Annotated in this window: 55 protein-coding genes (1 of these 55 cut by a window edge); 20 read left to right on the top strand and 35 right to left on the bottom strand. The window is 63.0% G+C overall.

Annotated features, from left to right (window positions below):
• The 4 genes from VC352_RS15465 to VC352_RS15450 form a co-directional block, all read right to left on the bottom strand.
• Positions 1 to 870 carry the 5' portion of a sigma-54 dependent transcriptional regulator gene (locus VC352_RS15465; protein ID WP_322980418.1) on the bottom strand. The gene continues 471 nt to the left of window position 1, outside the view, so the window shows 870 of its 1,341 coding nt (coding positions 1-870); it begins with the start codon at positions 868 to 870; its stop codon lies off the left edge, out of view.
• Positions 871 to 872: 2 nt separating this feature from the next.
• A complete protein-coding gene (locus VC352_RS15460; RefSeq protein WP_322980417.1) occupies positions 873 to 2,468 on the bottom strand; it encodes a sensor histidine kinase in 1,596 nt (531 codons plus the stop codon).
• Positions 2,458 to 2,700 carry a PP0621 family protein gene (locus VC352_RS15455; protein WP_322980416.1) on the bottom strand — a complete coding sequence of 81 codons (243 nt, stop codon included), beginning with the start codon at positions 2,698 to 2,700 and terminating at the stop codon, positions 2,458 to 2,460. Before VC352_RS15455 ends, VC352_RS15460 begins: the two co-directional genes overlap by 11 nt.
• Before the next feature lie 140 nt (positions 2,701 to 2,840).
• A complete protein-coding gene (locus VC352_RS15450; RefSeq protein WP_322980415.1) occupies positions 2,841 to 3,833 on the bottom strand; it encodes an outer membrane protein assembly factor BamD in 993 nt (330 codons plus the stop codon).
• Positions 3,834 to 3,972: 139 nt separating this feature from the next.
• On the opposite strand from VC352_RS15450, the gene rluD reads away from it, so the two are divergent.
• From rluD to VC352_RS15430, 4 genes are all read left to right on the top strand, one after another.
• A complete protein-coding gene (gene rluD, locus VC352_RS15445) occupies positions 3,973 to 4,947 on the top strand; it encodes a 23S rRNA pseudouridine(1911/1915/1917) synthase RluD (RefSeq protein ID WP_322980414.1) in 975 nt (324 codons plus the stop codon).
• A complete protein-coding gene (gene pgeF / locus VC352_RS15440) occupies positions 4,944 to 5,675 on the top strand; it encodes a peptidoglycan editing factor PgeF (protein WP_322980413.1) in 732 nt (243 codons plus the stop codon). The genes rluD and pgeF overlap by 4 nt, the downstream gene beginning before the upstream one ends.
• 132 nt (positions 5,676 to 5,807) lie before the next feature.
• Positions 5,808 to 6,398, top strand: coding sequence for a TetR/AcrR family transcriptional regulator (locus VC352_RS15435; protein WP_322980412.1), 591 nt, complete (start codon positions 5,808 to 5,810; stop codon positions 6,396 to 6,398).
• A 28-nt stretch (positions 6,399 to 6,426) separates the two neighbouring features.
• Positions 6,427 to 7,536, top strand: a complete 1,110-nt coding sequence (locus VC352_RS15430; protein WP_322980411.1) for an NADH:flavin oxidoreductase — start codon at positions 6,427 to 6,429, stop codon at positions 7,534 to 7,536.
• A 119-nt stretch (positions 7,537 to 7,655) separates the two neighbouring features.
• Here VC352_RS15430 and VC352_RS15425 read toward each other — a convergent pair whose 3' ends face one another.
• Both VC352_RS15425 and cysZ read right to left on the bottom strand, forming a co-directional pair.
• Positions 7,656 to 8,852, bottom strand: coding sequence for a glycosyltransferase family 1 protein (locus VC352_RS15425; protein ID WP_322980410.1), 1,197 nt, complete (start codon positions 8,850 to 8,852; stop codon positions 7,656 to 7,658).
• 68 nt (positions 8,853 to 8,920) lie between these two features.
• Entirely contained in the window at positions 8,921 to 9,652 is a 732-nt protein-coding gene (gene cysZ, locus VC352_RS15420) for a sulfate transporter CysZ (RefSeq protein ID WP_322980409.1), read from the bottom strand.
• 300 nt (positions 9,653 to 9,952) lie between these two features.
• On the opposite strand from cysZ, the gene trxB reads away from it, so the two are divergent.
• Positions 9,953 to 10,900 carry a thioredoxin-disulfide reductase gene (gene trxB / locus VC352_RS15415; protein WP_322980408.1) on the top strand — a complete coding sequence of 316 codons (948 nt, stop codon included), beginning with the start codon at positions 9,953 to 9,955 and terminating at the stop codon, positions 10,898 to 10,900.
• 44 nt (positions 10,901 to 10,944) lie between these two features.
• Here trxB and VC352_RS15410 read toward each other — a convergent pair whose 3' ends face one another.
• The 16 genes from VC352_RS15410 to yaaA form a co-directional block, all read right to left on the bottom strand.
• Complete coding sequence (locus VC352_RS15410; RefSeq protein WP_322980407.1) at positions 10,945 to 11,319, bottom strand: hypothetical protein; 375 nt, start codon at positions 11,317 to 11,319, stop codon at positions 10,945 to 10,947.
• Positions 11,316 to 12,146 carry an SDR family oxidoreductase gene (locus tag VC352_RS15405; RefSeq protein ID WP_322980406.1) on the bottom strand — a complete coding sequence of 277 codons (831 nt, stop codon included), beginning with the start codon at positions 12,144 to 12,146 and terminating at the stop codon, positions 11,316 to 11,318. Before VC352_RS15405 ends, VC352_RS15410 begins: the two co-directional genes overlap by 4 nt.
• Before the next feature lie 139 nt (positions 12,147 to 12,285).
• Positions 12,286 to 12,750 (bottom strand): multidrug transporter, encoded by a 465-nt coding sequence (locus tag VC352_RS15400; protein WP_322980405.1) that lies wholly within the window; start codon positions 12,748 to 12,750, stop codon positions 12,286 to 12,288.
• Positions 12,751 to 12,898: 148 nt separating this feature from the next.
• Positions 12,899 to 14,335, bottom strand: coding sequence for a mannose-1-phosphate guanylyltransferase/mannose-6-phosphate isomerase (locus VC352_RS15395; RefSeq protein ID WP_322980404.1), 1,437 nt, complete (start codon positions 14,333 to 14,335; stop codon positions 12,899 to 12,901).
• Positions 14,336 to 14,431: 96 nt separating this feature from the next.
• On the bottom strand, positions 14,432 to 15,079 hold the full coding sequence (locus VC352_RS15390; protein WP_322980403.1) for an alginate O-acetyltransferase AlgF: 648 nt from the start codon (positions 15,077 to 15,079) through the stop codon (positions 14,432 to 14,434).
• Positions 15,080 to 15,103: 24 nt separating this feature from the next.
• A complete protein-coding gene (locus VC352_RS15385) occupies positions 15,104 to 16,237 on the bottom strand; it encodes an alginate O-acetyltransferase (protein WP_322980402.1) in 1,134 nt (377 codons plus the stop codon).
• A 14-nt stretch (positions 16,238 to 16,251) separates the two neighbouring features.
• Entirely contained in the window at positions 16,252 to 17,715 is a 1,464-nt protein-coding gene (locus VC352_RS15380; RefSeq protein WP_322980401.1) for an MBOAT family protein, read from the bottom strand.
• Positions 17,716 to 17,848: 133 nt separating this feature from the next.
• A complete protein-coding gene (locus VC352_RS15375) occupies positions 17,849 to 18,922 on the bottom strand; it encodes a mannuronate-specific alginate lyase (protein ID WP_322980400.1) in 1,074 nt (357 codons plus the stop codon).
• An 8-nt stretch (positions 18,923 to 18,930) separates the two neighbouring features.
• Positions 18,931 to 20,361, bottom strand: coding sequence for an alginate O-acetyltransferase (locus tag VC352_RS15370; RefSeq protein WP_322980399.1), 1,431 nt, complete (start codon positions 20,359 to 20,361; stop codon positions 18,931 to 18,933).
• A 12-nt stretch (positions 20,362 to 20,373) separates the two neighbouring features.
• Complete coding sequence (gene algG / locus VC352_RS15365; protein WP_322980398.1) at positions 20,374 to 21,906, bottom strand: mannuronan 5-epimerase AlgG; 1,533 nt, start codon at positions 21,904 to 21,906, stop codon at positions 20,374 to 20,376.
• A gap of 11 nt (positions 21,907 to 21,917) precedes the next feature.
• Positions 21,918 to 23,357 carry an alginate export family protein gene (locus VC352_RS15360; protein ID WP_322980397.1) on the bottom strand — a complete coding sequence of 480 codons (1,440 nt, stop codon included), beginning with the start codon at positions 23,355 to 23,357 and terminating at the stop codon, positions 21,918 to 21,920.
• Between the two features lie 14 nt (positions 23,358 to 23,371).
• Complete coding sequence (algK, locus tag VC352_RS15355; protein WP_322980396.1) at positions 23,372 to 24,748, bottom strand: alginate biosynthesis TPR repeat lipoprotein AlgK; 1,377 nt, start codon at positions 24,746 to 24,748, stop codon at positions 23,372 to 23,374.
• Positions 24,749 to 24,760: 12 nt separating this feature from the next.
• A complete protein-coding gene (locus VC352_RS15350; protein WP_322980395.1) occupies positions 24,761 to 25,924 on the bottom strand; it encodes a PilZ domain-containing protein in 1,164 nt (387 codons plus the stop codon).
• A 26-nt stretch (positions 25,925 to 25,950) separates the two neighbouring features.
• Positions 25,951 to 27,432, bottom strand: coding sequence for a mannuronan synthase (gene alg8, locus VC352_RS15345; protein ID WP_322980394.1), 1,482 nt, complete (start codon positions 27,430 to 27,432; stop codon positions 25,951 to 25,953).
• A gap of 50 nt (positions 27,433 to 27,482) precedes the next feature.
• Complete coding sequence (gene algD, locus VC352_RS15340) at positions 27,483 to 28,793, bottom strand: GDP-mannose 6-dehydrogenase (RefSeq protein WP_322980393.1); 1,311 nt, start codon at positions 28,791 to 28,793, stop codon at positions 27,483 to 27,485.
• A gap of 674 nt (positions 28,794 to 29,467) precedes the next feature.
• Positions 29,468 to 30,247, bottom strand: a complete 780-nt coding sequence (yaaA, locus tag VC352_RS15335; RefSeq protein WP_322980392.1) for a peroxide stress protein YaaA — start codon at positions 30,245 to 30,247, stop codon at positions 29,468 to 29,470.
• A 153-nt stretch (positions 30,248 to 30,400) separates the two neighbouring features.
• Here yaaA and VC352_RS15330 point away from each other — a divergent pair, with 153 nt between their 5' ends.
• The 5 genes from VC352_RS15330 (at position 30,401) to moaE (ending at position 33,627) form a co-directional block, all read left to right on the top strand.
• Positions 30,401 to 30,751, top strand: coding sequence for a hypothetical protein (locus VC352_RS15330; protein ID WP_322980391.1), 351 nt, complete (start codon positions 30,401 to 30,403; stop codon positions 30,749 to 30,751).
• Positions 30,752 to 30,828: 77 nt separating this feature from the next.
• Positions 30,829 to 32,220, top strand: coding sequence for a PhoH family protein (locus VC352_RS15325; protein WP_322980390.1), 1,392 nt, complete (start codon positions 30,829 to 30,831; stop codon positions 32,218 to 32,220).
• A 148-nt stretch (positions 32,221 to 32,368) separates the two neighbouring features.
• The gene (moaC, locus tag VC352_RS15320) at positions 32,369 to 32,845 is read left to right on the top strand and encodes a cyclic pyranopterin monophosphate synthase MoaC (protein WP_322980389.1); all 477 of its coding nucleotides are present in this window, start codon (positions 32,369 to 32,371) and stop codon (positions 32,843 to 32,845) included.
• A complete protein-coding gene (locus VC352_RS15315; protein WP_322980388.1) occupies positions 32,842 to 33,084 on the top strand; it encodes a MoaD/ThiS family protein in 243 nt (80 codons plus the stop codon). Before moaC ends, VC352_RS15315 begins: the two co-directional genes overlap by 4 nt.
• A gap of 87 nt (positions 33,085 to 33,171) precedes the next feature.
• Positions 33,172 to 33,627 carry a molybdopterin synthase catalytic subunit MoaE gene (gene moaE / locus VC352_RS15310; RefSeq protein ID WP_322980387.1) on the top strand — a complete coding sequence of 152 codons (456 nt, stop codon included), beginning with the start codon at positions 33,172 to 33,174 and terminating at the stop codon, positions 33,625 to 33,627.
• Between the two features lie 9 nt (positions 33,628 to 33,636).
• On the opposite strand, the gene VC352_RS15305 is transcribed toward moaE, so the two are convergent.
• The 7 genes from VC352_RS15305 to VC352_RS15275 form a co-directional block, all read right to left on the bottom strand.
• The gene (locus tag VC352_RS15305; protein WP_322980386.1) at positions 33,637 to 33,801 is read right to left on the bottom strand and encodes a hypothetical protein; all 165 of its coding nucleotides are present in this window, start codon (positions 33,799 to 33,801) and stop codon (positions 33,637 to 33,639) included.
• A 70-nt stretch (positions 33,802 to 33,871) separates the two neighbouring features.
• Positions 33,872 to 34,210: a Rieske (2Fe-2S) protein gene (locus tag VC352_RS15300; protein WP_322980385.1), complete on the bottom strand. Its 339-nt coding sequence runs from the start codon at positions 34,208 to 34,210 to the stop codon at positions 33,872 to 33,874.
• A gap of 62 nt (positions 34,211 to 34,272) precedes the next feature.
• The gene (locus VC352_RS15295) at positions 34,273 to 34,671 is read right to left on the bottom strand and encodes a YbaN family protein (protein ID WP_322980384.1); all 399 of its coding nucleotides are present in this window, start codon (positions 34,669 to 34,671) and stop codon (positions 34,273 to 34,275) included.
• Positions 34,664 to 35,251, bottom strand: coding sequence for a biliverdin-producing heme oxygenase (locus VC352_RS15290; protein WP_322980383.1), 588 nt, complete (start codon positions 35,249 to 35,251; stop codon positions 34,664 to 34,666). The genes VC352_RS15295 and VC352_RS15290 overlap by 8 nt, the downstream gene beginning before the upstream one ends.
• Before the next feature lie 99 nt (positions 35,252 to 35,350).
• Positions 35,351 to 37,948 (bottom strand): TonB-dependent receptor, encoded by a 2,598-nt coding sequence (locus VC352_RS15285; protein ID WP_322980382.1) that lies wholly within the window; start codon positions 37,946 to 37,948, stop codon positions 35,351 to 35,353.
• Between the two features lie 174 nt (positions 37,949 to 38,122).
• Positions 38,123 to 39,055, bottom strand: coding sequence for a FecR family protein (locus VC352_RS15280; protein WP_416340188.1), 933 nt, complete (start codon positions 39,053 to 39,055; stop codon positions 38,123 to 38,125).
• Positions 39,056 to 39,116: 61 nt separating this feature from the next.
• Positions 39,117 to 39,638 (bottom strand): sigma-70 family RNA polymerase sigma factor, encoded by a 522-nt coding sequence (locus VC352_RS15275; RefSeq protein ID WP_322980610.1) that lies wholly within the window; start codon positions 39,636 to 39,638, stop codon positions 39,117 to 39,119.
• A 579-nt stretch (positions 39,639 to 40,217) separates the two neighbouring features.
• Here VC352_RS15275 and VC352_RS15270 point away from each other — a divergent pair.
• Positions 40,218 to 41,105, top strand: a complete 888-nt coding sequence (locus tag VC352_RS15270; protein WP_322980381.1) for a ChaN family lipoprotein — start codon at positions 40,218 to 40,220, stop codon at positions 41,103 to 41,105.
• 273 nt (positions 41,106 to 41,378) lie between these two features.
• Here VC352_RS15270 and VC352_RS15265 read toward each other — a convergent pair whose 3' ends face one another.
• The 4 genes from VC352_RS15265 to VC352_RS15250 form a co-directional block, all read right to left on the bottom strand.
• Positions 41,379 to 42,164 carry a cyclic nucleotide-binding domain-containing protein gene (locus VC352_RS15265; protein ID WP_322980380.1) on the bottom strand — a complete coding sequence of 262 codons (786 nt, stop codon included), beginning with the start codon at positions 42,162 to 42,164 and terminating at the stop codon, positions 41,379 to 41,381.
• Positions 42,165 to 42,269: 105 nt separating this feature from the next.
• Positions 42,270 to 42,542, bottom strand: a complete 273-nt coding sequence (locus VC352_RS15260) for a TfoX/Sxy family protein (RefSeq protein ID WP_322980379.1) — start codon at positions 42,540 to 42,542, stop codon at positions 42,270 to 42,272.
• A 112-nt stretch (positions 42,543 to 42,654) separates the two neighbouring features.
• Positions 42,655 to 42,999 (bottom strand): pentapeptide repeat-containing protein, encoded by a 345-nt coding sequence (locus tag VC352_RS15255; protein WP_322980378.1) that lies wholly within the window; start codon positions 42,997 to 42,999, stop codon positions 42,655 to 42,657.
• Positions 43,000 to 43,085: 86 nt separating this feature from the next.
• Positions 43,086 to 44,648, bottom strand: coding sequence for an AAA family ATPase (locus VC352_RS15250; RefSeq protein WP_322980377.1), 1,563 nt, complete (start codon positions 44,646 to 44,648; stop codon positions 43,086 to 43,088).
• A 114-nt stretch (positions 44,649 to 44,762) separates the two neighbouring features.
• Between VC352_RS15250 and mrcB the strand changes: the two genes are divergently transcribed.
• From mrcB to VC352_RS15235, 3 genes are read left to right on the top strand one after another with little or no spacing between them, the layout of a single operon-like run.
• Positions 44,763 to 47,081 carry a penicillin-binding protein 1B gene (gene mrcB / locus VC352_RS15245; protein ID WP_322980376.1) on the top strand — a complete coding sequence of 773 codons (2,319 nt, stop codon included), beginning with the start codon at positions 44,763 to 44,765 and terminating at the stop codon, positions 47,079 to 47,081.
• A gap of 40 nt (positions 47,082 to 47,121) precedes the next feature.
• Entirely contained in the window at positions 47,122 to 47,820 is a 699-nt protein-coding gene (locus VC352_RS15240; protein ID WP_322980375.1) for a tetratricopeptide repeat protein, read from the top strand.
• The gene (locus tag VC352_RS15235) at positions 47,820 to 48,146 is read left to right on the top strand and encodes a YqcC family protein (RefSeq protein ID WP_322980374.1); all 327 of its coding nucleotides are present in this window, start codon (positions 47,820 to 47,822) and stop codon (positions 48,144 to 48,146) included. Before VC352_RS15240 ends, VC352_RS15235 begins: the two co-directional genes overlap by 1 nt.
• Before the next feature lie 12 nt (positions 48,147 to 48,158).
• Here VC352_RS15235 and VC352_RS15230 read toward each other — a convergent pair whose 3' ends face one another.
• The gene (locus VC352_RS15230; RefSeq protein WP_322980373.1) at positions 48,159 to 48,593 is read right to left on the bottom strand and encodes a DUF4124 domain-containing protein; all 435 of its coding nucleotides are present in this window, start codon (positions 48,591 to 48,593) and stop codon (positions 48,159 to 48,161) included.
• A 407-nt stretch (positions 48,594 to 49,000) separates the two neighbouring features.
• Between VC352_RS15230 and VC352_RS15225 the strand changes: the two genes are divergently transcribed.
• A complete protein-coding gene (locus tag VC352_RS15225; protein WP_322980372.1) occupies positions 49,001 to 50,725 on the top strand; it encodes an acetolactate synthase 3 large subunit in 1,725 nt (574 codons plus the stop codon).
• Between the two features lie 2 nt (positions 50,726 to 50,727).
• A complete protein-coding gene (gene ilvN / locus VC352_RS15220; RefSeq protein ID WP_003243161.1) occupies positions 50,728 to 51,219 on the top strand; it encodes an acetolactate synthase small subunit in 492 nt (163 codons plus the stop codon).
• A gap of 54 nt (positions 51,220 to 51,273) precedes the next feature.
• Here the strand turns inward: ilvN and ilvY are convergent, their stop codons facing one another.
• Positions 51,274 to 52,155 carry an HTH-type transcriptional activator IlvY gene (gene ilvY / locus VC352_RS15215; RefSeq protein ID WP_322980371.1) on the bottom strand — a complete coding sequence of 294 codons (882 nt, stop codon included), beginning with the start codon at positions 52,153 to 52,155 and terminating at the stop codon, positions 51,274 to 51,276.
• 124 nt (positions 52,156 to 52,279) lie between these two features.
• On the opposite strand from ilvY, the gene ilvC reads away from it, so the two are divergent.
• From ilvC to msrQ, 4 genes are all read left to right on the top strand, one after another.
• The gene (gene ilvC, locus VC352_RS15210) at positions 52,280 to 53,296 is read left to right on the top strand and encodes a ketol-acid reductoisomerase (protein WP_125875246.1); all 1,017 of its coding nucleotides are present in this window, start codon (positions 52,280 to 52,282) and stop codon (positions 53,294 to 53,296) included.
• 138 nt (positions 53,297 to 53,434) lie between these two features.
• The gene (gene pssA, locus VC352_RS15205; RefSeq protein ID WP_322980370.1) at positions 53,435 to 54,250 is read left to right on the top strand and encodes a CDP-diacylglycerol--serine O-phosphatidyltransferase; all 816 of its coding nucleotides are present in this window, start codon (positions 53,435 to 53,437) and stop codon (positions 54,248 to 54,250) included.
• A gap of 67 nt (positions 54,251 to 54,317) precedes the next feature.
• Positions 54,318 to 55,328, top strand: coding sequence for a protein-methionine-sulfoxide reductase catalytic subunit MsrP (msrP, locus tag VC352_RS15200; RefSeq protein ID WP_322980369.1), 1,011 nt, complete (start codon positions 54,318 to 54,320; stop codon positions 55,326 to 55,328).
• Positions 55,328 to 55,954: a protein-methionine-sulfoxide reductase heme-binding subunit MsrQ gene (gene msrQ / locus VC352_RS15195; RefSeq protein ID WP_322980368.1), complete on the top strand. Its 627-nt coding sequence runs from the start codon at positions 55,328 to 55,330 to the stop codon at positions 55,952 to 55,954. Before msrP ends, msrQ begins: the two co-directional genes overlap by 1 nt.
• The last annotated feature ends 90 nt before the right edge of the window (positions 55,955 to 56,044 follow it).

Here is a 56,044-nt window from a genome sequence, read left to right as displayed (position 1 = left end):
TTGACGGAAGCGGCCGGCGGCGACTTCGGCTGCAAGGTCTTTGTGAGTCGCGCAGAGGATGCGTACATCGACCACCACTTCCTGCTGGCCGCCGACGGCGCGCACGGCCTTTTCCTGAATGGCGCGCAGCAGTTTCACCTGCATGGGGAGTGGCAGATCGGCGACCTCGTCGAGGAACAGGGTGCCGCCGTTGGCCGCCTGGAACAGCCCCTGCTTGTCTTCGATGGCGCCGGTGAAGCTGCCTTTCTTGTGGCCGAAAAATTCGCTTTCCATCAGCTCAGACGGAATCGCGCCGCAGTTGACCGGAACAAAGGGGCGTTCGGCACGCGGCCCCTGCTCGTGGATCAGGCGTGCTACCAGCTCCTTGCCGCTGCCCGATTCACCGCTGATGTAGACCGGCGCCTGGCTGCGGGCGAGTTTCTGGATTTGCTTGCGCAGCGATTTCATGGGCGGAGAGTCGCCGAGCAGGCGGCTGTCGACCGGCACGTCCTGGTCTTCCGCCGTGCGCAGGCGCATGGCGGCGGCGACCAGTTCGCGCAGGCGGCCGAGATCCACCGGCTTGGTCACGAAGTCGAATGCCCCGGCCTTGAGGGCATTGATCGCGGTATCCAGGCTGCCGTAGGCGGTGATCATCGCCACCGGTACCTGTGGGTGGCGCTGCTGGATGTGTTGCACCAGGTCGAGGCCGGTGCCGTCCGGCAGGCGCATGTCGGTCAGGCACAGATCGAAAGGTTCACGCGCCAGCCATTCGCGCGCTTCCTTGACGTTGCGCGCGCTGCGGGTATCCAGCTTCATGCGGCCGAGGGTGATCTCCAGCAGTTCGCGGATATCGGGCTCGTCGTCGACGATCAGGGCTCTCTGGCGGTTCATGCTCAACTCAGCTTGCGCGGATGGGCGAAGGTGATGCGGAAGCAACTGCCGCCTTCTTCGCGGGGTTTGTAATCGAGGCGGGCCTGGTTGCTCTCGCACAGCTCGCGAGAGATGTACAAGCCAAGGCCGGTGCCCTTGTTTTCCGTGGTGTAGAAGGGCTCGAAGATATGCTGTTCCTGCTCCGGCGGCACGCCTGGGCCGTCGTCGAGAATCTCCAGCACGGGCAGATCGCTTTCCGCATCACGGAACAGGCGCAGCCAGACCTGGCCAAACCGGTGCTTCTGGGCACTGTAGCGCAGGCCATTCTGTACCAGGTTGGTCAGCACCTGATTGAGCTGGTGCGGATCCATCCGAGTTTGCAGTCCGCCGCCGCGTGCCTCCAGATGGAGCTGGCGGTCGGCGGGGGCCGAGCTGCGAAACTCGCTGGCGAAGCGATGCAGCCAGTACTTGAGGTCGAGCAACTGCGGCTCGGCCTGGCGACGGCGGGAAAGCTGCAGGACGTTTTCGATCACCAGGTTCATGCGCTTGGAGTGATCCTGGATGATCTGCGCCAGGCGCTGATCCGGGCCTTGCAGGTCTTCGGACTCCTGCAGCAACTGGGCAGCGTGGCTGATGGCGCCCAGCGGGTTGCGAATCTCGTGGGCGATGCCGGCGGTGAGGCGGCCGAGGGAGGCAAGCTTGAGTTGCTGCGCCTGCTGGGCGATCTGCGAGATATCGTCGAGGAACACCAGCGTGTGCTGCGCCTCGCCGCGCTGCAGGGAAATGAAGCTGGGTTGCAGGATTGGGCCATCCGCCTGGGCTTGCAGATTCTCCGGGCGCAGGGTTGGGTTGTGCAGCCATTGCTGCAGGCGCTTGACCAGCTCCGGGCAGTGCGGATCGATGATCTTGCCGCTCAGCTCGCCGCGCCCGAGCAGTTGTGTCGCGCCCTGGTTGGCCAGCAGCACGCGGTGCTGGGTATCGAGCACCAGGATGCCGGTGCGCATGCGCTGGATGATCTGCGTGTTGAGTTCTTCCAGGTTGGCCACGTCGGCGGCGCGCTGCTCGGCCAGCGTCTCGCTCAGGCGCAGGCGGCGGGTGATGCCCTGAATGAACAGGGCGCCGGCGAAACACAGCGCTCCAAGCGCGCCGGCCTGCACGTATTGGCTGGAGGCAGCCGGGTAATGCAGGCTCAGGTAGAAGGTGGTGAAGATCAGGGCAATGGCGGTGATCGCCGCGATCAGCAGGCCGATACGTCCGCGCAGCAAAATATTGGCAATGGCGACGGCGACCACCAGCAGGTTGCCGATGCCGCTGGGCGTGCCGCCGGCGGCGTAGAACAGCGCCGAGAGGAAGATCACGTCGACCAGCGCCAGGCTGAATAACTGCACCAGGTGCTTGGGCCTGTGCACCAGTACGGTGATGAAGATGTTGAGGATCAGGTAGATCCAGCTGCCAGTGCGGAACAGCTCAATGTGTACGACGTCCAGAAACTGCTCGTCGAGCTTGCTGGAAATCAGCAGCACCAGCGCCAGGCCGATGCTGAGCCGGTAGAAGTTGTAAAGCCGGAGAATCCGCCGTGCAGGCGTGCTGTCGAGGGCGGTGGTCGTATCAGCGATCACCGGATTGCGTACCTTGTTCGAGGTGCGCCTGGCTGCAGAACCAGCGTTGATCCTGTTTCAGCGCCTGGGCCTGCGGAACGTGCACGCTGCAATGGTCGCAACGCACCATGGGCGCGGCGTCCTGCTGCCGGGGTGATTGCCTGGCGGCCTTCGGTGCGCTGATGTAGCGACGCCAGACCCAGACCGCAGCGCAGATGATGGCGATCCAGAACAGCAGGCGAAACAGACCCATGGTGCACTCTTCTTCGTGATTGAGGCTGGCAGTTTAGCCAAGCCCACGCCGTCGGCACAGTGGCTAAATGGCACGTACTGCGCAGTTCACAGGCACAAAAAAGGAGGCCGTGGCCTCCTTTTTTGTGCTGATGCCTTCGGTCAGTCGAACAGGCCGAAGGTCAGGTAGCTCCAGAACGAGCGCTTCTGCTCGGTCTCGCCGGTCTTGGCGTCCTGCTGCAGCTCGCGCGGGATCTGCTGCACGGCATCTTCGTACTGGCGGATCACGTCCTGGTTGGCGCGAGTCTCGCCCGGCGGCAGCGGCGCTTCGGTGTCCAGGAGGCCGAGGGTGGCCTTGGCCAGCCAGGAGCGGTTGTCGTCTTCCTCTTGCAGCGGGACGAACTGGCCGTCCTGCAGGCTGGGGTGATCCGGGTAGTTGAGTTTGAGGGTTTCCAGGCTGGTGGCCGCCAGGTCATTCAGCGCCAGGTGCTGGTAGGCCTCGGTCATGATCGCCAGGCCGTCACCGACCGACGGAGTTTCCTGGAAGTTCTCCACCACGTAGCGGCCTCGGTTGGCAGCGGCGACATAGGCCTGACGGGTCAGGTAGTAGTGGGCGACATGCACTTCGTAGGCCGCCAGCAGGTTGCGCAGGTAGATCATGCGCTGCTTGGCGTCCGGTGCGTAGCGGCTGGTCGGGTAGCGGCTGGTGAGCTGGGCGAACTCGTTGTAGGAGTCGCGCGCCGCGCCCGGGTCACGCTTGGTCATGTCCAGCGGCAGGAAGCGCGCCAGCAGGCCGCGATCCTGATCGAACGAGGCCAGGCCCTTGAGGTAGTAGGCGTAGTCGACGTTGGCATGCTGCGGGTGCAGACGGATGAAACGCTCAGCCGAGGACTTGGCAGCCTCCGGCTCGACGTTCTTGTAGTAGGCGTAGATCAGCTCCAGCTGCGCCTGCTCGGCATAACGGCCGAAGGGGTAACGCGACTCCAGCGCCTTGAGCTTGGCGACGGCCTGGGTATAGCTACGGCTGTCCAGGTCGGCCTGGGCCTGCTGGTACAGCTCCGCCTCGCTGAGGTTTTCATCGACCTCCGGCTGCTTGGAAGAGCAGGCGGCGGTAAGGGCGAGGATGGCGATCAGCAGCAGGTGTTTCACTTGCATAGCGGCTTGCGTCCCTGTGACGGCTGCAGGGCCGTCCTGTTATGATGAGCGCCCCCTGGAAACCCCTGGGGCAAAGACGCCGTATTTAACCACAAGCCCGTCGCCGAAACCAAAGGCCGGGCACCCGCCGTTGCCGAAGATGACTTCCACGATTAAACAGCCCATCCAACTCCAGGCCGAAGTGCCGTTCGAACTGGGCGGCCAGCGCCTCGATCAGGTCGCCGCACAATTGTTCGACGAGTTCTCTCGTTCGCGTCTTTCCGCCTGGATCAAGGACGGCCGCCTGACCGTCGACGGCGCCGTGGCGCGCCCGCGCGACACCGTGCACGCCGGCTCGAAGCTGGTGCTCGATGCCGAGCAGGAAGCCCAGGGCGAATGGATCGCACAGGACATCGAGCTGAACATCGTCTACGAGGACGAGCACCTGCTGGTGATCGACAAACCTGCCGGTCTGGTCGTGCACCCGGCCGCCGGGCATGCCGACGGCACCTTGCTCAATGCTCTGCTGCATCACGTGCCGGACATCATCAACGTACCGCGTGCCGGCATCGTCCATCGTCTGGACAAGGACACCACCGGCCTGATGGTGGTCGCCAAGACCCTGCAGGCGCAGACCAACCTAGTCGAGCAACTGCAGAAGCGCACCGTCAGCCGTATCTATGAATGCATCTGCATTGGCGTGATCACCGCCGGCGGCACCATCAACGCGCCTATCGGCCGCAGCTCCAGCCAGCGCCAGCGCATGGCGGTGACCGACGGCGGCAAGCCGGCGGTCAGTCATTACCGCGTGCTCGAGCGCTACCGCTCGCACACCCATGTGCGGGTCAAGCTGGAAACCGGGCGTACTCACCAGATTCGTGTGCACATGACCCATGTCGGCTACCCGCTGGTGGGCGATCCGGTCTACGCCGGGCGTTTCCGCATCCCGCCTGCCGCCAGCCAGAGCCTGGTGCAGAGTCTCAAGGAATTCCCGCGCCAGGCACTGCATGCGCGCTTTCTCGAACTCGAGCATCCGGCCACTGGGCAGCGCATGAAGTGGGAGTCGCCACTGCCGGACGACCTGGTCTGGCTGCTGACCCTGCTGCGCCAGGATCGCGAGGCATTCGTCGGGTGAGTGCCCACGACTGGTTGACGCCCGACTGGCCCGCGCCGGCCAACGTGCGCGCCTGTGTGACCACGCGTAGCGGTGGTGTCAGTGCCGCACCGTTCGACAGCTTCAATCTCGGCGACCATGTCGATGACGACCCGGTTGCGGTGACGAGCAATCGTCAGCATCTGGTCGATATGCTCGGCTGCCAACCCGCCTGGCTGCGTCAGGTGCACGGCATCGTGGTGGCCGAGGCCGATCCGGCGACCGTCATCGAAGCCGACGGCAACTGGACGGCCACGCCCGGTATCGCCTGCACGGCGATGACTGCCGACTGCCTGCCAGCACTGTTCTGCGACCGCGCCGGCACCCGCGTGGCGGCGGCGCATGCCGGTTGGCGCGGGCTGGCCGGTGGTGTGCTGGAGGCGACCGTCAAGGCCCTGGACATCGCGCCGCAAGAGCTGCTGGTCTGGCTCGGCCCGGCCATCGGCCCGACGGCGTTCGAAGTGGGTGGCGAAGTGCGCGAGGCCTTCGTGCAGCAGCATGCCGAGGCTGCCGCGGCGTTCGTGCCCAGCGTCAACGCTGGCAAGTTCATGGCCGATATCTACCAACTGGCGCGTATTCGTCTGGCCGCCATCGGCGTAACCGCCGTCAGCGGCGGTGGCCTGTGCACCTACAACGACCCGCGTTTCTATTCCTACCGTCGCAGCGCCCGCACCGGGCGTTTCGCCTCGCTGATCTGGCTGCAACCCTGAGCTTGAGTAGGGCGGGTGAAACCCGCCAGATCGGCTAGCGGCGGGTTGCACCCGCCCTACGTTTTCTAGTCCTCAATCACCAATATCAATAGTGCTGTGCCGAGCGAGACGACCGGTCATATGCTCGGCACCATGAACAGCATTCGACTCGACAAACGCGACCTGATCCTGAGCAAAGGCTCGGCGGTGATGACCCGGCGCGGTTATCACGGCACCGGCGTGCTGGAGATCGTCCAGGCGGCCGGGATTCCCAAGGGCAGCTTCTATCACTACTTCGCCAGCAAGGAAGACTTCGCCCTGCAGGCGCTGGCCTTCATCTATCGGCCGCGGCTGGCGCGTTATGCCCAGGCGCTGAATGATCCGGCGCTGAGCCCGCGTGCACGCATCCTCGCTTACTACCGCGACCTGCTGGCGCATTTCGCTCGGCAGGAGACGCCGCAGTACCACTGCTTCATCGGCAGCCTGAGTTTCGAGATGAGCGAGATGCTGCCGGCGATCGGCGCCGAAGTTGCAGCCATCCAGCAGGCCTCGGTGGACATCCTGCGTGGCTGCCTGGAGCAGGCGCAGGCCGCCGGCGAACTGCCGGCCGATGAGGATTGCGGCAATCTCGCCACCTTTATCAGCGACGCCTGGCAGGGCGTGCTCGCCCGCCTCAAGGTGGGCCGCAACCTGCAGCCGCTGCACGCTTTCGTCACCCGCCTGGAGCGTTTGCTGCAGGCCTGATTAACCGTTCAACCCCAGAGGAAAGATGATGAGCGCTCCCGTTCAAGCCCTGTTCGCCCCGTTCCGCCTCGGTAACCTGGAGCTGCCGACCCGTGTGGTCATGGCGCCGATGACCCGCTCCTTCTCGCCCGGTGGCGTGCCCAACGCCAAGGTCGTCGAGTACTACCGTCGCCGTGCAGCCGCAGGTGTAGGCCTGATCGTCACCGAGGGCACCACCGTCGGGCACAAGGCGGCCAACGGCTACCCGAACGTGCCGCGTTTCTACGGCGAGGATGCCCTGGCCGGCTGGAAGCAGGTGGTCGACGCCGTACATGCCGAGGGCGGCAAGATCGTCCCGCAGCTCTGGCATGTGGGCAACGTGCGCAAGCTGGGCACCGAGCCGGATGCCAGCGTGCCCGGCTATGGCCCGATGGAGAAGGTCAAGGACGGTCAGGTGGTGGTGCATGGCATGACCCAGGCCGATATCGATGAGGTGATCGCCGCCTTCGCCCAGGCTGCGCGCGACGCCCAGGCCATCGGCATGGACGGCGTGGAGATCCACGGCGCCCACGGCTACCTGATCGACCAGTTCTTCTGGGAGGGCAGCAACCAGCGTACCGACGGCTATGGTGGTGACCTGGCGGCGCGTTCGCGTTTCGCCATCGAGCTGATCCAGGCGGTGCGCGCGGCAGTCGGCCCGGACTTCCCGATCATCCTGCGTTACTCGCAGTGGAAGCAGCAGGATTACACCGCACGCCTGGTACAGACCCCGGAACAACTGGAGGCCTTCCTCAAACCGCTGTCCGATGCCGGCGTGGACATCTTCCACTGCTCGACCCGGCGCTTCTGGGAGCCGGAGTTCGAAGGCAGCGACCTCAACCTGGCCGGCTGGACGCGCAAGCTCACCGGCAAACCGACCATCACCGTCGGCAGCGTCGGCCTGGATGGCGAGTTCCTGCAGTTCATGGTCAAGACCGACAAGGTGGCCGAACCGGCCAGCCTGGAAAACCTGCTCGAGCGCCTGAACAAGGAAGAGTTCGACCTGGTTGCCGTAGGCCGTGCGCTGCTGGTCGACCCGGACTGGGCGCTGAAGGTGCGCGAAGGTCGCGAGCAGGACATCCTGCCGTTCAGCCGCGAAGCACTGACCACCCTGGTCTGAGCCCGCTTCTATCGGGCGCCGCGATTCGGCGCCCCATTTTTCCAGCCCCGGCACATCGGGGCTTTTTTATGCCTGCAGCTACGTGGCTCCGTAGGGCGGGTGAAACCCGCCAGATTGTCTCAGTGGCGGGTTTCACCCGCCCTACCGGCAAGCGCTGCTTCGACGCTGAACTGAGGCTGCATGGCGCTGCGCAGGTGCGTCTCGAACTGCGCGACGATGCCGTCCCAGCTCAGGTGGCTGGCGTGGCGCCGGGCGTTCAGGCGTATCCGCCGCAGCATTTCCGCGTCTGCCAGAGCCTGACAAGCCGCCTCGCAGAAGCCTGCTTCATCGCCGGGGCGAGCGACCAGGCCATTGTGGCCGTGGTGGATATGCTGAGCCGCTGCGGCCTGATCGAAGGCCACCACACCGAGGCTCGAGGCCAGGGCCTCCAGCACCACGTTGCCGAAGGTTTCCGACAGGCTTGGGAACAGGAACAGATCACCCGAGGCGTAGTGCCTGGCCAACTCTTCCCCGCGCTGCAGACCGCAAAACGCGGCGTCGGGCAATTGCGCCTGAAGGCTGGCACGCAACGGGCCGTCGCCGACCAGGATCAGGCGCATGCGCCGTTGCGGATAGCTTCCCTGTAACTGACGGAAAGCCTTGATCAGCAGCCCGAGGTTTTTCTCCGCTGCCAGGCGGCCGACATGCAGCACCGCCAGGTCATCTGCGCCGAGCCCCCAATTGGCGCGCAGCTCATCACTGCGCTTGCGGGGGTGGAACAACTGGCTGTCGACGCCTCGGGCGAGCAGGGCCAGGCGCTCGAACTCGCGACGCTCCAGGTCGACCTTTTGCCCGACGCTGGGCACCAGGGTCATCTGCGTACGGTTGTGGAACCAGCGCAGGTAGTTGGTCATCGCCCGTGTCAGCAGGCCGATACCGTAGTGCCCGGTGTACTGCTGGAAGTTGGTGTGAAAGCCGCTGACCACCGGAATCGCCAGGCGCCGTGCGGCGCGTAGCGCAGAGAAACCAAGCGGGCCTTCGGTGGCGATGTAGAGCACATCGGGGCGCTGCCTTTTCCAGCGCCGCAGCAGCTTGTGCAGCGAGGTCTGGCCCCATTGCAGGCCAGGGTAGCCGGGTAGCGGCCAGCCACGGGTGAGCAGCAATTGCGGGTCGGGTTGCGCCGCCGTGTCTGTGCTTTGCCGGGGGCGCACCAGCTGCACACGATGGCCGCGCCCACGCAGGCCATCGACCAGACGGCCGAGGGTATTGGCCACGCCGTTGACTTCCGGCGGGAAGGTTTCACTGATCAGCGCGATATGCAGAGACGATGCGTTCATGAACGCAGTCTCTGCCTGTGCGATGTAAGGTCTGTGACGCTTGTGTTGCGTCTTCGTGACGAGCGCGACTAGCCGCGCTCGCGCACCCAGAACAAGGTCGCACCGGCCACGGCGGCCGGCATCATCAGGATGTTCAGCCCCGGCACCAGCAGGGCCAGGTAGGTGATGCTGCCGAAGCTCATGCTCTGCCAGCGCTTCTCGCGCAGCCAGGCGAGCATGTCCGGCCAGCTCATCTTGTTGTTGTCCGCCGGGTAGTCAATGTATTGCACGGCCATCATCCACACGCCGAACAGCAGCCACAGCGGCGCGGCGACCAGGTTCACCACCGGGATGAAACTGAGGATCAGCAGGGCGAGGGCGCGGGGCAGGAAGTAGGCCAGCTTGCGCATCTCCCGGCTGAGGGTGCGCGGCACCATTGCGGTCAGTTCGGCGACGCTGAACGGCGGGAAGTGATCCTCGCCGCGCACGACGACTTCCACCTTCTCGGCGAGAAAACCGTTGAACGGCGCGGCGATGATGTTGGCCAGCAGGGTGAAGGTGAAGAACACCATCAGCAGCACCAGCACCACGAACAACGGCCAGAGGATGTACTGCAGAAAGCTCAGCCAGCTCGGCAGGGTCGGCATGAAGGTATCGACCCAGCCGCTGAACTCGCTGAGCGCGAAGCCGATCAGCAGGGCGAACAGGATCAGGTTGACCGCCAGCGGCAACAGCACGAACAGGCGCAGGCCGGGGCTGAGCACCAGCTTGAGGCCTTCGCGCAGGTATTGCGGGCCGGACAGAACGGGAGCGGCGGGCATGATGGCCTCCTGGATGACGATTTGGCGCGACCATACCGACTTCCCCGGCAGGGCGAAAGTTCAGCGCATGGTGTCGCGCCGATAGGGTGGCTCTATGCCGCGAATTGGCAATGCATATTTCCCAGCCCGGAACCGCCCGGATAGCCTTGCGCCCGATCTCGTTTTCACGGGGCTCTCATCCTTCCAAGCCTTCCCCTAGTGCTTCGAGAGCTCCCTTTTATTTCGTCGCCTTGCGACGTGAGGATGGCCAGCGGCCGTTCTCGTCGATGCCGGCCCAGCAGGCTGGCGAGGAGTAGTTTCATGGCCATCGCTCGCCACGCGCGCGTCATCATCCTGGGGTCCGGGCCTGCCGGTTACAGCGCTGCGGTCTATGCCGCGCGCGCCAACCTGAAACCGCTGTTGATTACCGGCATGCAGGCCGGCGGCCAACTGACCACCACCACCGAAGTGGACAACTGGCCGGGCGACCCGCATGGGCTGACCGGCCCGGCGTTGATGCAACGCATGCAGGAACACGCCGAGCGCTTCGAGACGGAGGTCGTTTTCGACCACATCACGGCTGTGGATCTGGCGGGCAAGCCCTTCACCCTGGTCGGTGACAGCGGCCGTTACAGCTGCGATGCGCTGATCATCGCCACCGGTGCCAGTGCCCGCTATCTCGGCTTGCCCAGCGAAGAGGCATTCATGGGGCGTGGCGTGTCGGCCTGCGCCACGTGCGATGGGTTCTTTTATCGCGGCCGCGAAGTGGCGGTGGTTGGCGGCGGCAATACTGCCGTCGAAGAGGCGCTGTACCTGTCCAACATCGCCAGCAAGGTCACCCTGATTCACCGGCGCAATGCCTTCCGTGCCGAGAAGATCCTGCAGAACAAGCTGCAGGCGCGGGTCGCCGAGGGCAAGATCGAGCTGCAGCTCAATGCCGAGGTCGACGAAGTGCTGGGCGATGCCAGCGGCGTCACCGGTGTACGCCTCAAGCAATACGGCGGTGCCTACCGGGAGCTGAAGGTGGAAGGCCTGTTCGTGGCCATCGGTCACACGCCCAATACCAGCCTGTTCGAGGGCCAGCTGGCGCTGAAGGACGGCTACCTGGTGGTCAACGGCGGACGCGACGGCAATGCCACGGCAACCAACATCCCCGGCGTATTCGCTGCCGGCGACGTGGCCGATTCGGTGTATCGCCAGGCCATTACCTCGGCGGGGGCCGGTTGCATGGCCGCGCTGGATGTCGAGCGTTACCTCGACGGGCATTGAGCGATGGCTAGTCGTTGCCAGGGCCTGGTTCGGCTGATGCCGCGTCAGCCGTGCCGGCCATGGCGCGGCGAAAACGCTAGCCAGGCCAGCACCGGGTAACAGAGGTAATGCAGGCTAAACAACAGAAGGCCCATGGGGCTGGGCGTGTCCTGCATGTACATCATGCCCAGCAACCCCAAGTAGAGCAGCCCGAGCACACCGCCATAGAGCAGGGTGAAACGCCAGCGCTCGGCGTTGCTCGGCGCGCGCCCGACTCGCCAGTGAAAGACCAGTGCCAGGCCGGCGGCGATGGCGGCGGCGATCAGCAGGGTGGTGAATACGCCGCCCAGGCGTACGAAGGTGCGCAGCAGCAGGTTCAGTGCTATCGCTGCAATCACTCCGGCGAGGGTGTAATAGCGCAACTGCACGGAATCGTTCACAGCGAGCGGGCCAGGCCGAAGCGCTTGCGCAGCACCCGCTCGAGCAGTGCCTTGGGCAGCAGTGCGGCGAGCAGCGGCAGGGCGCGGCTGCCATTGCCCAGGCGCAGCAAGCGTGGGCGTTTGTCGCGTTGCACGGCGGCCAATAGTTGTGCGGCGAAGTCGCAGGCCGGGGTGGGCTTGTCCTGCGAGGCGCTGGCGCGGGCGCGGATGCCTTCGCGCAGCGGCCACCAGGGCGAGTCCTGGCGGATCAGCGCCTCGGCCTGTTGGCTGGCATTGGCGCCAAAGCTGGAGGCGATGGCGCCGGGCTGTACTTCCATCACCTCGATGGCGAAGGGCGCCAGTTCCATGCGCAGGGCATCGCTCAGGGCGTGGACGGCGGCCTTGGACGCGCAGTAGGCGCCAGCGAATGGGGTGACCAGCACGCCAGAGACGCTGCCGATGTTCACCACCAGACCACGGCTGCGGCGCAGCAGCGGAAAGAAGGCGCGGGTGACTCCGACGATGGAAAACACGTTGGTTTCGAACTGCCGCTGCATGGCCTCCACGCCGCCGTCGAGCAGCGGGCCCATGGCGCCGTAACCGGCGTTGTTGATCAGTACGTCGAGGCCGCCGATTTCCTCGCTCAGGCGTGTGGCCAGTTGCTGCAGGGCATTGGCGTCGTTCACGTCGAGCTGTACGGCGTGGAAACCGGCCTGCTGCAGATTAGCCAGATCCGCCTCCTTGCGCGCCGTGGCCCAGACGGCATAACCGGCGGCCTTGAAAGCATCGGCCAGGGCGCGACCGATGCCGCTGGAGCAGCCGGTGATGAGGACGCTGGGTTGAGGCATTGGGCTGGGCTCCCTGAGGCGAATGGATGTGCAGCTTAGCACTCGCAGAGGACGCTGCCCGAGTCTGCTCATGCGAGCCGTTCGTGGTGGCGTAGCGCATTTGTAGGGGACGAATCAGCTTGGCAGGCGTCAGCGCGGGTTAACGGGCGAAGCGGCCTTGCAGGCGTTCGGCGCGAAACTCCAGGGTATTCGGACGGTAGCCGCTGCGCAGGTCGGGCAGGGGCAGGCAATCCTGCCAGCTTTCACCCGGCAGCAGGTCGCCGGGGCCGTCGTAGCGCGGTGATTCGTAGAGGCGTTGGGCCAGGTTGGTGCTGGTGCCGGGTCGGTAGGCGCTGACCTCCCAGTGCAGTTCCTGCAGGGCGGCATCGCTGCCGTTCTTCAGTTCGACAGCCAGTGGCCGGTCGCCCGGGCATTGCTGCGGTGTGTAGTGGATGCGCAGTTCCAGGTGGGCGAGATCGCGGGCGTCGCGGCTTTCCTGCCAGAGCACCCAGCAGGCGACCAGGCCGAGGCCGAGCAGGGCGGCTGCCGATACGGGCAGGGCCTTGGTCGGATAACGGATCAGCAGGATCAGCCAGGTAATGGCCAGTACGGCACCGAACAGCATGAGAGCAGCCCTTTGCGAAGTCTGCTCTCATCCTACACAAGGCCCCCGATCAGGGTAACCGCGTGTGCCGTTGCAGGCTGTGACAGGACGTAGCCCGGATGCAATCCGGGGCCGAGATCGCCCCAGCTTGCATCCGGCTACGAACACCTCAGTGAGCGGCGCCAGCAGCCAGTGCATCGCTGCGGCCGTACACGTCTTCCAGGCGCTCGATGTCATCCTCGCCCAGGTAGGTGCCGGACTGCACTTCGATGATTTCCAGCGGGATCTTGCCCGGGTTGGCCAGGCGGTGAACCGAGGTCATCGGGATGTAGCAGGACTGGTTTTCGGTGAGCAGGAACTCACGCTCGTCGCAGGTCACCTTGGCCGTGCCGGACACCACGATCCAGTGCTCGGCGCGGTGATGGTGCATCTGCAAGGAGAGCTGTGCACCCGGCTTGACGGTGATGTGCTTGACCTGGAAGCGCCCACCCATGTCCACCGAGTCGTACGAGCCCCAGGGGCGGTAGACCTCGCAGTGGTTCTGGGTCTCGCTGCGGCCTTGCGCGTCGAGCTTGCCGACCAGCTTCTTGACGTCCTGCACGCGATCCTTGTGCGCCACCATCATGGCGTCCTTGGTTTCTACGACGACTATGTCGTCCAGGCCAAGCACCGACACCAGCTTGCCGTTGCCGTGGATCAGGCAGTTGCGGCTGTCTTCGACCACCACGTCGCCCTTGGTGACGTTGCCCGCCGCGTCCTTGTCGTGCACTTCCCAGATCGACGACCAGCTACCGACATCGTTCCAACCGGCAGTCAGCGGCACCACGCAGGCGCGGTTGGTCTTTTCCATCACCGCGTAGTCGATGGAGTTGTCCGGGCAGCAGGCGAAGGTGGCCTGGTCGATGGCGATCTCGGCGTCCTTGCGCTGGCTGCGTTCCAGGGCCAGCAGGCAGGTGTCGTAGATGTCCACGTCATGATGCTTCAGTTCTTCCAGGAAGCGGCTGGCGCGGAACAGGAACATGCCGCTGTTCCAGAAGTAATCGCCGCTCTGCACGTACTCGGTGGCGCGCTGGGCGTCGGGCTTCTCGACGAAGCTGGCAACACGCGCCACGCCCTCGGGCAGAGCGCCGTCAGCCTGGCCACGAATGTAGCCGTAGCCGGTTTCCGGGCGGCTGGCCGGTACGCCGAACAGCACCATCTCGCCCTTTTCGGCCGCCACGGTGGCCAGCGCCAGGGCCTGGCGGAAGGCTTGCTGGTCATCCAGCACATGGTCGGCCGGCAGCACCAGCATCAGCTCGTCACGGCCTTCGGCCAGCAGTTGCAGCGCGGCCATGGCCACGGCCGGCGCGGTGTTGCGACCGAAGGGTTCGAGCAGCAGCAGTTGCGCCTGCTGGCCGATCTGCTCCAGTTGCTCCTGGACGATGAAGCGGTGCTCCTGATTGGCCACCAGTACCGGCGGCTGCATGCCCTCGATGGAAAGGCGCTGCAAGGTCTCTTGGAACAGGGTTTTCTCGCCGGTCAGGGCGAGGAACTGCTTGGGGTACTGCTTGCGCGAAAGAGGCCAGAGTCGGGAGCCGCTGCCACCGGAAAGAATGATGGGGGTCATGATGTGTCTCTCCTTAACCGTTGATCGAGATGGATGCCCGTGTCGTGTCGGTGCGGCGTGTGCCCGCCGTTTTCCTTGTTCTGAAAACCTGTTGCCTCAACCGTCGATGGGGCGCTTGACCCACACCGGCGAAAGCTTGCCCTGACCGCCAGTGACGAACAGGCTGACCACTTCGCCGCGTTCGAGGGTGACCGGCTTGAGGTCGGTGATCTTCTTGTCGCCGGCATACAGCGCCAGGCCGACCTTGACCGGGTTGATCTCGCGATCACCACGGCCGTTCGGTGCCACGTCGGCAACCACCGGCGTCTTGCCGTCTGCGGTCTTCACGCTGAGCTTGCTGTCGCTGAGGTTCTGTACGCGCAGCATGGCTTTCTGCTTGTTGGTGAAGGCCGGTTCTTCCACCAGGCGCGGCGCGCCGCCGGTCTGGTTGACCAGGGTGTAGTAGTGCGCGGCTTCCAGCTTCACCGGCAGGGCCGTGCTGCCGACCTGAGCCTGGTAGCTGCCAGCTGGCAGGAATTTGAAGTCGCTGGAGCCCAGCGGCGCGACCTGCTTGAGCTGCACCTCGCCGACATTGACGTCCAGCTCGGCATGGCCGGCGTTGTAGGCGCGGACGAAGGCCGAGCCCTTGGGCGCCTTCGGCCCGTACAGCGCGGCGTCACCGGCATGGGCCTGGAGCATGCCGAGGCCGAGCGCCAGGGCGCAGGCACCGAGGGTGAAGCGGCGAAGCGTGGTTTGAGTCTTCATGGATAGTCCTCCTTGGGGGATGGGTCAGCGGCTGCTCGCCGCCAGCTTCTGTTGCTCGCCGTTGCCCTTGAGCGACGCGAGCCATTGCGGGTCGAATTCGGTGAAATCGCTGTTCATCGGCAGGTAGCGCTCGGGGAATTCCCAGATCACCAGTTGCGGCGGGTCGTTCTTCAGCTCGTCGCTCTGCAGGTACTTGAGCATTGGCACCAGCGGGCCCTGGCCCTCTTCGGCGTGGTTGGCCAGATCGCGCTTGAGCGACTGGCGCAGGGCACCGGCGAAGTTCCAGTTGGGGTTGGCGCTGTAGCTGGTGCCGACCAGCGCTACCGGCAGGTCGCTGTCGCCGAACAGATCACCACCGCCGTCCTGAGCGCTGTGGGTTTCGCGCTGCTGCAGGCGATCGGCGCGTGGCAGCAGGCTTTCGAACAGCGGCGCCAGCGGCAGGAAGCTGGTCAGATCGCCTTCGTGATCGCGCGTTTCCACCGTTTCGGTGACGAACTCCTGCGGCTCGCCACGCAGCTGCACGGCACTGCGTACCACTTCGGCCAGGGCGCGTGCCGTGACTTCGGCACCTTCCGGCGTCCAGTGCGTGTCGGTACGCAGGAACATCGGCGCTTGTTGCTTGCCGGCCTGCAGCGGGCCGAGCAGATCGGGCGCGGCGATACCGGCTTCACGCACGGCACTGTGGAAGCGCGGGTAGAGGCTGTCCTGCTGGGCGCTGGGGTGATGCGCGCCGGTGTGCTCGGGGTAGAGGCGGGTCTTGGCCGGGATGATGGCCAGCAGCAGATGGACGTTGCGTTCTTCCAGCTGGCGCTGCACGCCCCGGATCAGCGCCAGGTTGTCGCGCATCTGGCGCTGACCGTTGGCCACCGGGTCGAACTCTTCGTCCGAGTACAGCCAGCCGTCCTCGCCGATCACCAGGCCGGCGCGGCCCTCGCCGAAGGCCAGGTATTCCAGGGCCGCCCACAGGTTGATGCCTGCCTGTTTCAGCGGAAACTGCTCGTCGTAGTAGTGCTCGAAGTTGCGCGTCAGCTCACCATCGAGCAGATCCGGGTGCTTGGGGGCACGATAGCCACCCAGTTTCGCCAGGGCGATCAGGCTGGTGAGCAGCATGATGGCGATGAACAGGGCGACGTGAAGGGTCTTGAAAGTACGACTCATGACAGTGCCTCCGTTCAGAACTGGAAGTAGAGGAAAGCGGAGTAGCTCTGCGCCGAGAGCTTGAGCAGCGAGGCGCAGAACAGCAGGAGCAGGGCGCCCTGCACGATCAGCGCACGGCTGTGCACGCGGCTCATCACGCCGGCACCGCTTGCCAGCAACACGGCTGAACCATTGCCGCGTTGTGCCTGACGCTGGCCGAGGAACTGGCGCGCGCCATTGACCGCGATCACCACCCAGGCCAGTGCCAGGGTGACCATCTGCAGGCTGCTGATCTGCGCCAGGGTCAGCTCGCTCAGGTGCCAGTTGTCGAAGCTGAACAGTGCCGCGTACATGCGCCCGGCAACGTGCAGGTTCTCGGCGCGGAAGATGACCCAGCCGAGCATCACCAGCAGCAGGGTGAAGGCCCACTTCAACAGGTTGAACGAGGTCGGCGCGGCCTTCACGCCCAGGGCGCGTTCGATGGCCAGCCAGGTGCCGTGCCAGGCGCCCCAGATCAGGAAGGTCCAGTTGGCACCATGCCAGAAGCCGCCCAGCAGCATGGTCAGAAACAGGTTGCGATAGGTATTGAAGGTGCCGTGGCGGTTGCCGCCCAGCGGCACGTAGAGGTAGTCGCGCAGCCAGGTCGACAGGCTGATGTGCCAGCGCCGCCAGAACTCGGTGATCGACTGGCTGATATAGGGCTGGTTGAAGTTCTCCATGAAGCGGAAGCCCATCATCAGGCCCAGGCCGATGGCCATGTCGCTGTAACCGGAGAAGTCGAAGTACAGCTGCGCGGTGTAGGCGATCATGCCCAGCCAGGCGTCGCCGGTGCTGGGGTTCTGCAGGGCGAAGCAGTGATCGACCAGCGGCGCCAGGCTGTCGGCGATGAACACCTTCTTGACGAAGCCCTGCATGAAACGCGTGGCGCCTTCGCTGAACTTGTCCACGCTGTGGGTGCGGTCGGTGAACTGGTCGGCCAGATCCTTGTAGCGCAGTACCGGCCCGGCGATCAGTTGCGGGAACAGAGCGATGAAGGCGGCGAAGTTGATCAGGTTGCGGGTTGGCTCGGTGTCCTTGCGGTACACGTCGATCAGGTAGCTGATCGACTGGAAGATGTAGAAGGAGATGCCGATGGGCAGGATCACCGAGGTCAGCACGAAGGGCTCCAGGCCCATCGACTCGAGCACCGCGTTGATGTTGGCCACACCGAAGTTGGCGTACTTGAAGTAGCCCAGCGTGGCCAGGTTGCCGATTACACCGGCCACCACCCAGCGGCGCGCCGTCTCAGTGCCGGCGTGGGCGTGGATGCGCAAGCCGAAGAGGTAGTTCCACAGCGTCACGGCGGCGAACAGCAGGAGAAAATCCACCCGCCACCAGGCGTAGAAGAGGTAGCTGCCGATCAGGATCAGCAGGTTGCGCCCGCGATTCGGGCACAGGTAGTACAGGCCGAGAAATATCGGCAGAAACAGAAACAAAAAGACATTGGATGAAAAGACCATCCTTGCTTCTCCGTGAAGACTCGGGGCAGCGCCCCCCTTTCCCCCCGCGAGCGGAGGGTTTGTTTTGTTACGTCCGTAGGAGCGGCTTCATCCGCGAAAATCGCGGCTAAAGCGGAATGCCGCCCAGCCGCTCCTACGGTTTGCCGAACACCTGGGTCACCTCACCGCCGAGGCGGAAGCTGTTGAACGGCCCCATCTCCTGGTTCAGTTCGCGGGCCTGCGGGCCGCAGTCATAGAGGCTGCAGTAGGGCGCCAGCCAGGCGTACTTGTAGTCCTTGCGCAATTCGCTCATGTCCTGTTCGGTGCCGCTGCGCTGGGCGAAGGCCTGTGGATCCTTTGCGCCTTGCAGCACGCGCTCGGCCAGACGCTGCAGGGCGCCATGGTTCTCGCCGCGCAGGTCGACGCCGTTGGCCTCGGCGAAGGCGGCGATCATTGCCAGCGGCGGCAGGGCGTAGTTGTGGTAGGCCAGGGCGCGCTGACGGCGGCGTATTTCATTGGCCAGAAAACCCTCGCTATCGACTTGCCCGGCGGCGATGCGGAACTGGCTGACGGACCAGTCGAACAGGTCGCGACGATCGCTGACCACCGCCACCGCCATCACCGACCAGGCAGCCCAGTAGCTGTGGTTGTTGATCTTCTTCAGCGGCAGGTCGCTCCACTCGCGCACCGTGTGTTCGGCCAGGTTGACGAACCAGCGCTCGATGCGTGCGCTCTGCTGTGGGTAGTCCTTCAGCGGCTGCGACTCGGAGAACTTCAGGCGCAGCCAGGCACCGGCCAGACTGCCGAGCGCCCATTTGCGCATCGACTTGCCGGTGTGGTTGAACTGCTCGGACTCCAGCGCATCGGCGCTGGCCCAGCGGTCGATCCATTCGATGGCGCATTCCAGGCGCTCACGCTGGCCTGTGCGCATGTAGCCGGTGATCATCCGCCCGGCTTCCTTCTCCAGGCGGTTGATGTCGGCAGTTTGCTGGCGGAAGTCCTTTTCCGCTTTGGCATTGAGCGTGGCGCGCGCGCTGTCGGAGCCGGCGTACTTGCTGGTGAACTGCATCTCGCCGGTATAGGGCTGTGGCACCGCCGGGCAGGCTGGAGCCTGCCCGTCACGCTGTTCCACGGCGGCGCGATAGCCGACGGGAGGCTGTAGGGCGGCCTGTGCCGCACCGCTGAGCAGCAGTGCGGTGAACAGGGCCAGGGGCGAGAGTCTGTGCATGGCGAACCTCAACTGTCGGTAGCGTTGTGGGCGACCTGCTGGCCGTTGCCGGATGGCCGCTGGCACAGGCTGGCCTGCACCTTCACGTCGTCGGCGCTGTCTTCGGGTTTCTGCACCTCCAGGGCGAAGAAGTTCTCCTGGCCCCAGCCCGGCCCGTCACGCAGCTCGAAGGTGAAACGCCCGTCGGTGTCGACGGTGTTGGGCTTCTCCAGCTTGATCTGCTCGCGCTGGCCGTTGAGGTACCAGATGGTCGCGTCGATACGCTTGATCGAGGTATCGCTGAAGCGCAGGTCGAGCTGATGGCGGTTGCCCGGCAGGGTCAGCAGGTTCTTCTCGCCGTTGACGAGGATTTCGTTGCTGCCCGGATGCAGGCGCGTTTCCTTGGCGAGCAGCTCGGTCTGGCCGCTGCAGCCGTTGTTCAGGGCGGCCATCATCTGCCGGTGGATCTTGTCCGAGGCCAGGTCATAGAGCGGTGAGAACTCCCAGACGATGATCTTCGGCGGATCGTTCTGGAACGCGTCGCTGGCCAGGTATTCGAGCATCGCCCCTTCCAGGCCGCCGCCGGGGAAGGCTGCGTTGAGCACGTCGGTGCCCAGGTACTGTTCGAGAAAACCGCCGAAGTTGTAGTTCTTGCCGCTGTGGCTGGTGCCGACCAGGGTGATCTTCGGGCTGCTCTCGTCACCGAACAGGGCATCGCCGCCGCTGGCGTCCTTGGGCTCGGTGAGGAACTGGTCGACGTACTGCACGGCGTAGCCGGTGCCGCAGAGCTGGCTGGCGACGTTCTGCATGGTGCCGGTCTTGCCCATCAGGCCGATGCGCTGGGTGACGAATTCCTTCTGCGGGATCTCGTCGAAACCGGGGATGCGCTTGATCGTTTCGGCCACCAGGCGTGCGGTGCGCTCGGCACCATAGGGCGTCCAGTGCTGATCGCGGCGGAAGTAGAACTCTTTGGCGTCCTTCTCATCGGTCAGTGGCGTCAGATCCGGCACCCAGATGCCCAGTTGCTCGAAGCGCGCCAGGGTCTGGCGGTAATTGCGCAGGGCCTTGTCGTAGTCGAAGCGCTGGTAGTCCTCGGGGGCGAGTTTTTCCCGGTTGACCAGGCCACGCGTCGGTTGGTAGACGACCACCAGTTCCACGCCGCGCTGCTTGAGGCCGTCACGCAATTCCTTGAGGTAGCGATAGCCGGTTTCGTCGGTGCCAAAGGTGGTGCGCAGGTCTTCCACGCTGCGGAACAGCCAGCCTTCACGGGCGTCGCGCAGGGTGACGAAGTTCTTCATGTAGTTGGTGGTGTAGTTGCTGGCGTCATGTGCTGCTGGGCACAGCGAGCAGCAGTCCTCGACCTGATACTGCGGAGCCGGGCTCTCGGCTGCCTGCAGCAGGCTGCCGTAAGTGGCGCAGGTCACCGCCAGGGCGAGGGTCTTGAGTTTCGATACGCTCATGCTTGGGCCTCGTCAGTTGGTCATCTGCTCGGGGTCGATAGGGTCGATCAGTACGGGCTGGCGCTTGCGCAGCAGCAGGTCGAGGATTTCGTCCTGCTTCTCGCCGAGGACGCCGGCCAGCTGGATGCCGCTGCTCTTGCGCGGGGCGAGCATTTTCACGCGGTACAGTTCGACGGACAGGGGCGAGTCGATGTTGATCGGGCTGGAACCGTTACCGGCCAGGGTGCCGCCGACGATGATCATGGAGATCTTGGCGTCATAGGGATCGAGCGTCAGGTCGCGCTCGGTGTCGGAAAGATCCTTGATGTGGCCGTACACGCCGGTCAGCTGGTTGAGCGCGGCGACGTTCTCGTACAGGCGGATGTTCTCGCTATTGCGGATGCGGATGCCGTGGCGCTTGTTGCCCAGCACCTGGTTGCCCCACAGCAGGTTGTCGCCGCTCTCGTACAGGGTGATGCCGTCGGAGTGGTTCTCATACGTCTTGTTGTAGGCAATGACGTTGCGCACGCTGTCACGGTCGATGACGATGCCGGAGAGCTTGTTGTCATAGCTCTGGTTGTTGATGATCCAGCTGTCGTTGACCTCACGGGAAATGATGATGCCGTGCTTCTTCTTGGTACCGAACACGGTGTTGTCGGCGATGATCAGGCCGTGCGAACGGTCGTGCGGGTCGATGCCGTAGACGATGTTGTCGCGGTAGGTGTTGCCCTTGATCACCACGTTCTGCGCTTCGTAGCAGTAGAAGCCGTACCAGTGGTCGACGAACTCGGAGTCGATCAGCCAGCCAGTCGGTTCGGGGCGTTGCAGAACCTTGTGTTGGTTCGGCGTGTACTGGGTGATCGACACGCCATAGGACTTGGAGTTGTCGTAACCCAGGCTGGTGATCACGCTGCTGGCGATATACAGCTCGCTACCGCCCCAGGACACCAGGAACGGTCGGAACTCCTTGGGATCGCGGAAGGTGGCCGGCGCGTTGTCGCGCTCGCGCCAGGCGGTGACGCGGGTATCGGTGATGAACATCAGGCCGTCGTTGACCAGGAACGCGCCGCGCTCCTGCGACAGGCGCAGTTCGCGGGTGTCCTTGCCGACGTGCAGCGCCGCGCCTTGAGCCACGACGATGGGCAGACGGGCGAGGTACACGCCCGGTGCCTGCTCGGCGAACTGGCTGTCGGGCAGGGCGTCGGCCAGATCCTGCGCGGTGACCAGGCCGCCTTCGATGAAGATCGCCTGGGGCATGCCCTGCTGACGCTTGATCCACTCGCGCAGGCGCTCGTTGCCGCCGGTGAAATCCTTCAGCGCGTCCTGGCGCAGCATGCGCCGCACCACCACCTTGCCTTTGGCGCCGTGCGGGATCTTGGCCAGCACGGCCTCCTTGGTGTAGCCGGACAGATCCGGCAGCTTGGGCGCTTCCATGTGCAGCTCGTCGGCCGGCGCGCTACGCACGCGGTAGTCGAGCAGGTTGTCCTGCGGATTGGCCTGGGCCAGCGGCGCCGTGAGACACAGCGCGCTGAGCAGCAGGGGTAGGGCTAAGCCATTGGGTTGCATGATCCGATCCCTCAGAAGCGCCAGATGAAGTCGACAAAGGCGCGGTGCATCACCGAGTCGGTGCCACTGCCATAGGCATCGCCCGGGCGGAATACGCCAGCACGCAGACGCACCAGGGCCGAGCGCTCGTCCAGTTGTTCGGCGACGGCCGCCGGCAGCAGGCCCTGCTTGAAGTAGCGGGTCAGCACCACGTCGACTTCCTGGCCGAGGTCTTTCTCGCCGGCCACCAGCGGTGCGGTGATGCCGCTGTCGCCGACGTCCTGATCGCCGTCGACGCGCCAGAAGCGGTGGTAGACCAGGCTGGCGTCGTAGTCCTCGTTCAGCTCCCAGGAGCTGAACAGGGTGGCCACTTGCAGGTTGGACAGCTCACCGCGGAAGGCCTCGCCGTAGCGGTGCAGGCGCGATTCGACACCGGTGAAGTTGGCGCGGTTGCTCTGCAGACCGGTCTGCATGAACTGGTGCGATTCGCTGTCGTCGCCACCGCCGCTGCCACGGGAGTAGGCCGCACCGACCTTCCATTGATCGTCGAGGTCGTAACGCAGGCCCAGATCCACGGCCCAGGCATCGACGTCCTGGCTGCGCGAGCCGGTAGCCTGGCGTTCGTTGCCGACCACCTGCTGTTGCAACTGATCGGTGTCGCCCTTGAGCCAGGTGAACTGCCCCCAGTAGTTGAGGCGGTTGCGCGAGTTGCGCTCGAAGAAACCGCCATCGGCATGCAGGCCGAACCAGGTCAGGTCACCGGTGTAGCGCTTGCTCAGTTCGTCGAGGCGTTCGCCGGGGCGGGCCAGGCTGCCGTCGTCACGGCTGTGGTGCAGGTTGGCGCCGATGCGATGGCCGGGTGTCCACTGATAATCGAGCCCGGCGAAGAAGTGGCGACGGTCTTCATCTTCCGGCGCCAGATCATCGAGGTCGGTGCGGTATTCGGAGAAGCGCTCGGCAACGCCGACTTTGGCTTGCAACAGGGTGGTATCGAACTGCCATTGCATGGCTTCGATGTTGGTATCCATCCAGGCACCGTCATCGCTGCGCAGGCGCTGGCGACCCACGCGCAGGTGCTCGCCGGGGTAAGCAGTGAGGCCACTGTAGTCGACCCAGAATTCGCGCATGGCCAGGTAGCTTTTGTCCGGCTGACGTGCGTCGGCGTTCTGCGTGTCGCTGGTGTCGTCACTCTGCAGCGTGTCGGTTTCGACGATGTCGGTGGCGGTGACCGCCTGGCCCATGGCGAAGGCGCTCCAGTCGCCACGTTCGCCGTAGACCCAGGGGCGCAGATCGAGGCCGAGACCGTTGACGTCGCCACCCTCACGGGTGCCGAGGTCGCGGTCGTCTTCCGACTGCGCGGTGATCTTCACATCCAGGCCGAAGTTCTTCGGCGCATCCGCCGCCCAGGCTGCGCTGGCGGCCAGCAGGCTGGCGCTGAGGCCCAACTGGGTGACGATACGATTCAACTGCATGCGTGCATCCTTGTTCATGGCTGGCTGACCTGCAGGGCGGCCTGCTGTTGCAGGACGTTGCCGCGTAGCTGGCGCTCTTCGCGCAGCAGGCGCTGGCCTTCGGCCAATTGCGCCGGCGTCAGGTTCTGGGCGACGGCGTCAGCCAGCTCCTGGGTCTGCGGGGTGTTGCGCGGCAGCGCCAGTTGGCTGAAGACATAGGCATTGACCGGGTTCGGCTTGATGCCGCGGCTCTGGCTGTACATCTGCGCCAGGGCGAAGTCGGCACTGAGCTGGCCGGCACGCGCGGCGCTGAGCAGGTGGTCGAGGGCTTTCTGCGCGTAGACCTCGCCGAGGTAGCCACGCAGGTACAGCTGGCCCAGGTAGTAGTTGGCGCTCGGTTCGCTGGGGGCGGCCTTGCGCAGGTGCTCTTCGGCCTTGTGCGGCTCCTTGGGCAGCAACTTGCCTTCGTAGTACAGGCGCCCGAGCAGCAGTTCGGCGCGCGGCAGGGCGGCTTCGCGGCCCTTGTCCAGGTAGCCGAGCAGGGTTTCGGTATCGCCCTGTTGCGGGTAGTCGTAGAGCAGGCGCGCCAGGCTGACCCAGGCGGCCGGGTAATCCGGGGCGATGGTTTCCAGCAGTTCCTGCGCGCGTTGCGGTTGCGGCTGGCCCAGTTCGGCGTCGCTCAGCACATGCGCCACGGCCTCGACCTGGCTGGCCGAAACGCGCCCGGCACGGTAGCCGGCGAGCAGACGTTCGGTCAGGGCATCGCGGGCGTCCTCGCGATTCTGCTTCTGGTAGACCTCGGCCAGTTCGGCGTAGCAGGCTTCTTCCTGAGTCAGGCGTTGCTGGCAGATGCGCTCGATCTCGCCGAGGTGCTGATCGTAGGAACCTTCACTGCGATACAGGAGAATCTGCGCCAGCTCGGCCTGTGGCCGGCCTTGCTGACGCCAGTCATGGATACGCTGGGCGACATTCATGGTGGGGAAGTCCTGTGGGTAGAACAGATAGAGTTCGGCCAGTGGCAGCAGCGCGCTGGGCTCGCCGGCTTGGTTGGCGCTTTCCAGCAACTCGGCGGCCTCGCGCCGTTCGGCCAGGGTGCTGCCGGGCTTGCGCGCCAGCAGCTTGCCGAGGCGCGCCTTGGCACGGGGCGATCCATCCAGGGCCTGGCGATAGATGCGCTCGGCCTCAATCAGATCCTGGGTCTGGCCACCCGCCGCGTAGATATCGGCCAGGCCGATCTGCGCGTCGCTGTAGCCCATCTCGGCGAGTTGGCGGAAATTCCACTCGGCCGTCTGCTGGTCGCCGTTCTGCAGGGCCTCGCGGGCCAGGCGCTCGTCCGGCAGGCCGGCGCAACCGGCCAGCGTGGCGCTGACGGCGAGGCCGAACAGGGCAGGGCGAAGAAGGGGCATGCTCACGGCGTGACCTCCTTAGCGGCCTGCCGCGACGGCGCGATCGACCAGGCCGCCCAGCGACGGGCCACGGTCGATGACCACGTCCACCGGTTGCCCGGCGAGGCTGGCCGGCAGGGTCTCGTCCGGCTTGATGACGACGCGGATGTCCGAGCTCAGGCCGCCGTCGTGCAGGGCGCTGCTGACGATCTGGCCGTGGCGCGCTTCGTCTTCACCGGCGACCTTGAAGGTGACCGGGGTGCCGGGGCGCGCCTGCTCCAGGTTGCGGTAGGAGAAGCTGGCGCTGATGGTGGCGACGCCGTCCTGTGGTACTAGTTCGAAGATCACATCGCCCTTGCTGGCGAACTGACCGTCGGCCACCAGTTGGCGGGAGACCTTGCAGTTGCACGGGCTGGTCAAAGTGCCCTGCATCTCGCGGGCGAACAGCGCTTCGATCTGGCTCGGTTCGAGCTGGTCGTCACCCAGATGGCCCTTGAGCATTTCCAGCATGCTGGTGGTGAAGGTGGCGATCGGCGCGCCCTTTTCCACCACGCCATCGGGCTGTACCAGCGCCTCCACGCTGCCTTCACGCGGCATGGTTACCTGCAGCGCCGGCAGGCTGATCTGCGCCGACTGCGCGTGGGTGACGAAGTACAGGCCATAGATCGACTTGCCGATGTAGCCGAAGGCGGCCAGGCCGATGAGGAAGATCGCACCGCTGAAGGTCACGGCGCGCAGGCGCCCGAATACGCCCATGCCGCCACCGGCGCCGTTCTTGCGCGCCTTGGTGAAGTTGTCGCGCTGCAGGATGTGCAGCACCTCGCCGACGTTGACCAGCTCACCGGCCAGGTGGGCGCTGATCAGATGGCGCAGGGCAGCCGCCTCACGGGCGCCGATGTTGTGGAACTGGCAGCCGACACGGTTGTGTTCGGCCTGCACGGCGTTGATCTGAAATTCCACGTCCAGGCCCAGCACCAGGCTGTCGAGCTGGAACTGCAGCTGGCCGCGATGAAAATCACCGACCTTGTGCGTGGTTTTCTCGCTGGTGAAGCTGAAACCGCCTGCGGAGACATCCTGCAGGCGTGCATCGATGCGCTCGCCCTTGGCGTTGGTAAAGCGCAAACGCCCCGGCAGCTTGACGCGGGCATGCTGGCGCTGGGCCTCGGACTCATGGACGACGTTGAGATTGGCGACGGAGTTCATGGTGGCTAATTCCTATTCGAGTACGGTCAAACCAGCGCCAGCAGCGCGGCGATAAATACAGAGGCAGCAGAAAAGGTCATGGCGCGCGACGACCAACTGTTGAACCAGTTGGCGAAGCTGGACAGGCCGCGATTGAGCTTGGTGTTCTGGCGTGTCCAGGACTGTTGATCGAGGCGGAAGAACACGTAGATCTTCACCAGGGCGCCGACGATCTGGTTGTAATAGAGGAGCACCGGATAGGCCGGGCCGATTCGGTGCCCGGAGAGCATCAACAAGAAGGTCAGGATCAGGCGTGTGGTGCCGATCCACAGCAGGTAGATCAACAGATACATCAGGCTGTACTTGATGCTGGCGATGATCGCCACGCACAGGCCGAGGATGCAGGTCCACATCGACACGCGCTGGTCGAACAGCACCAGGCTGGTGAAGGCGCCGAGGCGACCCATACCCAGGCGCAGGGCGCGTGAGTTCTGCCGCAGGTTGTTGCCGTACCAGCGGAACATCAGCTTGCGGCTGGCCTTGATGAAACTCTTCTCCGGCGGGTGCTCGACCGTGTTGATGGCGGCGTCCGGCACGTAGAAGGTGTCGTAGCCCAGGCGCATCAGGCTGTACCAGCTGGATTTGTCGTCACCGGTGAGGAACTGGAAGCGGCCAAGGCGCCAGTGCTCCAGGTGATCGCTCTCCACATCGCGAATGAACTCGGGGTCGGTCACCACGCTGGCGCGAAACACCGACATGCGCCCGGTCATGGTCAGCACGCGCTTGGAGAGCGCCATCGAGCACATGTTGAGGTGGCGCTGAGCGAAACGCAGCTTGTGCCACTCGCTCATGATGTAGCTACCACGTACCTCGCAGAACTCGTTGGTGGTCAGGCCGCCGACATTGGGGAAGAGCTTGAACCAGGGCACGGTCTTCTTCACCACGTCGGCTTCGAGGACGGTGTCACCGTCGATCACCGCCACTACCGCATCGCGATCCGGCATCTGCCGGGAGATGGCGCGGAAGCCGTGGGCCAGACCGTCACGCTTGCCGGTGCCGGGGATGCGCACGATGTCCAGGGTGACGTGCGCCGGCGGCTTAGCCTGGGCCCAGAGGTTCTTGATCAGCAACTCGTCGGACAGCTCGACGATGGAGCAGACCACGGTGCACGGGTAGCCGCAGTCGATGGCTTCGCGGATCACCGAGCGGTAGACCATGGCGGTGGTCAGCGCATCGATGCGGAAGCTGGTGACCATCAGAAATACGTGAGAGGGGTCGGCGTCCTTGCCGAGTTTTTGCACCTTGCGGCGATACCAGGGGTACACCAGGTAAAGGAACAGGCAGCCGCGCACGAAGTGCATGGCGCCCATGGAATAGCGCCAGATGCCGACGATGCCGATGAGCAGGAGGAAATCCCGCGATTCGGGGTCGAACACCGTGCGCGGCAGAGCCAGTGCCAGGAGCATCAGCAGGCTGAGATAGAGCATCCAGCCGCTGGCTTCGTTGAGGCCGTGCTTGAGCTTGTCCATATGCGTCTCCGGCTATCGCCCGGCCTTGCCGGGCGACAGCTCGCGGCCCGTTACCAGCAGATACCTTCGGCCACGCCATTGCTGGCGTGGGGCATGAAGCCGACCAGATCGATCACCCGCTTGCCGCTCGGCGCCTGTTCGGCCAGCTTGGCGAAACGCTCGTCGCTGTTACCCAGGACGATGATGTCGGCCTTGGCCACCACGTCGTCCAGGTCACTGTTGAGCAGCGAGGAGACGTGCGGGATCTTCGACTCGATGTAGTCCTTGTTGGCGCCATGCACGCGGGCGTACTCGACGTTGCGGTCGTAGATGCTCAGGTCGAAACCCTTGCCGATCAGCATCTCGGCCAGTTCCACCTGCGGGCTTTCGCGCAGGTCATCGGTGCCGGCCTTGAAGCTCAGACCGAGCAGGGCGACCTTGCGCGAGTCATGGCTGGCGATGATGTCGAAGGCCTTCTGCACCTGGGCGGCGTTGCTGCGCATCAGCGAGCCGATCAGCGGGGCTTCCACGTCCAGGCTTCCGGCGCGGTAGTTCAGCGCACGCACGTCCTTGGGCAGGCAGGAGCCGCCGAAGGCGAAGCCGGGCTTCATGTAGTACTTGGAGAGGTTGAGCTTGTGGTCCTGGCAGACCACGTCCATCACCTCGCGGCCGTCGACGCCAACGGCCTTGGCGATGTTGCCGATCTCGTTGGCGAAGGTGACCTTGGCCGCGTGCCAGACGTTGCAGGTGTACTTGATCATCTCGGCGACCTCGATGTCCTTGCGGATGATCGGCGCGTCGAGCTCGCTGTAGATGCTTTCCAGCAGGTCACCGGAGGCGGTGTCCAGCTCACCGATGACGGTCATCGGCGGGAAGTCGTAGTCCTTGATCGCGGTGCTTTCGCGGAGGAACTCGGGGTTCACCGCCAGGCCGAAATCGACGCCGGCCTTTTTGCCCGAGCAGTCTTCGAGAATCGGCAGTACCACGTTCTTCGCGGTGCCCGGCAGCACGGTGCTGCGCACGACAACGGTGTGACGTTCGTTCTTGTCGCGCATGGCCATGCCGATTTCGCGGCACACGCCTTCGATGTAGTTCAGCTCCAGGTCGCCGTTCTTCTTGCTCGGCGTGCCGACGCAGATGAACGACACATCGCTTTCCAGCACCGCTGCCGCGACATCGGTGGTGCCGCGCAGGCGGCCCTGGCGCAGGCCCTGTTGCAGCAGTTCTTCCAGGCCCGGCTCGACGATGGGCGACTTGCCACTGTTGATCAGGTCGATCTTGTGCGCGGAGATGTCCACGCCAATAACGTCATGGCCGCGCGCCGACAAACAGCCTGCGCAGACGGCGCCTACATAACCCAAACCGAAGATACTGATTCGCATGGTTTTCACCTCATCCTTTCGATGCAGTTTCAAATAATGGCCAGTTGGCCAAAACGAGTCCGTGAACTTGCTTTTTTAAAGAGAGCGAGTTCATTCAGGCATAAGTAAAGTGTGGCGTCGGAAGTGACACCGAGTATGGGCTTATATGTGCAGCAGTGGCCCTTTGATATTGATCGTTTGGCCTTGGAAGGCCTCTATATCAGTACTTTGGCGAGGCGTTGAATCTCCCTTAAAGTGTCGCCGACTTTCTTCGGGGTGAAGCAGGCCGACGAAGGTTAGTTCGTTTTTCGGCAGGCTAAGTCAATAAGAAAGTTATGGCTTGAAATGGTTACGGGCTGTATGAGTCGCGGGGGTTTCCGTAAGTTCCTACCGTTCGTCCTGAGGCTGAACCGCAGCTGAACGCGAAATTGATCGCATAATGATGGCAAGTTGCAAAGTGCACGATCAGCAGCGGCGGATTAATGGTTGCGAAACTATCCGATAACTAAGCGGTGCAATAAGTTCGATGCGAAGTGAAGTTGCGCTGAAAGTGTGAAGCTATACCGGTTTTTGCGTTCACAGCGCAGCGGCGCGGGAATTTCTACGAAGCGCAGCGCTCGTGCGCTGGAGAGGGGCGAGGCGGCCGCGCGCCAGGCAGAACCGATGAACGGTTGCCTGGGGCGGCCGCTAGAGGATCAGTCTTCGGCGTGATCGCGCAGGAAAACCAGGCTGTTTTCCTTGGAGTGCTCAGCGCTGTAGCGATAGCCCTGGTAGTTGAAGTCCTTCAGGCCTTCCGGGTTGGTCAGGCGCTCCTTGATCACGTAGCGCGCCATCAGACCGCGGGCCTTCTTGGCGTAGAAGCTGATGATCTTGTACTGGCCGTTCTTCAGATCCTTGAACTCGGTGTCGACGATGCGTGCATTCAGTGCCTTGCGTTTGACCGCTCCGAAGTATTCGTTGGAGGCCAGGTTGAGCAGCACGTCATCGCCCTGAGCGGCCAGGGCTTCATTCAGCCAGCCGCTGATGCGCTCGCCCCAGAAGGCATACAGATCCTTGCCGCGGCCATTGACCAGCTTGGTGCCCATCTCCAGGCGATAGGCCTGCATCAGATCCAGCGGGCGCAGCACGCCATAGAGCCCCGAGAGCATGCGCAGGTGCGTCTGGGCAAAATCGAAGTCGTCCTCGGAGAAATCCTCGGCATTCAGGCCGGTGTACACGTCACCCTTGAACGCCAGCAGCGCCTGCTTGGCGTTGGATGGGTTGAACGGCCGCTGCCAACTGCCGAAACGTGCGGCATTGAGGCCGGCGAGCTTGTCCGACAGGTGCATGAGGTCGGCAATCTGCGCCGGGCTGAAATCGCGCAGTTGGGCGATCAGTTCCTGGGCGTGGTCGAGGTGTTCGGGTTGGGTGAAGCGCGGGGTCGCCGGCGGCGTCTCGTAGTCGAGGGTCTTGGCCGGTGAAATCACCATCAGCATGAGCAGATCTCCAGAAAAGCGTGGGGGCGATTCTAGAAGCTTGCTGGTGGACAAGGCCACCTATCGGCTCGATTGAGGGCGCCTCTAAAAACGTAGGCGAGGCAGCCAGCGCAAGGCAAAAACAGGCGAAAAAGCGGAGTTTACGAGCTGTAAATGAGCATTTTGATCGGACTCGCGCACGAGCCTGTTTTTAACGCAGCGATGGCAACGCAGGTAGTTTTTAGAGGTGCCCTTGAGGGAAGGTTGCACCGAGTTGGCGCGAGGTTGCAGCAGGGTGGGGCGCCGATTATGGGCAGCGCTGGAGGTAGGACTTCGGACTGTAACGGGCTACTGGAGGAGCGCCAAGCGCTATTCGTCGATGGGAAAAATAAAATTCAAAAAGCTGAAAAGTTCTTTTGCCTGTCATCTTTTTTGGAGTATCTAAAAAGCAAGACCGCCGAAACCTGCGCACAGGTGGCGGCCATTGGCCCTCACCTTGCTTGCCCCCTTTCGGCCCCGACCTGAAAAGTCGGCGGTCTCTGTCCGGCGCAGCACCGCCCCTGGTATTGCGTCGCCCGGCTACGACAAGAAGGTGACCGAGTATGGATGACCACGGACGCTCCAAGCCCACCGCTCCAACCCTCTACGCCCTCGACACCAACGTCCTGATCCACGATCCCAACGCCTTGCTGAACTTTGAAGAGCACCACGTCGCGATTCCGATGACGGTGCTGGAGGAACTCGACAAGCTGAAATCCGGCAAGCACGGCGTCGCTGCCGAATGCCGCCAGGCGATCCGTCTGATCGACCAGATTCTCGCCGGTGCCGAACCCGAAGACGTTGAGCGCGGCGTTCCCATCCAGCGTGGCAAGAGCGGCCCCTGCGGGTTCCTGTCCATTCTCATGAGCAAGAGCGCGGCACCCGTGACCTGGCTGCCGGAAAACCTCAACGACAACAAGATCATCAACCAGTTGGTGGAGCTGAAGTCGCGCAATCCGGGCCTGTCCGTGGTGCTGGTGACCAAGGACATCAACATGCGCCTGAAGGCGCGCGCCTGCGGTATCGATGCCGAGGACTACCACACCGACCAGTTGGTCGACGACGTCTCCCTGTTGTCCAAGGGCTACCACGACCTGCCGGGTTCCTTCTGGGATCGCGTGAGCAAGGTCGAAACGCGCCAGGATCACGGCCGTACCTGGCATCGTGTGCAGCTCACCGACAACTTGCCGGCGGTGCACATCAACGAGTTCATCCTCGATGAGCAGGGCTTCGTCGGCTGGATCAAGGCGATCAAGGGCGATGAGCTGGTGATCCTCGACATGCACCAGGAGCCGCTGCTGCATCAGGAGGCCTGGGGCCTGAAACCGCGCGACATCCATCAGGCGCTGGCGCTGTTCGCGCTGCTCGATCCGGACATCCATCTGGTCAACCTGTCCGGCGCCGCCGGCTCCGGCAAGACCATCCTGGCGCTGGCCGCGGCCATCGAGCAGACCATGGTCAGCAAGCGCTACCGGCGCATCATCGCCACCCGCAGCGTACAGGGGCTGGATCAGGAGATCGGCTTTCTGCCCGGCACCGAGGCGGAGAAGATGGAGCCCTGGCTCGGCGCGATTACCGACAACCTCGAAGCACTGCACATGGAGGACGAGAGCACCCACGGCAGCGTCGACTACATCCTGCAGAAGGTGCCGCTGCAATTTAAGTCGCTCAACTACATCCGCGGGCGCAGCTTCCAGCAGAGCCTGATCCTCATCGACGAATGCCAGAACCTCACCCCCCACCAGATGAAGACCATCATCACCCGTGCCGGCAACGGCTCGAAGGTGGTGTGCCTGGGTAACCTGGCGCAGATCGATACCCCCTACCTGTCGGCGCCCAGTTCCGGCCTGACCTACCTCACCGAACGCTTCAAGGACTTCCCACACGGCGTTCATATCACCCTGCAAGGGGTGCCGCGCTCGATCCTCGCGGAGTACGCGGAAACCCATATGTAGCCGTCTTCACGCCCCTCTTGCTCTTGCTGAAGAGGTGCAATGACAGGCTTGCAAGCCGACGCCCCTGCCCATGGCCGGGGCGTTTTTGTAACTGCCAAATCCTGACCGGCGGGCTTACAATCGGCCGATTATCGCCAGGAGCTTTCCCGTGCTGACCCACCTCGATTCCCAAGGCCGCGCGCATATGGTCGACGTCACCGACAAGGCGACCACCTTTCGCGAAGCCACCGCCGAAGCGCGCGTGCGCATGCTCCCCACCACCCTGCAGATGATCGTCGCCGGTGAGCATCCCAAGGGCGATGTGTTCGCCGTGGCGCGTATCGCCGGCATTCAGGCGGCGAAGAAAACCAGCGATCTGATTCCCCTGTGCCACCCGCTGATGCTCACCGGGGTCAAGGTGGAGCTGCGCGCCGAAGGTGATGACTGCGTGCATATCACTGCGCGCTGCAAACTGTCCGGGCAAACCGGTGTCGAGATGGAGGCACTGACGGCCGCCAGCGTCGCCGCGTTGACCATTTATGACATGTGCAAGGCCGTGGATCGCGGCATGGTCATCGAGCAGGTACGCCTGCTGGAGAAACTCGGCGGCAAGAGCGGTCACTATAAGCTGGAGGAGCAAGCATGATCCGCGTGCAGTATTTCGCCCGTTACCGGGAAGCCCTGGGTCGCGACGAGGAGCAGGTCAGCGGTGATTTCGTCACCCTCGATGACCTGCGCCTGCATCTGTTGGCCCGTGGTGGCGAGTGGGAAGTCCTCAGCGAGCAGAACCTGATGTGCGCACGCAACCAGGAGCTGTGCAGCCTCGAAGAACCGCTGGCCGAAGGCGACGAAGTCGCCTTCTTCCCCACCGTTACCGGCGGTTGATGCCGATCCAGCCGTAGGGTGGGCCGGGCGGCGTTCCGTTTTAGCCCACCAAACCGCTTCTGAAAACTCCCCATCGAACGAGTTGCCATGACCATCCGCGTCCAAACCCAGCCCTTCGATCCCGGCACCGAACTCAACGCCCTGCATGCCGCCAACCTCGGCATCGGCGCGGTGGTCACCTTCGTCGGCTACGTGCGTGACTTCAATGAAGGCCGCGAAGTGGCTGGCATGTTCCTCGAGCACTTCCCCGGCATGACCGAGAAGGCCCTGTCCAAGATCGCCGATCAGGCACGCGAGCGCTGGCCGCTGCTGGGTATCGAGATCATCCACCGTATCGGCCGCCTGGAGCCGGGCGAGCCAATCGTTTTCGTCGGTACCAGCAGCGCCCATCGTCAGGCCGCGTTCGACGCCTGCAACTTCATCATGGATTACCTGAAGACGCGCGCACCGTTCTGGAAGAAGGAAGATACCGCCGAGGGCCCGCGTTGGGTCGAGGGCCGGCACAGTGATCAGGACGCCGCACAGCGTTGGCAGCGCGACTGAGAAGGTGAGTCAGGCCAGCGCCAGGTGCACGCGTAGGGCGATCGGTACCAGCATCATCAGCACGCCAACCCCCAGGATGCGCACGCCCCACTCGTGCTCGCGGAAGTTGAACCCCACGCCCAGCAGCAAAAAGCCGCCAACCAGCAACGCCAGCATCAGGTGGTAGTGATCCATAGCTCATCTCCCGCGCGGTGACTCTGGAATGGAGTCTAGACGCTGGGTTGGCGAGCGGGCCTGACCCGGATCAATATTCGCCGGTCTGATCGGCAGGCATCAGCCAGATGCCTTCGGCGTCTTCACGGCAGGCCAGGGCCTGCAGCGCCTGCCCCGCGCAGGGGCCCGCCACGCATTCGCCGGAGTCGATGAGAAACAGCGCGCCGTGGGTGGCGCAGCGGATCAGGCTGGCACTGTCGTCGAGGAACGCGTCGGGCTGCCATTGCAGGCCGACGCCTCTGTGTGGGCAGCGATTGCGGTAGGCATAGACCTGACCGTCCTTGCGAACGATGAACAATGACAGCGAATCGACGAGAAACCCCCGGCTCTGGCCTTCGGCCAGTGCGTCCGAGGAACATAGGTGAATCATCGCGACCTCCTGGGCTGGAGGGCGATTATCGCGCAGGCCGCACGCATGCGGCCAGGCGAGGTTCAGGGTTTGCGCTTGTCAGGCCTTGACCAGATCCACAGATTACCCAGCGCCATGCCCAGCACCAGTGCATAGAGCCAGTAGCCATGGGGCAGGGTAAGCAGCATCAGCAGCAACCCCAGCAGCATCGACAGGCTCGCGGCGATCTTGGCGCTGCGGCTGATCGTCTTGCCATTGCGCCAGTTGGCCAGCATGGGGCCGAACACGCGGTGGTTCTCCAGCCAGGCACTCAGGCGTGGTGAGCCATGTGCGGCGGCCCAGGCGGCGAGCAAGATGAACTCGGTGGTTGGCAGGCCCGGCACGACCAGGCCGACCATGCCGACGCCCAGGCTAATGTAGGCCAGCAAGACGTAGAGCAGCCGTGCCAGTCGCGAGCGTTGCGCCAACGGTTCTTCAGGCATGGGCACTGGCACGGGCATAGCTGTGCTGCAGCAGTTCGGCGAAGCGCTCGAAGGCCGCCAGCGCGCCGGCTTCTGCTTCGGCTTGCTGCGCTTCGCTCAGTGGCAGGGCGTCGAGGCTGCGGGTGAAGCGCTTCCAGCCCTCGGCACGACCACCTGCGGGCTCGCCCAGATGACGCGCGCCGAAGTGCTGATCCAGGCCCAGCGCTGCAACACGCTTGAGCAGGAAGGCGGCGCCGAGCTTGGAGCCCTCGGAGACGAACAGCCAGCCCAACGCGGCGGCCTGCGAGGCGGGCGGTTCGGTAGCGGGCAGTGTTTGTGGCACGTCGGTTTCCAGGTCGGCAAGATCGGCGCGCGCCTGTTGTGCCCGGCAGCGTTGGGCCAGGTCATCGAACAGCTGGTTCAGCTCGGCATCCTGATAGAGCGCCTGCAGTTGCGACTGGAAGAGGTACTGCGCCGCGACGAACGGCGCGAAGTTTTCCCGACTGGAGAAAGGGTCATGGGCTTTGACGGCCGCGTCGAGACGCTCGTGTACCGCATGAGTCGCCTGATTCAGGCGTTGGGAGAGCAGGGCATTGGACATGGGGGATTCCTTGTGGCTGTGGACATTTTCAACACGGGACATATCAGCGGATAACAACGCTCCGGCTACTCGTGTGCCAGAGCGTTCCCATTGCTTCGCTCAGATATCCCAGACCAGGTTGATGGCGAAGTTGCGTCCCGGCTGGGTCAGGCGTTCGAGGTTCGCCGGGCTGGTCACCGAGGCTTCGCCCACGCTGTCATAGCCGCGTACGTCATCCCACAGCCAGTACTGCTTGTCGGTCAGATTGTAGAGGCCGGCGTTGAGCGTCAGATCCTCGCTGAGCTTGTAGTAGCCCGTCAGGTCGAGGATGCCGAAGCCCGGCGTGGCGAACTGGCTGGTGGTGCCGTCGGGGATGTTGAAGTTGCTGTCGTCGATGCGTGTCTTGCGCTTGACCAGCGTCCAGCTGAGCAGGCCACCATAGTTCGGCTGGTCGTAGCCCAGGCCGAATACCCCGGTCAGCGGGTTGACGCTGTTGAGCGGCGCGCCGGTATCGTCGTCGCGGCCACGGGCGTAGGCGATCGAACCTTGCGTGTAGAGACCGGGCATGGCGCCGAAGCTGTCCAGATTCAGGCGTCCCTTGGCCTCGACACCCCGGATGCTGGCATGAGCGATGTTGACGCTCTTGAACGTGGTACCGGTGGTGGCCAGGCTGGCATCTTCGTCGATGAAGTCACGGTACTCGTTATAGAAGGCCGTGACTTCGAAGCTACCGGCACTGAAGCGACCCCGCAAGCCGCCTTCCATGCCGCGGCTCTTTTCCGGTTCCAGATCCGGGTTGGGCTCGACGGTATAACCGCTCGAGAGGTTCTCGAAGCGACCGTAGAGTGCCTTGGCGGTTGGGGTGCGGAAGCCCTCGGCGTACTGGGCGAAGCCGGTGTAGTGGTCATCGAAGGCGTAGGTCATGCCGAACTTCGGCGAGACGCGGTGCCAGACCTTGTCATCGTCGTCGTAGGTGGTCACCGAACTATTGGCGATGGTGGCGAGAAATTCGTCGGTCAGCTCTGGTCGCATGCGCGTGTAGTCATAGCGCAGGCCCGGGGTGAAGCTCCATTGGTTCCAGTGAATCTCGTCCTGGGCGAACAGGCTGTAGGTCTTGATGGTCGGATCCGGGAAGTCGCTCTGTGGCGTCAGGGTATCGGAGGCATTGCTGCTGATGGCGCCAACGCTGGTGCAGTTGGCGCCCAGTACGCGCAGGCAAACGCCATAGCCTGTGCGCAGGCCGGTGACTTCCTCGCGCTTGAGGGTGGTGCCATAGGTCAGCAGGTGGTCGGTCGCGCCGATGGCGAAGGCCTTGTCCAACTGGGCGTCGAAGACCCACAGACGATCCTTGTAGGTGGTATCCCGATAGCGCATCACGTCGCGGGTCGCCGCACCGGTGAAGAAGTTCTTCGGTACGTAGTGTTCCACCGTGCTCTGGTCGGTCTTGGCCAACTGGTAGTTCAGGCTCCACTTGAGGTTGTCGGCCAGCAGGCTATCGAGCGCCAGGCTGTGTTCCAGGCCGAAGCGTTCGCGGCTGATGGTGTCGTTGCCGTGGCGCGACTCGTAGTAGTTGAAACCACTGCCGGCGTTATAGGGGCCGCCTACGGCGCTGAGCTGGTTGGTGTCGCGGTCGTCCTTGTACTTCTCGTAGGTCAGTTGCAGGCGATCCGTGTCGTTGTAGTTCCAGCCCAGCTTGGCCAGCAGGTTGGTGGTGCGGACATCCCCCGGGTTGGCCTCGCTGCGGTTCAGGCCAATGCCGCCGTCGTTGCCATGGGATTCGGTTTCGTGGCCGTTGCGTTGCGACAGGTGCAGCAGGGCATCGAAGTCGCCTTGGCGACCTGCCACGGTGCCTGAGGTCAGCCAGCTCTCGTCCGCCGAGCTGTAGCCGGTCTTGAGACGAGCACCGACATCCTTGCTGGGCTTGATGATGTCGTCGGCATCCAGGGTGAAGTAGCTGACCGCGCCACCAATGGCGCTGCTGCCATAGAGTGCGGAAGCCGGGCCGCGGAGGATTTCCACGCGCTTGACGATCTCCGGGTCGACGTAATTGCGGTGGGTTTGGGCGTAGGGGCCGTTGAAGAAACTGTTGGGAATGTCCACGCCATCGACCTGGGTCAGCACCCGGTCACCATCGATGCCGCGGATGTTGTAGCCGGTGATGCCGGCGCGTTGCCCGGCGCCGCCAACCGACACCCCGGGCTCGTCACGCACCAGTTGCTTGATCGTGTTGACGTTGTTGCGGTCCAGATCGGCGCGGCTGCGCCCGCTCACTGTGCTGGCGACCAGATCCGCGTTCTGCGCCTGGCGTGTGGCGGTGATCGTCTGGGGCTGCAGCTCGAGGCTATTGGCGGCCAGGGCGCGATACAGCACGACATTGCGCGGACCTACCGAGCGATAACCCAGGCCACTGCCCACCAGCAGGCGCTTGAGCGCCTGCTCCGCCGGCAGACGACCATTGACCCCGGGCGAAGTAATGCCCTCGGCCAGTTCGGCCGGTAGGCCGATCTGCCACCCCGTTGTGCTGCTGAAGGCGTTGAGTGCATCGGCCAGAGGCTGGCGGCTGATGCTGAACTGGTAGGCGGACTGCGTCTGCACGCTGTCGGCAGCCAGGGCTGCCGATGGCGGGATGGCGCCCAGGGAGATGGAAAGGGCCAGCAGTGTCAGGCAAGCGGGCGCGCGCAGCGGCTGCAGGGCGGTACGGCACAGGGTAGGCGACATGTGAGAGCTCTCGGTCGGTCAGTTGAGTGATTGGAATGCGAATCACTTTCGTTGGCATTTGACTGGACGAACGAGTGCTTACGAATGCGTAAAAAAACTTTCAGAAATCTCTGAGGGGCGACAGAGCTGGGCCCTGTCGGGCGTGGCGAGGCTCTTGTCAGCCCTCGCCGAGGGTCAGTTGAGCACCAGAACGTGTGGGTACTCGTGCAGATCCAGCGCTGCGATCTGCGCCAGGGAACGCATGGCGCCCAATGGATCATCGAGGCGGTAGTTGGCTGTCACCCTGACGCTACCTGGCTCTGCACGCTGGTCGAGAATCCAGCCAGGGTAGTAACGCTGCAGTTCGGCCAATACCTTTTCCAGCGGGCAGTTTTCGAACACCAGGCGTCCATCCACCCAGGCCAGCGGCTGGCTGCTGCGGCGACGTTCGCCAAAGCCGTCAGGGCCGATACGTATGCTGTCGCCGGCATTCAGACTTACGCGGATGTCGCCGCGCTGGGTGCTCAGGTCGGCTTCACCGTGGCGGACGCTGATTTCCGCTTCGTCCCGCAGGTAGCGTACGGCGAAGGCCGTTCCCCGTACGCTGACGCGCACGGGCCCCGCATCGATCTGGAAAGGGCGCTGCGCATCGGCCGTTACTTCGAAGTAGGCTTCACCGCGTAGCAGTCGCGCCTGGCGCTGTTGGTCGTCGATGTGACTGGTGAGCAGGGTGTCGGTATTGAGAAGGATGCGCGAGCCATCGCTCAGGCTCAGGTCGCGCTGCTCGCCAGTGCTGGTGGCGTGGTCGGCGCGCAGGCGCAGGGGGAGGTCGGTACGCAAGGTCATCCCGAGAGTGAGCAGGACGCAGGCCGCGGCTGCGTAGCGTCGCCAGTGCCGCCGTCGTGTGGGGCTGGCTTGGCGTTGTTCAAGAGCAGCGGCGGCATGGCTGAGCAGGGGGGACTGCCAGGCATGTTGCACACGTTCGAAGGTCCGGCGGTTTTCGTGGCTGGCCTGCAGCCAGATATCGAATTGCTCACGGGTGGCCGCATCCGCATCGGGTAGGCGGATCAGCCAGTCCATGGCTTGCTGCAGACGGATTTCGGCTGCGCGTTGATCGGGGGCGTTCACCGGGCATTCCTGACGAAGGGGGAGTCGATTGTGGAGCAGTCGCGGTCGGATAGGTAGTTCGTCATGATTGCTCCTCGAAGCGGCTGAGCACGCCGATGCAGATGGCCATGATCAGTTTCAGTTCCTTCTGTACCGTACTGGATGAAACGCCGAGTTGCTCGGCAATCTCGGTATAGCTGCAGCCATGCAGGCGGCTGAGGACGAAGATGCGCTGCTGGCGTGGAGTGAGCCGTTCTAGGGCGGTGCCCAGGCGTTCAAGGAGTTGCTTGGCCTGATGCCCTTCCTCCGGGGATGGAGCCTCGCTCGCCACATCCAGCAGGACATTGGCAGGTACGTCTTCGAGTAGCGTGCGCGATCGCATGCGCACATGCCGAAGGTGATCCAGCGCAAGATTGCGCCCGGTCTGGAAAAGAAAGGGCTCCAGATGGTCGACCTTGTGCAAGCTCAGGGTATGGGCGACGCGCAGGTAGGTGTCCTGCACCAACTCCTCCGCAATACTGGGATTTTTCACCATGCGAACCAGTGTGCGCAGTAGCGGCAGGCGCTGCGCCATGAACACTTTGTCAAGATTGGAACTGCTCACAGACGTCCATCTCGCGAACAAATGATAAATATTATCATTTGTATCTTTACCCCGTGCAAGGCTTGCTACGTCATCTTGGTGCAAGTGCTTTTCATCGGTGTCAGGTCTGTCATGGTTGACCTTCTCGTCCCTCGAAGCTGGGCGAGACGCCTATCTGGAAGGTTGGGGTTGCAATGAATGATGGCGCTGCGCACCGTCGATGCCGGAGCATCCGGTCTGTCGCCGCTATCTTGAACTGTTCGGCGGTGAGCGGCAGCGTCCTCACCTGGCGAGTGCTGGTGCCGATACGAACCGTCTGGGGTGGGACTGATGTTCTGCGCCCACGGCATCGGTACACGACGCTTGAGGCGGTGCTTGGCTGCGCTGTGCTGGTCATGGTGCACGGTTTCAACCTGGCGGCGCGTTGCTGTGATCGCCTATTGTTATTGCACTCGGGGCCACGGCATTGGGTGCGCCCGAACAAGTTTTTGTGCTGCGGCTCTACGCCTGATGTTGGAGCTGAAGGTCTTGGTCAATAGGCATCTGCAGCGGGGACATCGGTTGGTCGTAGCACGCTGATCGTCACATCTGGAGCCACTCATGCGAAAAACACTGCTGCTGTGCGGCGTGCTGCTGCTCGCCGCCTGCCAGAGCCACGGGAGGTTGCCGCCGCCCGCAGCGCTCGCGCCACTGGCGCAGGATCACCCCGACTTCGGCATGATCAAGGATCTTGCCACTGGTGAGACGCTTAGCGCCGAGGAGTTGGTCGATCGCCTGGCTGCACTGCCTCGGGTGCTGGTGGGCGAACGTCACGACAATCCGGATCATCATGCCTTGCAGCTCTGGCTGTCTCGCGAGCTGTCGGCGCGTCGTCCGCAAGGCAGTGTGTTGATGGAAATGATCAATCCGGATCAGCAGTCGCGCATCGAGCAGGCTCAGCGCGAGAGGCGCGCGGGACGGACGCAGGCCGATCCGACCGAGTCGCTGGCCTGGCAGCCAGGCTGGAGTTGGTCGCTCTATGGGCCATTGGTGCAACATGAGTTGAGCCAGCCTTATCCATTGCTGGCTGCCAATCTGGATCGTGCCGAGATTCTGGATATCTATCGCAAGCGCCCAACCCTTCAGGGCTCGGCCTCAACGGCCAGCAGCGTTCAGCAACGTCTGCTGGCAGATATTCGCCAGTCCCATTGTGACATGCTGCCGGAGAGTCAGTTGCCCGCCATGCTCGCCGTGCAGCAACAACGAGACCGCCGTATGGCCGAGGCGCTGCTGGTCGCACCGCAGCCGAGCCTTTTACTGGCAGGCGCTTTCCATGCGCGCAAGGATTTGGGTGTGCCACTGCACCTGGCTGACCTCGGGGCGTCCGCTCGTCAGGCCGTACTGATCCTGGCTGAAGCAGAGCAGCCGGTGGACGCGCGCATGGCTGACTACGTCTGGTATACGGCGGCCATGCCGCAAGAGGATCTCTGTGCCAGCTTGAGACGCTGATCGCGCGCGGTCTGGTTCGAGCGCTTTTTCGGCAGGCAAAAAAAGACCCGGCAAAAGCCGGGTCAATAACCGTGATTAGCCTGATGAGGAGATAATCTGAAGAGTCCGACTGAATGGTCTCTTTAGCTTATCGGCTGATCTCGCGACCAGTTGTGGTAATAATAACAATTCTCATTTTGATGTCAACGGCTTTTTGAGAACTTTTCTCATGTTTTCTCAGGGGGCGTTAAAACCAGAAGCCCGGCTTGGTGCCGGGCTTCGTATGGGGCGGGTTCAGCTACGTAGCTGGGTGACTTCCTTGTTCAGCAGATCGATGCGGCGCGCCATGCTCTCGATCAGGCTGTGAGCGATGCGGGGATTGCTCTGCATCAGACTGAGGAACTGCTCCTTGGGAATCACCATGACCGTGCAGGGTTCGCTGGCTACCACGGTGGCGCTGCGTTTCTCCCGAGTGAAGACCGCCATGGCCCCGAAGATCTCGTCCTTCTGCACGTCGCCGACCTTCTGCCCATCGACATAAGCCTCGGCATGACCTTCTATGATGATGAACACATGATCGGCATCGTCGCCCTGGTGGATCAGCTCTTCACCCGCGGCGAAATGCTGGAAGCCGGTGGCCGGACGAATCTCGGGCTGCTTGAGGCGTGCCAGCGCATCGGAGAGCAGTGCCGTGTGGCCGATCAGGTAATGGATGAATTGTTCCTGGCGTTGCTCGCTGGCATGGATGTGCTGGAACACTTCGCTGCGCGAATAGGGAATCAGGCTGATGGGCTCTTCGCTGCTGTAGCGGCAACTGGGCAGCTCGATGCCCTGGCGCAGGCCCACCAGATCGCCTTCGTGCAGGTAGAACAGCGGGCGTTCGTCGACCAGTGCATGCAACAGGCCGCTTTCGATGATGAACAACTGGTTGCCTGGTAGTGCCTGGCTAAGGTCGTCCACGCGATCGAGGCGCAATGGTTCGCCGATGGGTTTCAGCCCTTCCAGCAAGTGAGCGGGGATGCTCTGCAGGCGGTTGATCAGCTGATCGGCGTAAGCCGGTTGCTCCCCGAGTAAATACATGACCGTAATTCCTTGAACTGGCTGGGCTGTCTGAACGTACGAACGTCCCTGAAACAATAGGCTGTGGCGCTTGTGCCGGCAATCCTCCCGAGTGCGGGTTGTGAGCTATCTCTTGTTGTTTTGCGAGGATTCTTCCAGTTGTCCGTTGAGCTGGGCCTTGTGCGCATCGGGCAGTTCGCTCCAATGCACGCCCAGAAGCGCGCCCTCGATGGCATACAGCAAGACTTTGGATGCACGGAAGCCCCGTGCGCGTACGGCACGATAGGCACCGACGGCGCCATAGCGGCGCAGGTCGCTGGCGCTGTGGATGCCGACGGCATGGAGCCACTGCGCCGAAGTCTTGCCCAGGTTCTTCAAATGCTGCAGTTCGTCGTTCATGGGGCCTCCCTGCGTGGGGTTGCGTACGTATGGGCGGGCCGAGGTGTCGGCTGGAGTGTGCCCATGTGGCACGAAAACCCGTGTGACGTGGTGGTGCGTTGCATGAGTTCGGCTATTTGGTGCGATAGCGCAGGCGCGTGCCGAAGTTCACCGACATGAGAATTTCGTCGGCGGTCAAATCGACAGGGAAGTAGGCCCCGGAGATCTGCGCATGGGCCAGGCTCGCACCCTCGATCTTGGAATAGCGAAAATCCAGGCCGCGCAGATCCGCGCCGCGGAAGTAGGCATCGGTGAAATTGACGCCTTCGGTGTCCATGTTGCGCAGGTCAAGACCGCGGAAGTCACCGCCGGATAGATCGACTTCGCCATCCCTGGGTTTCTGTTCATTGAACCCCTTGATGTCGTCGTTGTGCAGCAGGCGGTAGAGCGGATGGTCAAGCTGACGTGGCTGGCTCATGGCAGGTACCGGTGACGGACTCACCGGAAGTATAGAAGGCGCTGCGTACTTTGCCCGGTACGCAGCGCCAGTGAAGCGGCGAGGCGTCAGATACCCGGCAGCTTCTGCCGGATCCGCTCGATCAGGCTGTCCAGGCTGGCGCTCTCGTGGGTATCCACCCGCCCACTATGCAACTGCTCCTCGGCGTCCAGTGGCTCACGCGCTGCCTGTTGCGCCTCGATGACGGCCATCGTTGCGTCGGATGGGTCGCGTCCTTCGCTTTGGCGCTGGCTCAGCCAGGCTGCAATGACGGCATCCGGTGCGTGGCAGTCGAGAATGAGGAAGGGCGCGCCGCTTTCCTCTGCTGCCTGGCAGGCCGCCTGGCGCTGCGCCGCCTTGAGATAGGTGGCGTCGATGACCACCGGGAAGCCTGCGTGCAGTACCTCGCGCGCCAGTTCATGCAGGCGCCCGTAGGTCGCCTGGCTGGCGTCTGCGCTATAGATGCCGCTCTGCAGTTGGCCTGTCTGGGCCGCATCCTGCTCGCCGAACAGGCGTTTGCGCTCGACATCCGAGCGCAGGCGAATGGCGCCCAGCGCCTCGACCAGGCGCATGGCGACATGGCTCTTGCCGACGGCGGATACGCCATGAGTGATGGTCAGGAAGGGCGTCGGGATGGCGCTGTAGCTTTCCGCCAACGCGGCGTAGGCGCGGTACTGGCGCAGGATCACCGCTCGTTGTACCGAGTCCTGTTCCTGGCCCAGGCGGAACAGGCTGACCTTGCCACGCACCATGGCGCGATAGGCCTTGTAGAAGTTCAGCAGTTCCAGGCTCTGGTAGTCACCGGTTTGCTCCAGCCAGGAGCTGATGAAACGACGGGCCATGCACTTGAGCCCGCGATCCTCGAGATCCATGGCGAGGAAGGCGGCGTCCGAAGCGATGTCGATCAGGCGAAATGGCTCGTTGAATTCGATGCAATCGAACAGCACCACCTGGCTGTCGATCTGCGCGACGTTACCCAGATGAATGTCACCATGGCATTCGCGGATGAAACCTTGCGCCTTGCGTTCGGTCAGCAGCGGCTCAAGGCGTTCATAGCTGGACTGGGCCCAGGCTTCCAGCGCTTCCAATTGCTGCAGGTCGGCCTTGTCGCTGAGCATCGGGCGAATCTGGTCGAAGTTCTGCTGCACCGGTTCCATCACCGCTTGCGGAGTCACCAACGGGTGATCCTGCGCTACCTGCGGGGCGTTCAGATGAAAACGTGCGATCTGATCGGCGAGCGCGTCGATGTGCCGCTCATCCAGTTCACCGCGCGCCTGGATGGCGCTGAGCAGTTGATCCTGCGGAAACTGACGCATCTTCAGGGCATATTCGATGGCCGGGCCTTCGCCACCCAGACTAGGCGCCTGCTCGCTGCCACAAATAGGCAGCACTTCCAGGTAGAGGTCGTCAGTCAGGCGCTGGTTCAGGCGCAGTTCTTCCTCGCAGAAATGCTGGCGTGCCGACAGCTCGGTGAAGTCGAGAAAACCGAAATTGACCGGCTTTTTGAACTTGTAGGCATAAGGGCCGGTGAGCAAAACCCAGGAAATGTGGGTCTCAATCACGCGAAACCCTTCCACCGGATGAGGGTAGAGGGCCGGGTTCTGTAGCGCGGCAATCAGGCTTTGGCTCACGTTCGATCCTTGTCATTACGCTGTTAGTGCTCGGCATTATGGCCGCTGCGAACGGCCATGCAAACCATCCGGGCAGCCCTGCTGGCCTCCAGGTAAAGTGCGTATAATCCCGCCATGACTCGAAAACGCTCCCCCCGCTCAAGCAAGAAATCCCGCTCCTCCGGTTTGCGCCCCTGGCTCGCCTGGGGATTCAAACTCGGCCTCGTCGGCCTGGTTGTCCTCGCCGGCTTCGCCGTTTACCTCGATGCCGTGGTGCAGGAAAAATTCTCCGGCAAGCGCTGGACCGTTCCGGCCAAGGTCTATGCCAGGCCGCTGGAGCTGTTCGTCGGACAGAAACTGAGCAAGGACGATTTCCTGCGCGAGCTCGATGCGCTGGGTTATCGCCGCGAAAGCAGCGCGAGCGGCCCAGGCGCCGTGGCGGTCGCAGGCAATACCATCGACATGTACAGCCGTGGCTTTCAGTTCTACGAGGGCACCGAGCCTGCTCGGGCAATCCGCGTGCGCTTCTCTGGTGATTACGTTGCCGGCCTGACCCAGGCCGGCGGTGCCAATCTCGCCGTGGCGCGACTGGAACCCATGCTGATCGGCGGGTTGTACCCGGCGCATCAGGAAGACCGCATCCTGATCAAGATCGACCAGGTGCCGGCCTACCTGATCGATGCGCTGGTTGCCGTGGAAGATCGCGATTATTTCGAGCACTTCGGCGTGTCGCCCAAGGGCATTGCCCGTGCCATCTGGATCAACGCCACGTCCGGGCGTCTGGTGCAGGGTGGCAGTACCCTGACCCAGCAGTTGGTCAAGAACTTCTACCTAACCAACGAGCGCACCCTTCTGCGCAAAGCCACCGAAGCCATGATGGCGGTGCTGCTCGAGTTGCATTACGACAAGCGGGAAATTCTCGAGGCGTACCTCAACGAGGTGTTCCTCGGTCAGGACGGCCAGCGCGCGATCCATGGTTTCGGCCTGGCCAGCCAGTATTTCTTCAGTCAGCCGATTTCCGAGTTGAAGCTGGAGCAGGTCGCGCTCCTGGTGGGCATGGTCAAGGGGCCGACCTATTTCAACCCCAGACGTAACCCCGAGCGCGCGATGACTCGGCGTAACCTCGTGCTCGACCTGCTCGCCGAACAGGGCTCGATCACGCCTGAAGAGGCCGCCGCTGCCAAGCAAAAGCCCCTGGGTGTGACGCAGCGTGGCAGCATGGCCGACAGCTCCTTCCCGGCCTTCCTCGATCTGGTCAAGCGCCAACTGCGTGAAGACTATCGCGAGGAAGACCTGACCGAGGAAGGCCTGCGCATCTTCACCAGCTTCGACCCCATCCTGCAGCTCAAGGCCGAGGAGGCGCTCGCCGAGTCGCTGAAGCGTCTGGCCGGGCGTAAAGGGGTGGATGAGGTGCAGGCCGGCATGGTCGTGACCAACCCCGAAACCGGTGAGATTCAGGCGCTGATCGGCAGCCGCCAGCCACGCTTCGCGGGATTCAATCGTGCCCTCGATGCCGTGCGTCCCATCGGCTCGCTGGTCAAGCCGGCGATCTACCTGTCGGCGCTGGAGCGGCCGAGCCAATACACGCTGACCAGTTGGCTGGAGGATGAGCCGTTCTCCGTCAAGGGGCAGGATGGCCAGGTCTGGACGCCGCAGAACTACGACCGCCAGGCGCATGGCTCCATCTTTCTGTATCAGGGGCTCGCTCACTCCTACAACCTGTCGACGGCCAAGCTCGGCCTGGAAATCGGTGTGCCCAATGTCCTCAAGACCCTTCAGCGAATGGGGATGAAGCGAGAGTGGCCGGCTTATCCGTCGATGTTGCTCGGGGCGGGTGCGTTGACCCCGATGGAAGTTGCGGACATGTACCAGACGCTGGCCAACGGCGGTTTCAATACCCCACTGCGTGGCATTCGCAGTGTGCTGACATCCGATGGCCAGCCGCTGGGCCGTTATCCGTTCAAGATTCAACAGCGCTTCGATCCCGGCGCCATCTACCTGGTGCAGAACGCCATGCAGCGCACCATGCGCGAAGGTACCGGACGCTCGGTTTACAGCCAGTTGCCCAGCTCGCTCAACCTGGCCGGCAAGACCGGCACCAGTAACGATTCGCGTGACAGCTGGTTCGCGGGCTTCAGTCAGGATCTGCTCGCGGTGGTCTGGCTTGGCCGCGACGATAATGGCCCGACCCCTTTGACGGGGGCGACCGGCGCGCTGCAGGTCTGGACGGGCTTCATGCGCAAGGCTGATCCGTTGCCGCTGGATATGCCGATGCCGGACAACGTGACCATGGCTTGGATCGATCGTACGACCGGGCAGGGCTCGGCTTCCGGCTGCCCTAACGCGGTGCAGATGCCTTATATTCGCGGCAGTGAGCCAGCGCCCGGAGCCGGCTGTGGCATCCAGGCGCCGGTCGACTCGGTGATGGACTGGGTGCGCGGTTGGCTGCAATGACCGGCTGGCTGCCTTCACCCTTACTTGAAGAGGATTGGATGTGAACAAGAAGTGGCTTGTCGCCCTGCTGGCAACGACGGCTCTTGCAGGTTGTAGCACGGTACCGCGTGGCTCGATTCCGGTGGTCGATGCCGGCACGCCGTTGTCGGCCGGCAGCATCGCTGGTTCTAGTGCACCGACACCTGCTGCGGCCCAGCCGCGGCAGATCGAGGAGGACTCCGGCGTAGTGGTGATGGTGCCGCAAGGCGCTGTTTCGTCGCCGCTGCAGACCGGGCCACAAGCCGCTCCCTCGAGTGGCGGTCTGACCTTCGACGAGCCGCCGGTGAGCAGCGGCCAAGGCAGTTTCTCTGCGTCTCCTGCTCCCAGTGCGCCGAGCGGCATACCCAGTGGCGGTGGCCTGGCTGCAGACGAACAACTGGATGGCCCGGTGCTGGCGCTGCTGACCACCGCACAGCAGCAGCAGGGCGGCGGTGACCTCAATGGCGCTTCCTCCAGTCTCGAGCGTGCCCAGCGCATCGCCCCGCGTGAGCCGCAGGTGCTCTATCGACTGGCCGAGGTACGCCTGGCACAGGGCGATGCGGCGCAGGCCGAGCAATTCGCGCGACGCGGCCTGACCTATGCCTCGGGTCGTCCGGCGCTGCAGGCCAGTCTGTGGAATCTCATCGCGCAGGCGCGTGAGCGTCAGGGCGATGCAGCCGGTGCTGCGCAGGCGCGTGAGCAAGCGCGGGTCAGTCTGTAATGGATGAGCGTGCCTCGCAGGTCGCCGATCAGCTGTTGCTGATCGAGCGTGAGCTACGTCAGTTGGGCTGGTGGCAGAGCGAGGCGCCGAGCGCCGAGGCGCTGGCCAGCCAGACGCCTTTCTGCGTCGACACCCTGGCTTTCGAGCAGTGGCTGCAATGGATTCTTCTGCCGCGGATGAAGGTGCTGCTGGAGAGTGCGGCTCCGCTGCCTGCGGTGTCCGGCATCAAGGCGATGGCCGAGATGGCCTATCGCGAGCAGCCCGTCAACGTGCGGGGGCTGCTCGATGTGCTTGGTGAGTTCGATCGTGTGCTGACGCGTGCCTGAGCCAGCACGCGTTTAGCGACAGGTCTCGTCGATGGACTTTTTCAGCTCGGTGATGCGCTGCTGACGCTCGTCTTCACCGATGCGGCGCAGCTCACCATTGTCGCCCTCGATTCTGACGCGAGGGTTGTTCTCCAGTTGCGCGAGGTTGGTACGCGCACTTTCGCAGTACTTCTTGCGTTCGGCCTCTTGCTTGGCGACCTGATCCTTGACCTGATCGTCGATCGCTTTCTGCTGGGCGTCGTCCGAAGCTGGCGGTGTTGTCGGGGCGGGCGCCGGCGCACGGGGCGGTGGCGTTGCGGTGTTGATGGACGTAGCGTCCTGGCCCTGCGGCGGCTGTGCGCCAAAGTGGGTGACGCCCTGGTCGTCCACCCACTTGTAGATCTGGCTGGCCATGGCGGAAGTGCTCAGGGCGAGCAACAAACTGCCAGTGAGGATCATGAGGCGCATGCTGTTTCCTTTCTTAGAGAGCCGCGGGACTGCTGGTTACTATAACCAAAAGCCGCCATTGTTCATCCTGCGCTGTGTCACAGGTGAGGATCGTTGGGTGGCGCTGCACGCATCGCTTGACTTGCCAGCGGCTAACCCGAACAATCGCCATTCCATCGCAGTGGAGTCCGCCGCAAGCGTCCTCCAGCTCGGTGCAAAGAGGCGCTATCCGTGCCGAACCGTGACACCCGCAACGCGTTACCTCGCGCTGGGAGGGTCAGCCCCGCAAGACCATGGGCTGCTCCGTTACTCGTCAAGCTGATGTTCCGAATCCACGATCACCATCGTGCATGTCCGCTGACAGTAAGACCTACTTAAAGGGCCGCTCGTCTGTCGGGTGGCACACTGGCGTTCAAGAGGTGAAAAACGTGGAGCTCTTATCTGGCGCTGAAATGGTCGTCCGCTTCCTGCGTGACGAAGGCGTTAAGTACATCTATGGGTACCCGGGCGGTGCCCTCCTGCATATCTACGATGCCCTGTTCAAAGAGCCGGAAGTGACTCACGTCCTGGTTCGTCACGAGCAGGCTGCGACCCACATGGCAGATGGTTATGCCCGCGCTACCGGCAAGGCCGGCGTGGTGCTGGTAACCTCCGGCCCGGGGGCGACCAATGCCATCACCGGTATCGCCACGGCTTACATGGACTCGATTCCCATGGTCGTGATTTCCGGTCAGGTGCCGAGCAACATGGTCGGTACCGATGCCTTCCAGGAAACCGACATGGTCGGTATTTCCCGTCCGATCGTGAAGCACAGCTTCATCATCAAGCACCCGTCGGAAATTCCTGAGGTGCTGAAAAAGGCGTTCTACCTCGCCGAATCTGGTCGTCCCGGCCCGGTCGTGGTCGACATCCCGAAAGACATGGGTGACCCGACCCAGAAGTTCGAATACGTCTACCCGAAGAAGGTCAAGCTGCGCTCCTACAGCCCGGCGGTGCGTGGTCACTCCGGTCAGATCCGCAAGGCTGCCGAGATGCTCCTGGCCGCCAAGCGTCCGGTCATGTATTCCGGAGGTGGCGTGATCATGGGCAATGCTTCTGCGCCGCTGACCGAGCTGGCGCAGATGCTCAACCTGCCGGTCACCAACACCCTGATGGGCCTCGGTGGCTATCCGGGTACCGACCGCCAGTTCATCGGCATGCTTGGTATGCACGGCAGCTACACCGCCAACCTGACCATGCATCACGCCGATGTGATTCTGGCCGTCGGCGCGCGCTTCGATGACCGCGTGATCAACGGCGCGGCAAAATTCTGCCCGAACGCCAAGATCATCCACATCGACATCGACCCGGCTTCGATTTCCAAGACCATCAAGGCCGACATCCCGATCGTTGGCCCGGTGGACAGCGTGCTGACCGAAATGGTCGCCATCCTCAAGGAAATCGGTGAAACCCCGAACAAGGAAACTGTTGCCAGCTGGTGGAAGCAGATCGACGAGTGGCGCGGTAGCGGCCGTCTGTTCCCTTATAACGAGGGTGACGGTTCGATCATCAAGCCGCAGACGGTGATCGAGACCCTGTGCGAAGTGACCAGGGGCGATGCCTTCATCACCTCCGATGTCGGTCAGCACCAGATGTTCGCCGCACAGTACTACCGCTTCAACAAGCCCAATCGCTGGATCAACTCCGGTGGCCTGGGCACCATGGGTTTCGGTTTCCCCGCCGCGATGGGCGTCAAGATGAACTTCCCGGAAGCCGACGTGGCTTGCGTGACCGGCGAAGGCAGCATTCAGATGAACATCCAGGAACTGTCGACCTGCCTGCAGTACGACCTGCCGGTGAAGATCGTCAACCTGAACAATGGCGCGCTCGGCATGGTTCGTCAGTGGCAGGACATGCAGTACAGCAGTCGCTACTCGCACTCCTACATGGAGTCGCTGCCTGACTTCGTCAAGCTGGCGGAGGCTTATGGGCATGTAGGCATGCGCATCACCGAGCTCAAGGATCTCAAGCCGGGTCTCGAAGAGGCCTTCGCACTGAAGAATCGCCTGGTGTTCCTCGATATCGCGGTGGATACCAGCGAGCACGTCTACCCGATGCAGATCCGGGATGGCGCAATGCGTGACATGTGGCTGAGCAAGACGGAGCGTACCTGACCATGCGACACATCATTTCCCTGCTGCTGGAAAACGAGCCGGGCGCACTGTCCCGCGTGGTCGGTCTGTTCTCCCAGCGTAACTACAACATCGAAAGCCTCACCGTTGCGCCGACCGAGGATCCGACGCTGTCGCGTCTGACCCTGACCACGGTCGGTCATGACGAGGTGATCGAGCAGATCACCAAGAACCTCAACAAGCTGGTCGAGGTGGTCAAGCTGGTCAACCTGTCGGAGAGCGCCCATATCGAGCGCGAGCTGATGTTGGTGAAGATCAAGGCCACCGGCGCCCAGCGTGCCGAGGTCAAGCGCACCACCGACATCTTCCGCGGCCAGATCGTGGATGTGACCAGCAGCGTCTACACCGTGCAGCTGACCGGTACCAGCGACAAACTGGACAGCTTCATCCAGGCCATCGGCACCGCGTCGATTCTGGAAACCGTGCGCAGTGGTGTCACCGGCATCGCTCGAGGCGACAAGGTACTGAGTATCTGATCGCTGTGGTTGCAGAGAGCCCCGCCTGGTGCGGGGCTTTTTATTGCCTGAGATTCAGAGCTGGCGATTCCAGAAGGCGGCGATCAGTGGATCCTTGAGGCGCTTCTCCAGCGCGAACAGGCCAATGTCATACGCCGTCAGTGGTGGCCGGATGTCGTAGATGCGAATGCGGGCGGTCAGAGGGCTGTTGTCCAGCACGATCTGCGGCACCACGCCGATACCGAAACCCAGGCTGACCATGCTGACGATCGCTTCGTTACCGCTGACCTGGGCATAGATGCGCGGCTTGATGTTGTGGTGTTTGAGCCAGCGGTCGGTGCGCGTTCTGGCCAGGCCTTCCTCGGAGAGAATCATCGGTACGTCCCTCCAGCTCTCTGCCGTCGGCTGCCGCAGTTGTTCCTCACTCAGTAGCTGTGTGGCTTGAGGGCCGATGAAACGCAGCTCCGAGCGAGTGATCGACTGAAATTCCACGCCGGCAGGCAAGGTGTCTGGCCTGGCGCCGATAGCCAGGTCTTCCTGGCCTTGCTGCACGCGCTCGACGGCTTTGGCCGGGTCGCCGGTATGCAGTTTCATTTCGATGCGTGGGTAATCCTGGCGAAAGCTGCTGAGGATGTCATAGAGGAAGCTGTAGCTCGCGGTCACCGAACAATACAGGGACAGCTCGCCATGCAGGCTTTGCTGATCCTGCATGAAGGTCTGGCGTATGGCTTGCCAACCATTCATCACCTCGCTCGCGTATTCACGAAACTGCTGGCCCTCACGGGTCAGGCGAACCGAGCGGTTGTCACGCAGGAACAGGGGCGCGCCGAGTTCCTCCTCGAGCTGCTTGATGCTGCGGCTCAGTGCAGAAGGGCTGACGTGCTGTTCGCGGCTGGTCTTGCCGAAGTGCAGGTTGTCTGCCAGGGAGAGAAAGAGCCTGAGGGAGTGGCTGTCCATTTGCGTTTCACATATCGGCACGTTGTGTTGCAAATATATCATTTTACGCAATGGATAAGATCACATAAGGTGCTTGCGTCGCGGTGCTTGCACCCATCCCTTTCGATTCAAAAGAGCCAAGAACATGAAAGTTTATTACGACAAAGATTGCGACCTCTCCATCATCCAGGGCAAGAAAGTCGCCATCATCGGTTATGGCTCCCAGGGCCACGCCCAGGCCTGCAACCTGAAGGATTCCGGCGTTGACGTCACCGTGGGTCTGCGTAAAGGCTCCGCCACCGTTGCCAAGGCCGAAGCCCATGGCCTGAAAGTGGCCGACGTTGCCACTGCCGTTGCTGCTGCCGACCTGGTCATGATCCTGACCCCGGACGAGTTCCAGGGCCAGCTGTACAAGAACGAGATCGAGCCGAACATCAAGAAGGGCGCTACCCTGGCCTTCTCCCACGGCTTCGCTATCCATTACAACCAAGTCGTGCCGCGTGCCGACCTCGACGTGATCATGATCGCGCCGAAGGCCCCGGGCCACACCGTACGTACCGAGTTCGTCAAAGGCGGCGGTATCCCTGACCTGATCGCCGTTTACCAGGACGCCTCCGGCAATGCCAAGAACGTTGCCCTGTCCTACGCCTCGGGCGTTGGCGGCGGCCGTACCGGCATCATCGAAACCACCTTCAAGGACGAGACCGAGACCGACCTGTTCGGTGAGCAGGCCGTTCTCTGCGGCGGTACTGTCGAGCTGGTCAAAGCCGGTTTCGAAACCCTGGTCGAAGCTGGCTATGCGCCGGAAATGGCCTACTTCGAGTGCCTGCACGAGCTGAAGCTGATCGTCGATCTGATGTTCGAAGGCGGTATCGCCAACATGAACTACTCGATCTCCAACAACGCCGAGTACGGTGAGTACGTCACCGGTCCGGAAGTGATCAACGCCGAATCCCGTGCCGCCATGCGTAACGCTCTGAAGCGCATCCAGAACGGCGAATACGCCAAGATGTTCATCACTGAGGGTGCTGCTAACTACCCGTCGATGACTGCCTATCGCCGCAACAATGCCGCTCACGGCATCGAAGTGGTCGGTGAGAAGCTGCGTGCGATGATGCCGTGGATCGCTGCCAACAAGATCGTCGACAAGACCAAGAACTAAGGTCTGCGATGTGCGAAAGAACGCGGCTTTATGCCGCGTTTTTTCATTATTGGGCAGTGCTTCTGGTATAAAGCCTGGGCGTCGGCGCCGCTGCGAGCGCTGCCGGCCATTCTTCAAATCCGTAGCAAGGTGTTGTTCATGAGTGAAGGTCACGAAGAGCCGAAGCGGGCGGGCGAGGATATCGAAAGCCTGCTGCCCATCGACGAGCATGTGGAGGAGGGGCACGACGCCGAGGGGCGCAAGGTGCGTCATCGCGGGATTTACCTGCTACCGAACCTGTTCACGACGGCCAATCTGTTCGCCGGTTTCTACTCCATCATCAATTCGATGAACGGCAACTTCTACGTCGCTGCGGCGACCGTATTCGTAGCCATGGTGCTCGACAGTCTGGACGGCCGAGTCGCGCGCCTGACCAACACGCAAAGCGCATTCGGTGCCGAATACGATTCGCTTTCCGATATGGTCGCTTTCGGCGTCGCCCCGGCACTGCTCGCATTCGAGTGGGCATTGGGCAGCATGGGCAAGGTCGGCTGGATGGTCGCCTTCATCTATGTGGCCGGCGCCGCGTTGCGCCTGGCGCGCTTCAATACCCAGATTGGCAGCGTCGACAAGCGCTACTTCATCGGCCTGGCCAGCCCGGCAGCTGCGGGGGTTGTGGCCGGTACTGTCTGGGCGTTCAGCGATTTTGGTATCCAGGGTTCCAACATGGCTTTCCTGGTGGCGCTGCTGGTCGCTGCAGCGGGATGCCTGATGGTCAGCAATATCAAGTACTACAGCTTCAAGGATCTCGATCTGAAAGGGCGCGTGCCATTCGTGGCCATCCTGGTCGTGGTGCTGGTGTTTGCGGTGGTGTTCAGTGACCCGCCACGCATCCTGTTGCTGATTTTCCTGGCCTACGCCGTTTCCGGTCCTATTCAGTACCTGTTGCAATTGCGCCGTCGTAAAACGGTGTGACGCTGTAATTTCTTCCCTGTTCCGTGGTCTACAGTTCGTTTCTCAAACCGTAGACCACGGAGTCACCATGCTCATCCGCGTCCCTTCTCCTTCTCGGTCCCTTGAGTCCGAAGTCACCCCCGAGTCCGTCTATCTTTCCCGGCGCAAGCTTATGCAAGGCTCACTGGCCCTGGCGGGAATGGCAGCTATGCCGGCCTGGGTGCACGCGGACACGCCTGGCAGTTACGCCAATTTGGAGCCGGCCAAGGCTCCGGCCTGGTTCGAAGAAAAGCTTCCCAGTACTCGATGGCAGGCCGTTCGTGCTGAAGGCGAGAGCATTACGCCCTTCAAGGATGCGACGCACTACAACAACTTCTATGAGTTCGGCACCGGCAAGGGTGATCCGGCCGCCAATGCCGGCAAGCTGCAGGTCGAGCCATGGACGGTGATGGTCGACGGTGAGGTGGGTAAGCCAGGGCGCTATGCCATCGAAGACCTGGTCAAGCCGCATGCCTTCGAAGAACGCATCTACCGGCTGCGCTGTGTCGAAGCTTGGTCCATGGTCATTCCCTGGCTGGGATTTTCTCTGGCGGAGTTGCTTAAGCAGGTAGAGCCCAGCTCGGCGGCTCGTTATGTCCGTTTCGAGACGCTGGTCGATGCGCAGCGCATGCCCGGACAGCGCTCTGGCTTTTCACTGATCGATTGGCCCTATGTAGAAGGCTTGCGTCTGGATGAGGCCATGCATCCACTTGCCTTCATGGCTGTTGGTATGTACGGCCGTGTATTGCCAGGGCAGAACGGGGCTCCTCTGCGCTTGGTCGTACCCTGGAAGTATGGCTTCAAGAGCATCAAGTCCATCGTGCGCATCAGCCTGGTTGCAGAAGCGCCGAAGACCACCTGGGAGCGTATCGCCCCTAATGAGTACGGCTTCTATGCCAACGTCAATCCGCAGGTCGATCATCCGCGCTGGTCGCAGGCGACCGAACGACGTTTACCCAGCGGGTTGTTCAGCCCAAACATCGTCGATACGCGCATGTTCAATGGCTACGACGAAGTGGCCGAGCTCTATGCCGGTATGGATTTGAAGAGGTATTACTGATGCGCTATCGGTTTTGGCGCATCGCTGTTTTCATCGCTGCAGCGATACTGCCTCTGTATTGGTTGTATTGCGCGTCCGTCGGGCTCCTGAGTCCTGATCCTGGCAAGGTGCTTGTGGACAATCTCGGTCTCGGCGGTTTGATTCTGCTGCTGATCACGTTGGCGATGACCCCTTTGCAGCAGCTGACCCGGTGGGGAGGTTGGATCGCGGTACGGCGACAGTTGGGATTGTGGTGTTTTGCTTATATTGCCTTGCACCTGGCGGGCTATGCGCTGTTCATTGCGGGGCTGCGGCTGGATCGGGTTGCACATGACCTGTACGAGCGTCCCTACATCATTGTTGGTGCGTTGGCGTTTGCGGGATTGCTGGTATTGGCGCTGACGTCCAATCGCTTCAGCATCAGGCGACTTGGGCGCAGATGGAAGGCGCTGCATCGTTCGGTCTATGTCATCTTGCTTCTGGCGCTGCTGCATATGCTCTGGGTGGTACGCGCTGATCTGAGCGAATGGCTGGTCTATGCGCTGGTCGGGGGCTGCTTGCTTTCGGTTCGTGTGCCTTATCTGGCTGCTGCGGTTCAGCGCTTTGGTGGCCGCTGGCGGGAAAATCCGAAGAAAATTGAAATATAAGCTTGACGCGCAATCTGCTGGATGTAGAATGCGCGCCACTTCAGCGATGAAGCGCTTCAAAAACTTCTTGTTAATCAATAAGTTAAGTTG

The sequence above is a fragment of the Pseudomonas sp. C11 genome, assembly GCF_034683865.1.
In the GTDB taxonomy this organism is placed as follows: Bacteria; Pseudomonadota; Gammaproteobacteria; order Pseudomonadales; family Pseudomonadaceae; genus Aquipseudomonas.
This window is presented reverse-complemented; position numbering and strand designations above follow the sequence as displayed.

Bases quoted from the DNA above. Each gene is read 5' to 3' on its own strand.
- cysZ (WP_322980409.1), bottom strand. From the start codon at position 9,652: ATGCCCGCCGCTCCCGTTCTGTCCGGCCCGCAATACCTGCGCGAAGGC.
- VC352_RS15380 (WP_322980401.1), bottom strand. From the start codon at position 17,715: ATGGTCTTTTCATCCAATGTCTTTTTGTTTCTGTTTCTGCCGATATTT.
- ilvN (WP_003243161.1), top strand. From the start codon at position 50,728: ATGCGACACATCATTTCCCTGCTGCTGGAAAACGAGCCGGGCGCACTG.
- VC352_RS15295 (WP_322980384.1), bottom strand. From the start codon at position 34,671: ATGCCTGAAGAACCGTTGGCGCAACGCTCGCGACTGGCACGGCTGCTC.
- VC352_RS15455 (WP_322980416.1), bottom strand. From the start codon at position 2,700: ATGGGTCTGTTTCGCCTGCTGTTCTGGATCGCCATCATCTGCGCTGCG.
- trxB (WP_322980408.1), top strand. From the start codon at position 9,953: ATGGCCATCGCTCGCCACGCGCGCGTCATCATCCTGGGGTCCGGGCCT.
- VC352_RS15360 (WP_322980397.1), bottom strand. From the start codon at position 23,357: ATGCAGTTGAATCGTATCGTCACCCAGTTGGGCCTCAGCGCCAGCCTG.
- VC352_RS15390 (WP_322980403.1), bottom strand. From the start codon at position 15,079: ATGAAGACTCAAACCACGCTTCGCCGCTTCACCCTCGGTGCCTGCGCC.
- VC352_RS15400 (WP_322980405.1), bottom strand. From the start codon at position 12,750: ATGCTGTTCGGTGCCGTACTGGCCATTACCTGGCTGATCCTGCTGATC.
- VC352_RS15350 (WP_322980395.1), bottom strand. From the start codon at position 25,924: ATGAACTCCGTCGCCAATCTCAACGTCGTCCATGAGTCCGAGGCCCAG.
- VC352_RS15375 (WP_322980400.1), bottom strand. From the start codon at position 18,922: ATGCACAGACTCTCGCCCCTGGCCCTGTTCACCGCACTGCTGCTCAGC.
- algD (WP_322980393.1), bottom strand. From the start codon at position 28,793: ATGCGAATCAGTATCTTCGGTTTGGGTTATGTAGGCGCCGTCTGCGCA.
- VC352_RS15270 (WP_322980381.1), top strand. From the start codon at position 40,218: ATGCGAAAAACACTGCTGCTGTGCGGCGTGCTGCTGCTCGCCGCCTGC.
- VC352_RS15315 (WP_322980388.1), top strand. From the start codon at position 32,842: ATGATCCGCGTGCAGTATTTCGCCCGTTACCGGGAAGCCCTGGGTCGC.
- VC352_RS15430 (WP_322980411.1), top strand. From the start codon at position 6,427: ATGAGCGCTCCCGTTCAAGCCCTGTTCGCCCCGTTCCGCCTCGGTAAC.
- VC352_RS15230 (WP_322980373.1), bottom strand. From the start codon at position 48,593: ATGCGCCTCATGATCCTCACTGGCAGTTTGTTGCTCGCCCTGAGCACT.
- pssA (WP_322980370.1), top strand. From the start codon at position 53,435: ATGAGTGAAGGTCACGAAGAGCCGAAGCGGGCGGGCGAGGATATCGAA.
- msrQ (WP_322980368.1), top strand. From the start codon at position 55,328: ATGCGCTATCGGTTTTGGCGCATCGCTGTTTTCATCGCTGCAGCGATA.
- VC352_RS15330 (WP_322980391.1), top strand. From the start codon at position 30,401: ATGAGCATTTTGATCGGACTCGCGCACGAGCCTGTTTTTAACGCAGCG.
- VC352_RS15370 (WP_322980399.1), bottom strand. From the start codon at position 20,361: ATGAGCGTATCGAAACTCAAGACCCTCGCCCTGGCGGTGACCTGCGCC.
- VC352_RS15255 (WP_322980378.1), bottom strand. From the start codon at position 42,999: ATGAGCCAGCCACGTCAGCTTGACCATCCGCTCTACCGCCTGCTGCAC.
- mrcB (WP_322980376.1), top strand. From the start codon at position 44,763: ATGACTCGAAAACGCTCCCCCCGCTCAAGCAAGAAATCCCGCTCCTCC.
- VC352_RS15305 (WP_322980386.1), bottom strand. From the start codon at position 33,801: ATGGATCACTACCACCTGATGCTGGCGTTGCTGGTTGGCGGCTTTTTG.
- ilvY (WP_322980371.1), bottom strand. From the start codon at position 52,155: ATGGACAGCCACTCCCTCAGGCTCTTTCTCTCCCTGGCAGACAACCTG.
- VC352_RS15405 (WP_322980406.1), bottom strand. From the start codon at position 12,146: ATGCCTCAACCCAGCGTCCTCATCACCGGCTGCTCCAGCGGCATCGGT.
- rluD (WP_322980414.1), top strand. From the start codon at position 3,973: ATGACTTCCACGATTAAACAGCCCATCCAACTCCAGGCCGAAGTGCCG.
- VC352_RS15265 (WP_322980380.1), bottom strand. From the start codon at position 42,164: ATGTATTTACTCGGGGAGCAACCGGCTTACGCCGATCAGCTGATCAAC.
- yaaA (WP_322980392.1), bottom strand. From the start codon at position 30,247: ATGCTGATGGTGATTTCACCGGCCAAGACCCTCGACTACGAGACGCCG.
- VC352_RS15260 (WP_322980379.1), bottom strand. From the start codon at position 42,542: ATGAACGACGAACTGCAGCATTTGAAGAACCTGGGCAAGACTTCGGCG.
- VC352_RS15435 (WP_322980412.1), top strand. From the start codon at position 5,808: ATGAACAGCATTCGACTCGACAAACGCGACCTGATCCTGAGCAAAGGC.
- VC352_RS15235 (WP_322980374.1), top strand. From the start codon at position 47,820: ATGGATGAGCGTGCCTCGCAGGTCGCCGATCAGCTGTTGCTGATCGAG.
- VC352_RS15385 (WP_322980402.1), bottom strand. From the start codon at position 16,237: ATGAGTCGTACTTTCAAGACCCTTCACGTCGCCCTGTTCATCGCCATC.
- VC352_RS15450 (WP_322980415.1), bottom strand. From the start codon at position 3,833: ATGCAAGTGAAACACCTGCTGCTGATCGCCATCCTCGCCCTTACCGCC.
- VC352_RS15285 (WP_322980382.1), bottom strand. From the start codon at position 37,948: ATGTCGCCTACCCTGTGCCGTACCGCCCTGCAGCCGCTGCGCGCGCCC.
- VC352_RS15395 (WP_322980404.1), bottom strand. From the start codon at position 14,335: ATGACCCCCATCATTCTTTCCGGTGGCAGCGGCTCCCGACTCTGGCCT.
- VC352_RS15290 (WP_322980383.1), bottom strand. From the start codon at position 35,251: ATGTCCAATGCCCTGCTCTCCCAACGCCTGAATCAGGCGACTCATGCG.
- ilvC (WP_125875246.1), top strand. From the start codon at position 52,280: ATGAAAGTTTATTACGACAAAGATTGCGACCTCTCCATCATCCAGGGC.
- moaE (WP_322980387.1), top strand. From the start codon at position 33,172: ATGACCATCCGCGTCCAAACCCAGCCCTTCGATCCCGGCACCGAACTC.
- algG (WP_322980398.1), bottom strand. From the start codon at position 21,906: ATGCAACCCAATGGCTTAGCCCTACCCCTGCTGCTCAGCGCGCTGTGT.
- VC352_RS15300 (WP_322980385.1), bottom strand. From the start codon at position 34,210: ATGATTCACCTATGTTCCTCGGACGCACTGGCCGAAGGCCAGAGCCGG.
- VC352_RS15425 (WP_322980410.1), bottom strand. From the start codon at position 8,852: ATGAACGCATCGTCTCTGCATATCGCGCTGATCAGTGAAACCTTCCCG.
- alg8 (WP_322980394.1), bottom strand. From the start codon at position 27,432: ATGGACAAGCTCAAGCACGGCCTCAACGAAGCCAGCGGCTGGATGCTC.
- VC352_RS15325 (WP_322980390.1), top strand. From the start codon at position 30,829: ATGGATGACCACGGACGCTCCAAGCCCACCGCTCCAACCCTCTACGCC.
- msrP (WP_322980369.1), top strand. From the start codon at position 54,318: ATGCTCATCCGCGTCCCTTCTCCTTCTCGGTCCCTTGAGTCCGAAGTC.